The sequence below is a fragment of the Candidatus Poseidoniia archaeon genome (genome assembly GCA_030748895.1).
Taxonomy (GTDB): domain Archaea; phylum Thermoplasmatota; class Poseidoniia; order MGIII; family CG-Epi1; genus UBA8886.
Genome location: JASMLC010000010.1, coordinates 1 through 48,763 on the forward strand (window position 1 = coordinate 1; position 48,763 = coordinate 48,763).

Genomic DNA, 48,763 nt, shown 5'->3' on the forward strand with positions numbered 1-48,763 from the left:
AAAGAAGCGGAGGAACTCGAGGCGCAGCTGCGCCTGATGCGCGACCAGGCGCCCTCCGAGGCGCGGTCGGAATCACCACGGTACATCGGCTAACCGTTTTACCACCGTCGGAATGGGGGCCGCGTGACCCACGCAAAAGCGCTCGCTGCGGCCGAAGAAACGGTCGCTACCGCGCTACAGGAACTGGACTGGCCGGCGCTACCGCTCGACCGCCGCCCGCAGCAGGGCGACCTGGCGGTTATCTGCTTCCCCGCTGCGAAACAGCTGCGGCAGCCACCCGATGCGCTGGCGGCAGAGCTGGCGGCTGCGCTCGCCGACCGTGGACTGCGCGCGACGGCCGACGGCGGCTACTGCAACATCACGCTCGACTGGCGTCCGCTGGCTGCGCCGTTGCTGGCCGAAATCAGCGCTGGCGATTTCGGCACCCGCACCCCGACTGGCCGCCGCGTGCTGATTGAGCACACTTCGGCCAATGCCACCGGCCCGTTCCACATGGGGCGCGCGCGTAACCCGATTATCGGCGATACGCTGGCGCGACTGCTGCGCTACGCGGGCGACGAGGTCGCGACCGAGTACTACGTCAACGACATGGGCCGGCAGGCGGCCACGCTCGCGTACGGTCTGCGCCACTTCGCGCCGGGCGACGCGCCGAAGGTCGACCACGCGCTGGTCGAATGCTATCGGCAGGCGAACGCCGCGCTCGAGGAGGACCCCGCCGCGAAGGAGGCGATTTACGCGCTGATGGAGCGCTGCGAGGAGGGCGACGCGGAAGCGGTCGCCGAGGTCGCCGGCGCCGCCGAAAAGATGCTGGCGGGCATGCGCGAATCGCTGGCGCGGCTGGGCGCCGAGGCCGACACGTATTTCCACGAGTCGGCGCTCGTTGCCGGTGGAGCCGTCAACGACGTTATCGAACGGCTGGCGCAGTCCGCGCTCTGCGGCGACGATGACGGGGCGAAATTCCTCGACCTGGCAGGGCACGGCATCGCCGGCCGCAACCAGCGCTTCTTCTTCACGCGTAAGAGCGGATTGAGCCTCTACACGACGCGCGACGTCGCCTACCATCTCGACAAGTTCGGCCGCTGCGACATGGCGCTGAACGTCCTCGGTGAGGACCACAAACTGCAGTCGCAGCTGCTGGGCATCGCGCTGGGCGAACTCGGCGCCCCAGTGCCTGAAGCGGTGTTTTACGCCTTCGTCAACCTGCCGGGCGGCAAGATGTCGACCCGCGCCGGACGCGTCGTCTACCTCGACGACATGCTCGACGAAGCGCAGCAGCGCGCGCTGGCGGAACTCGTGCAGCGCCGCCCCGACATGGCTTCCGCGCAGCGGCAGGCGCTGGCGACCGCCATCGGAACGGGGGCATTGCGCTACAACATCCTGCGCGTGCAGGCCGAAAAGGGCTTCACTTTCCGCTGGCAGGACGCGCTGAGCTTCGAGGGAGACTCGGCGCCGTTCGCGATGTATTCGCACGCGCGCTGCTGCGCCATCCTGCGCCGCGCCGACGGGACGCCGGGTGGCGAGCCACCCGGCGAGCTGCACCCGACCGAGGAGGCGCTGCTGCGGCAGCTCGCACGCTGGCCGGCGACGGTCGCACGCGCTGCCGGCGAGCGCAAGCTGCACCTGCTGCCGCCCTGCGCGCATGGCCTGGCGGGGGCGCTGAACGGCTTCTACCGCGACTGCCCGGTGATTGGCTCCGACGCCGAGGAGTTCCGGCTGGCGCTGGTCGACGCAACGCGACGCGTGCTGGCGGATGTGCTGGGGCTGCTGGGCGTAGTCGCGCCGGAGGAGATGTAGGGTGCCGCGGCTGCAGTGGCGCTTCCTGAGCGAAGAGCCGCCGGCCGACGTGGTCGAGCTGCTGCTGGCGCAGCGTGGCCTGACGGGGGCGGAGCGCGATGCATTCCTGCATCCATCGCTCGACCAGCTGCATGACCCGTTTCTGCTTTCCGCCATGGAGGCGGCGGTCGAAAAACTGGAGTGGGCACGGACCTGGCAACAGCCCGTTACCGTCTTCGGCGATTACGACTGCGACGGTGTGACGTCGACCGTGCTGCTCTACAGCTTGCTGAAGCAGGCGGGGATGCAGGTCGACTACCACGTGCCGCATCGCATTGACGATGGCTACGGGCTGACCGAGGCAGGCGTCGAGAAGGTACACACGCGCGGCAGCCGGCTCATCGTAACCGTCGATAACGGCATCAGCGCCAATGCGGCGGTCGCGCGAGCCAATGCTCTGGGAATGGAGGTCGTGATTACCGACCATCACAAGCAGGAGGGCGAGCTCCCCCCGGCAGCCGCGGTCGTCAACCCTAACCGCAAGGACAACGAGTACCCGTTCCGCGCCATCGCCGGCGTCGGCGTCGCCTACAAGCTCTGCTGCGCGCTCGCGCCGCGTATCCTGCCCGCAGGCGATGCGACCACTTTTCTGGCCGAGGCGCTCGACCTAGTGACGCTCGGAACTGTAGCGGACATGATGCCGCTAGTCGATGAGAACCGCGCACTGGTGGCGCATGGGCTTGCGCGTGTCGCTGCGACAAAACGGGCCGGAATCCAGGCTCTCATCGAGCAGGCGCGCGCCAAACGCGAGCTTGACCCGGCTGACATCGGCTTCAAACTGGCGCCGCGTATCAACGCCGCTGGACGCATGGAGGGCGCCGACATCGCACTCGAGCTGCTGCTGGCACCCGACCTGGCAGCGGCGCGGCCGCTGGCAGAGAAGCTCACCGGGCTCAACGCCAAGCGGCAGGCGGAAACCGCGCGCTGCGAGGAGCTGGCGCTTGACCTTGCCGAAGCGCAGGCGGGGAATGACTTCATCGTCGTCTGGCATCCCGGGATGCACGCTGGCGTAATGGGGCTGGTCGCGTCGCACATCATGCGTCGCTACCACCGGCCGACGCTGGTACTGCGGCTTGACGGCGACGCTGCGGGCGGCTCGGCGCGCTCGATTCCGGGCTATGACCTGAGCGCCGCGTTCGACCGCTACAAGGCACTGCTCGACGGCGGCGGCGGCCACGCCATGGCGGCCGGCTGCCACCTGCCGGCCGCCAACCTCGAACCGTTGCGCGAAGCGCTAATGGCCGATGCAACAGAGCGGCTGACTGACGAGATGCGGCAGCCGTTGCTCGAGATTGTCACCCCACTCGAGGCAGGGCGGCTCGACCTGCAATTCATGGCGCAGCTGGAGCGGCTGGCGCCGTTCGGGCAGGGAAACCTGGCACCGACCTTCGCGCTGCTCGACTGCGAAGTGCAGTCCGTGCGCACGATGGGGCGCGACAGCGACCACCTGCGGCTTTCGCTGGCGCGCTGCCCCGACGCCATCGGCTGGGGCATGGGCGACCGCGCCGAGACGCTCATGCCGGGCGACCGGGTCGACGTCGCGTTCCGGCTCGAGCGCAACCGCTACAAGGGGCGCGAAACTCTGCAACTGCTATTGCAGGACCTCAGGCCTTCAGGATAGTGGTGGTGAGGGCCGAATTCGAATCGACGTAGATACGCTCTGCAGGCGTACGCATAGCCTCTCTGCCACCTCACCACGGCTGCGCCACTTGCCAGCGCGTTTAAGGATTTCCGGTTCGCGCAATCGTACGCGAGACATCGCTGCTACCGAGGCTTTCGCGCTTCATATCCGCCAGCAGTCGCTCGTAATGGGTAACCTGCTCCTCGATGCGCTCCAGCTCCGAAGCGTCGCCGTCGCCCTGCTCGATACGGGCGCGGACGCGTTCGCGACGCGCTTCCCATTTCTCGAGTTCCGCGATTGCCTGCAGGATTCGTTCCTCGTCCATCTCTATATAAGTCGGGTAGTCTCCAGATTGTGCGGTGATTCGACCTTCAAGCGTGCCTTGCGCCGGATGTCGGTCGCAAACTGGTCACACTTCTGCGGGTCACCGTGGTTGAGCAGTACCAGCTTGGGCCGCGGGCGGATTGTGCGCACGTAGCGCATCAGCTGCCGCTTGTCGCTATGCCCCGAGAAGCCTTCGCAGGTTTCGATATTCATATTGACCGGGACCGACACCATCCCGCCGTTGTCGCGGTCATGCAGGCTGATTTCGCGGGCCCCCTGCTGGATGCGCTGCCCCAGCGTACCCGAGGCCTGGTAGCCGACGAAGACCATGCTGTTGTTCTTGTCAGGCGCCCAGTGGCGCAGGTATTCCATCACCGGCCCGCCGTTGACCATGCCGGAGGTGGCGAGCACGATAGCGGGCTCGTCGCGCGAGCAGATTTCCTGCCGCATGTCGACCGAGTCTACCTTCTGGAACATATCGTCACGGAATGGGTTGCCGCGGTTCTGGTAAATCTTGTTGCGCAGATTGTTGTTCAGGTACTCCGGGTAGGCCGCGTGGAGCGCGGTCGCCTCCCATATCATCCCGTCCAGGAACACATCCATGTCCTGCAGCATACCTTCGCGGTGCGCCTTTTCGAGAACGAGCATCACCTCCTGCGAACGGCCGACGGCGAATACCGGAATCAGGATTTTACCGCGTCGTTCAACAGTACGATTGATAATCTCGGTCAGCTTGCGCATCCCCTCCTCGCGCGACGGCTGGAAGTCCTTGAAGCCGCCATAGGTTGCCTCCAGCACCAGCGCCTCCATGCGCGGGAACCGGTTGACGGCACGGTCGAAAAGCCAGGTATTCTCGAACTTGATGTCACCCGAGAAAACAACATTGTGCTGGCCGTCGCCGACGTGGAAGTGGGCGCTCGCTGAGCCGAGGATATGGCCCGAGTTATGGAATGTCAGTTTCAGGTCGGGAGCAATATCGGTCGTGTCGCCGAAATTGAGTGGGATGCAGTTGCGCACCTGCTGCCGGATCTGCTCGCTGTTGTAGGGTACCTTCTTGGCTTCAGCATTCTGTATCTTGATGTAGTCAGTCTGCAACAGCGCCGCCAGGTCGCGCGTAGGCGGGGTGCAGTAGACCGGACCGTCGAAGCCGTAGACGAAGAGCATCGGCAGTAGTGCCGAGTGGTCGAGATGCGCGTGCGTCAGCACGACCGCATCGAGCCCTTCGAGCGGCGTCACCTCCGGAGCGTTCAGGAACGGGCTCGGCTCCTTGTCATTGCCGGGGTTGAAGCCGCAATCAATCAGCACTTTGCTGTCCTTGGTCATCAGCAAATGGCAGGAGCGTCCCACTTCGCGGTAGCCGCCCAGCGCAGTGATGCGTACGAACTGTTCACCCTCAATAGTGTCGCGGAAAACCTTGCGGCCAACACGCTTCATGAAGTCCTTGCGCTTCTGCGCCACCTTCGGCTCGAGGATGTAGTTACGGATTTCGCGCAGCGTGGTTGATTCCATCGGCGCGTCACGGATAACTATCGGGTTCCAGCCGATGCCGCGTCGCACGTCGTTGAGCACCGCACCGAACTTGCCGATAGCGCGGCCGGGGTTAACCGCCTCGATGTAGACGTCACCATTAATCTCGTCGAAGCGGATGCTGCTAACCTCTGCCTCGGCGGGGATGATTTCACCCAGTTTTTCCTCCGCCTCTTTCATCGGCAGCCGCACAGCCGGGTCAGCCCGGATGATGATGCGCTTGCGCACTTTCTGCGCCAGCTTGCGCACGATATCGTTGCTGCCGGCGAAGGCTTCCATATTTCTGGTATAGAGAACTACACTGGAGCCCTCTACGCGCACGTCGGTGAACTCGACGGTGTCAGGTATGACACTCTGCGCAACTTCGCGAACCTCCTTGATGATGCTCTCTACAGCCATGAGACCTGTTTCCCAGCGTGTGTAAAGGCTGCCTCAGGCAGCCAGCTTAGCCTGAATTTCCATGACGGCCGCCGCTTCCATCGCAGTGTAGCCGCTTGAATCGATTGTGCAGAGCGAGATGCCGTCGCCTGAAGCCGAGTCGCGCTTCATCGCCACAGTCAGCGCCCGAATGGCAAGTTCCCTGCCCTCGGCCACACTCAGCCCCTCACGGAAGTGGTCCTCAAGCACGCCATAAACAAAGGGCGAGCCGGAACCGGTAGTGGTAAATGTATCTGGAATCGAGCCGCCCGCCGCGTCCAGCGAGTAGACATGGCCGCCGTCTGTATCGACACCGCCGATCAGCAGCTGGACCCAGAACGGCATGTAGCGCCGACCGTTCATGATGTTAGCCATCAGCGTCGAGGCTGAAAGAATAGACATCTTCTGGCCGCGCTTCAGCTCGAAAAGCTTCACTTCGGCCGCGAGCCAGCGCGCCAGCATCTGCGCGTCGCCGACCAGTCCCGCTACCGTCAGGCCGATATGGTCGCTGATACGGAACAGCTTCTGTGTGTTCTTGTGCGCTATGAGATGCCCCATCGTGGCACGCATCTCGGTCGCCATGACCACACCATCGCGGCACACCAGCCCTACGGTGGTGGTGCCCTTCTTGAGTTCTTTCTCGGACAAAGTCAACTCCCAAACCGAGGAAAAGCGGCGCTTCATTCTAAGGGGGGTATATGATAGTTCCGTCATCAGGCTGGACGCCGACGAATGATTAAATACGGTTCACCAATGCGCCGGCGGTGCAATCCCGTGATTAAGGCCCGTATCTCTGCAGAGCATCTCAAGGAGTTCGTCGGTACCGTCGGCGCGCTGGTTGATGAAGCCAAGCTCAGCGTCGCCAAAGGCGACCTGACCGTGAAGGCGGTCGACCCCTCCCATGTAGCGATGATTGAGGCCCGCCTCGACAAGGCAGCCTTCGATTCCTACGAGGCTGCTGAAGCCGAACTGGGTATCGATGTGGACAAGTTCCGCTCAGTACTCGCTGTTGCCCGCGCGGGTGATATGGTCGACCTGGAACAGGACACCGAGCTGAACCTGCTGGTGGTCACCATCGGCAACCTGACGCGCGCGATGCCGCTGCTCGACACGGCCGGGATGCCTGACCCCAAGGTGCCAGCACTGGACCTGCCCGCCACCGTCAAAGTCGCGGTCGAAGAGGTCTCGCAGGGACTGAAGGCCTCGAAATCGGTTTCGGACCACATTGCGCTCTCGACCAGCAAGAAGGCTTTCCGGCTGGTCTGCGAAGGAGACAACCAGAACCGGGTTGACCTTGAACTGGGCAAGAAACAGCTCGAGAAGCTCGATTCGCCCGAGGAACAGACCTCACTCTTCTCACTGGAATACTTCACGCTGATGGTGGGCTCGCTGGCGAAGGACCGCATCCTGAAAATCTCGCTGGGCAGCGACCTGCCGGTGCGCATCACCGCCGACCTGGCGGTCGATGACCTTACCGGTGCACAGGGCGAGGTCACCTTCCTGCTCGCGCCCCGTATTGACCGGGAATAGATGGTCAGGCACTTCCTGCACATCTCCGACTTCACCGCTACTGAACTGCACGAAATCCTGCAACTGGCAACTAGCCTCAAGGCGAAATTCCGCGCGCGGGACGACCACCGGCCGTTCGCCGGCCGTTCATTGGCGATGATATTCGCCAAGCCGTCAGCGCGCACGCGAGTCTCCTTCGAGACCGGCTTCACCTGGATGGGAGGGCATGCGCTCTTCCTTGGGCCGCAGGACATCGGCATCGGCAAACGCGAGGAAATCAGGGACATCGCGCGGCTCTTCAGCCGCTACAACGACCTGATAATGGCGCGGCTGTTCGACCACGCGCACATCCTCGAGCTGGCGGAGCACGCGACCATTCCAGTCATAAACGGCCTCACTGACTACAACCACCCCTGCCAGGTGATGGCCGATTACTTCACCATCCGGGAGCATCTGCCAGAGCAGGAGAAACCACGAGTGGTCTACGTCGGCGACGGGAACAACATCGTCCACTCCTGGCTGCGACTGGCGATGCGGCTGCCGCTCCACTTCACCTGCTGCTGCCCGCAAGGCTACGAGCCGGACGCGGAGACCGTAGCATCAGCGCGCAACGCGGGGATTTCAACCATCGAAATCAGCCACGACCCCCGCGAGGCGGTCGCTGGCGCCGAGGTAATCTACACCGACGTCTGGGCCTCGATGGGGCAGAAGCAGGAGGCGCAGACGCGCGCGAAGGCCTTTGCACCCTTCCAGGTTAACAGCGCGCTGATGGACGCCACCGGCTGCGAAACTCTATTCATGCACTGCCTGCCGGCCGAACGCGACCGCGAGGTAACCGACGCGGTGATAGAGGCCGATTACTCGATCGTCTTCGACCAGGCCGAGAACCGGCTGCACGTCCAGAACGGCATCATGGCCTGGCTGGTGGCCAATGGCGATTAGGACTATCGGCGTCGTCGGCGCCGGGCAGATGGGCGCCGGCATCGCGCAGGTGGCTGCCGCCACCGGCCGCGACGTCATCCTGCAGGACATCGCACCGGAGTTCGTCGAGCACGGGATGGCGACCATCCGCGGCAGCCTTAACAAATTCGTTGCGAAAGGCAAACTGCCCGCCGCCGAGGCGGAGGCGATTGCGGCGCGCATCACGCCCAGCGTGGAGCAGGCGCCACTGGCAGAAACCGATATGGTCATTGAGGCGATTGTCGAAGACCAGAATATCAAGCAGGAACTATTCGCCACACTGGGTCAGCTCTGCCCGTCCGGGACCATCCTCGCCTCCAACACCAGCAGCATTTCCATCTCCGAACTGGGCGAGGCGAGCGGTCGGCCGGCGCAGTTCATCGGCATGCACTTCATGAACCCGGTGCCGCTGATGGAACTGGTCGAGGTCATCCGCGGCCGTGAAACCTTGGGGGCAACCTGCACAGCGGTGATGGAGCTGGCGCGCGAGATGGGGAAGACGCCGGTCGAGGCGAATGACTTTCCCGGCTTTGTCGCCAACCGCATCCTGCTGCCGATGCTCAACGAGGCGTGCTACGCGCTGATGGAGGGCGTTGCCGAAGCGGAGGCTATTGATACGGTGATGAAGCTGGGAATGAACCACCCCATGGGGCCGCTGGCGCTCGCAGACTATATCGGGCTCGATACCTGCCTCTCGATTATGGAAGTACTGCACCGCGGCTTCGAGAACGACAAGTACCTCCCCTGCCCGCTACTGCGCGAGAAGGTCGCAGCCGGCCACCTCGGTCGGAAGAGCGGGCGCGGGTTCTACGAATATAGCTAGCGGTCGAGCTGGTTCTGGTACCAGCGCTTGACCAGCAAGCGCACGATTTGCGACAGGTTGTAGCCCGACTCGCGGCAGAAACTGGTTATTTCGTCGAACAGCTCCGCCTCATCGTCAGGGATACGGGCATTGAGGTGCTTCATACCGGGCGATGGGATAGAGTATTAATGCGTTACAGGTAACGCGATGTGACTAAAATAGCCGCAAATTACACCAAACAATTAAATAGCACCCCGTCCCGCCCTCGATATGGGTGAAAACAAGAAGTCGGGCGCTATCGACAGCCTCGGCATCGGCGAAGCCGTGGACGACATCGCTTCCGCCGCCCGCAAAGCGGCCGACCTGGCTGAGGACATAACGAGCCGCGCGGCCGGCACCGCTACGACAGTGAGCGGACGGCTGGGTGGGGTAGTCGGCAGCGGTGTCATCGCTGGCGGCAACGTCGTCAAGGCCGGCAGCTCAATGGTTGATGCCGCCGGTTCGGTGGTCGTCTCAACGGGGAACGCCATCAAGGCTACCGGGCGCACCGGTCACAAGACCGGCGACGCCATCAAGGTAGTCGGCGAAACCATCAAGCGCGTTACCTCTGCCAAAGAGGATTAGCGCAGCCGTAGTGTCGCCTCGCGGTCCGGTCCGAAGGAGAGCAGGCCCGCTGGGACTCCCAGCCGGCTGGTGACGAACGCGATGAATTCCTCGAGAGCCACCGGGAGGCTGCCCGCGCTGGCCGCCGCCTGCCATTCCGCGGCCGAAAGCGTCGGCCAGCCCGCCAGCGTTTCGTAGACTGGCGTGCACTCGGCAAGCAGCGTCATCGAGGCGGGGAAGTGCTCGAGGCGGCCGTGCGGGGTTTCGTAAGCGGTGCAGACCCGGATTTTGTCGAGGCCGCCCAATACGTCAAGCTTGGTTATTGCCAGTTCCGTGAAACCGCAGAGCCGCTGCGAGTGTTCGAGCATTACCATGTCGAGCCAGCCGCAGCGACGGGGGCGGCCGGTGGTGGTGCCGAATTCGCCTCCGATATCGCGCATATGCTCGCCGGTAGCGTCCTCCAACTCGGTCGGGAAGGGGCCAGTGCCGACGCGCGTGACGTATGCCTTGGTTACTCCCACGACGCGCTCGATAAGGCCGGGCGCAATGCCGGCGCCCTGCGCCATCCCGGCCGGGGTCGGGCTTGACGAGGTTACGAAGGGGTAGATGCCGTGGTCGATATCGATGTGGACGCCCTGCGCCCCCTCGAGCAGCACTCCGTCGTCGAGCCGCTCGGCAATCGCGAGCGAAGCGTTGCCGATGCTGCTTTCCAGCGTCGCGCCCCAGCCCACGGCGAGGTCGTAGAGCCGCTCCAGCTCCAGCCGGTCGCCGGTGCCGTAGTAATCGAGCAGTGCCTGCGTCCGCGGCACCACCCTCTCGAGCCGCTCGCGCAGCGTTTGCGGCTCGAGCAGGTCGCCCATGCGAATCCCGAAGCGGGTAGCGCGGTCGCCGTAGGCGGGACCGATGCCTTTGCCGGTGGTCCCGGCAGCGCCAGCGCCCTTGGCGCGTTCCTCGGCGCCGTCAAGCAGCCGGTGGTAGGGCATCACGACGTGCGCACGCTCCGAAATCAGCAACTCGCCCCGGCTATCGCCCAGTTGCTCCAGCTCTGCCAGCAATTGTTCTGGGTCAATCACCATTCCTGCACCCGCGATAGCCAGGATCTCGCCCCGCAGAATTCCCGACGGAAGCAGGTGCAGCTTGTGGCTCTCACCGTCGATGACGACAGTGTGCCCAGCATTGCTGCCACCCTGTCCTCGCACGACAGTCCCGACGTCGGCAGCGAGCCAGTCAGTGATTTTTCCCTTACCCTCGTCGCCCCACTGTGCGCCGACGACAGCGAGGACGCTCACGAGAGCGTGCCGCCCGCCTTGATAATAGTAGCATAGAGCGCTGGTAGCAGGAACATGGCGGCAATCATTGATGCCAGCAACAACACCATAATGATGAAGACGAACCACCACAGCGCAGAAATCTTGATGGCGAAAGCCGCCATCAGCCCGAAGAGCGTGACGAGCGTCGCTTCACCCAGCGTTTGCGCGGTGCGCGCCGTAGCGCGATAGACGCTCGGCAGGTTGACGCCACCCTCAATCACGCGCTGCGTGATGTGGATTGAGAAGTCGATGCCGACGCCAATCACGATTGAGCCAATCATCACCGTCACCAGCGAGAGCGACTGCCCCAGCCCGACGAAGGTAAGCGGCTCGAGCGAAACAACCCAGACCACCGGTATTGTCGTCACCAGCCCCAGCTTCCAGTTACGGCCGAAGGTGAGGGTCAGGATTGCGAAGACCAGGATGAGGCAGATGGCGAGCGTCTGCAACTGCGAGGTAATCAGCTGCGCATTGACGCTGGTGCCGATGGCCGCCACGCCAGTCAGCGCCGAGACCTTGACTGGCGCGTAGTCCCAGTCGTTGCGCACGGCGTTGACGCCAGTTACTGCCGCCTCCATGCCCCGGATATCCATCAGCGGCATATCTACATAGACCAGCGTTTTCGAGTAGCCGTCGTTCATCAGCATCCCCAGCGCCTCATCGGTCAGGGAATCGTAGAATACATTCAGGAAGTATTTCTGTAAACCGGGAGCTCTTTCCACCACCACGTCGTCGTGCAGGATTTCCCAGAAAGAGCGCTCGAAGCTGCCGATGCCAAGTCCAGCGAGCACGTCGGCAATGGTCGCTGACTGGTTGGTCTGCACCTTGACCGTTTTCATCAGGTCGGTGATGGCAATCGCGTTGACGTTCGAGACATCGTTGAGCCCCGCACGCGTGGTGTTATCCCGTTCCCCCGTTACGAGCAAGTCAATCTGGTCGAGATGCCTGACAGCATCGTCGTTATTCTCATCGTAGTCATTGCGGAAATCACCCCGCACGATAATCATCCCCAGCGCGCCGGCGTTGAAATTCTCTGAATACTTGACAATCCCGACTAGTGTCGGCTCGTCATTGGGGACCATTTCGAGGTAGTCGATGTTGGTCTCGAGCATCGGCAGGACGCCGAGCGAGAGCAGCATCAGCACCAGCATCACGGCCAGCACCGGCCGGTTGTGCTCGGTAACTACCTTCGCCAGCGTGCGCCATTCGCCTTCGGTCTTGTGGTAATCATAATCGGTCCAGACCGCAATCGCGGGCGCCATCACGAAAGTCGTCAGCAGGCAGAGGAAAATGCCCATCGTCAGCGAGAAGCCGACCGTAAATACCGGGTCGAGATTAGTATACATCAGGCTGCCGAAGCCAATCATGGTCGTCACGGCCGAGAGTACGATGGCGCGCCCGGTGGTAGAGAGGGCGCGCATCATGCGCTCCTGCGCGCTGCCGCCCTTTTCCTCGGTAAACCGGTTGGTGAGGTGGAGCCCGTAGGCCACGCCGAGCGCCATCAGAATCGGGCCGAGCGCAATAATCGTCGGCGTCACCTCGCGCCCCCACCAGCCGATGATGCCGTAGGTGAAGAAAATCCCGTAAAGCGTCGGTACACCCGCAATCAGCACGGCCCGAATTCGCTTGTGCAGCGCGAAAATCATCAGCGCACAGAGCACGACGCCAATCGGGAAGACGTTCCAGAATTCCTGGAACGAACGCTCGGTGATAGCCTGCGTCACCGGCACCGGCCCGGTCAGCGCCATGTCGCTGTAGGTCTCGCCGTTGGGGCGGTTTGGCAGTTTCTCGCCCCGCTCGTCGAGCGCCGCCTGCACAGCGGCAATCGCGATTGCAGGGTCAACGGTGCTGGTGATGCCGAAGACCATTACGCCGGTGTCCCAGATGCCGTCACCGTTGGTGTCGCGGATGACCTTTTCGAGAACTGATTCCGGGATGTCGTCGGTGTAGCCGTCGATGTCGGACTGGCTCGGGATTTCGTAGCTCCCGAGCGTGCCGGTAGCCACCGCCAGTGTCTTGGCCGCCACCGCCAGCTGCTTGGCGAGCTGCGCCGCGTCACGCGAGGTGTCGTCGGTTTCGGCCGCCGCCCAGTCGTCGGCGTTATCGATGAGCGCGTCGTACGCCCGGGAATTGCTCGAATGCAGTTCCTTGATAATCGTCGAAATACTGAGCGAGAAGACGACATTGTCAATCTTGCCAGCATCACTCAGCACGACGCCGGGCTGGCCCGGCTCCTCATTCTGTCCATATTCGTCCAGCGTGCGCTCGACATAATCCATCTCGAGCAGCACCCGCCGTTCGGTGATGTTCGTCTTGTCGCTCATCTCGTAGGCGTTGCGCGTCTCGACGTAAATCACGATGACGTCAGTCGACCAGTCCTCGCGCACCTCGAACAGCAGCGCCTCCTCCGGGGAGCCGCGCGGCAGGTAGACTTCCATCGCGCCGTTGACGTTGGTCTGGCCGATGCCGACCAGCATGAACAGCATGATTACGGTCATGACCCCCAGCGTCAGCGGCGGCTGCGCCGTCGTGATGCGCACCAGTCCGCGCGACCACGGACCGATTTCGACCTCCGACTCGGGCTCCTCGGGAACCGGCTCCGCCTCGGGCGCAGCGCTCTGCTCGCGCTGCTGCCGCGCCATCCGTTTTACCGACTCGGGCGAGGAAATCGCTATCGAGCGCTTGACCTCCTCGAAGCGCTTGCCCATCGCCTCACGGTCGAGCAACTCGTCACGCTTGCGCGCCTGCCCGTCGAAGAAACGGTCGATGCGGCTGCGGATACCCTCTTCCTCTTCGTCTGACGACAACGGAACGCTCCCGCGCGCCCACGCGGGGACCGGTTTTATAGCATTGACGTAACGCGAACGGGAAGCTTATAATAACGCCGGACAGCGTGAGTGAGTCCCATGGCCACCCGGTTTTTGCTGCTGGTTACCGCCGCAGTCCTGCTGGCACTCGCCGTCCCCACCGACGGTGAGGTGGACCTGCAGGCGCTCTCGCTGGAATACGGTTTTGCCGGTGAGGATGAAGTTCCCGTCACGCTTGTTGAGAGCGGCAGGGACAATGCCACTCTGTACCGCTACCTTATCCTGGATGACTACTCCGAGGCGCCGGAAAACTGGTCGCAACCCGGGTTCAATGATTCGGGCTGGTTACTTGGCGCGGCACCATTTGCTGACTCGGAAGATGACAATGTAGTGCCCGGAACCATCTGGGACACTGAGGGTAGTTCACCGTATGAGAATGACACCCTGCTGGTCAGGCACAGGTTCGACCTGCCGGTCGGAACAATCCTCTCAGCCGAGATTAATGTTGCATTCTCTAACTACTGCACGCCGTATCTCAATGGTAACCTCATCTACAGTGGTGATGGGGAAGAAGGTGCGAACGGACACTCTATGCAATACTGGAACTCCGACGGGACTGAAGACATCTCGCCGGCCCTGTTTGATAGTCACGATAACCTGCTCGCGATTTACGCGCGGGACTATGTCTGGTCAGTAAACCAGAACCAACAGTGGCTTGACCCACGGATAACTGCCACCCATAATCCATTCAACACGACGACGGAACCGGTAATCCTGGGTGACCAGCTGACGCTGGTGCTGGGAGTGGCAAACGGAGGCAACGCGACCGCCGAGAATGCCACTATCACGCTGCAGGCCGATGGGGAAACCGTATGGCAGCAGTTCCTTTCGACAGCCGCCGCTAACACCAACACAACGATAGGGGTGGACTGGACTCCGCACAGGCTGGGTGACATTCCACTCAACCTGAGTATCAGTAGCGAGAGCAACGAGAGCAGCTACCTCAACAATTCACTGGAGATTATGCTTCATATCCATCACTGGGGGTATGCGCTGGAATACGGTGGCGTCATTCCAGTCGTAAATTCGACCCTTGTGACGTCACTCAACATCACAGTCCGCAACACCGGGGACCTCCCCGACGTGCTGACGTTCGCTACCAGTGAACGGCCGACGGGCTGGGACATTGACTACCTGCCTGGAAGCATGTCGCTCGCTCCTGGAGAAAGTGGTGAACTGCTAGTCAGTGTCGAGGTTTCATCTATGACAACGGATGGAGAATGGAATTTCTCAATCGAGACGACGTCGCAGAATTCTGAGCGGCGCGTCAGCTTCCCACTAGTCCAGAGCGGGCGTACTGCCGCGACTGAATGGAGCTGGACCAACTCCACCAATACCAGCCAGCAGCTCTACGATGACCTGAACTGGACGCTGCCTGGCTTCAACGACTCCGGCTGGCGTATGGATGGTGCTGCACCATTTGGCGATAATTCCATAAGTGGAGTGAACTATAACACCGAGTGGGATGGGGACAACTACGCCTACTTCCGCCACGCTTTCAACGTCAGTGACCTCGACATCTACACGGAAGGCGTGCTGACCCTCAGCATAGCTACCAACGGCGCCGGCGCCCACTACCTCAATGGCAACCTGATTTTTAGCGATCTCGAAGGAGGTGACCACGGCGCCGATTACTGGAACGAGCAGGAACCCGACAACACGGATGCACTGCTGGAGGGGGAGAATGTCCTTGCTTCGGTGGTCCGCAATAATCAGAATACACAGTGGTACGACGAGCGGCTCGATGCAGACATCCGGCAAGCGAACCTCTGGAACTTCCACCCGCAGCCGCTCGGCATCTCGGTGCTGCTCGACACGAAAGCGCCCACCTCGCTGGTCGAGGACCAGGGCGGCTTCCGCAATTCCACGGAGGTCGAAATTAACTGGCGGCTGCTCGCCAACGCGACCGACCTCGCCGGCTTCCGCATCGACTACATGCTCAACAACGGCAGCGGCTGGCCAGGTGAAGACGCATGGGAAGCGCTGGGCGAGTTCAGCGGCTACAACACCACTTTCAGCGGCGGCAGCAACGGCACCCTCTACCGCTTCCGCTCAATCTCGTTCGACACCCGCGGCAACGTCGAGAGCAAGTCCACCTACGGCACCGAATTCCTCATCGATACTCGCCCACCCGAGTCGCTACTGCGCGTGGTTGATACCACCGGCAACCCGACCAACCTGACCGGCATCTACCTCGCATGGGAACCCGCCAGCGCTGCCGACTACGATATCGCCAGCTACCAGTTGCAACTGCGCAACGGCTCTGGCTGGGATACACTGGCGCTCTCCGGCAGCGCGGGCGAGCACTACTTCGCGCCCGCCACCGACGGAGAATACGCGTTCCGCGTGCTCGCGACCGATTACGCCGGCAACGGCGAGGCGAAGCCGGAGGCCGATGTCATAATCAGCTTCGACCGGCAGCGCCCCGAAGTGACGCTTTCAGCGCTGCCGCAGTTCTGGGGCGAAAGCGTCCTCGCGCTGCAGCTGCTGGGCGACACCAGCGGGCTCGCCGACGTCGAATTGCAATACGCGCTGCTTGCCGAGGGGAGCGAGATGATGCTCGGCTGGGGCACGCTGCCGGTCGCCTGGGACAACGGCAGCGCGCTCTTCCCGGGGCTGGCCGACGGGCGTAGCTACTGGTTCCGGCTGGCGCCGGTCGACACGGCGGGCAACACCGCCAGCCGCACACCGTATGTTTTCGAGACCAGCAGCGACGGGACGGCTGGCGCCAGCGTGACGTTGCCGGTGCTTCCGCTGAAACCGGTCTACATCGGGCTGCTCGCCAACGTCGCCGTCGCGGTTGATGTGGAGGGCGACGGCAGCTTCGAGGTCGAGCTGGACGAGTATTTCGGCAGCGACCCGTCGCAGATGCTCGCCATCCAGTTCCGCGTTGATTACGCCAGCGGAACTCTCCACTTCGGCGACGGCGAGGATGGCTACCGCCCGGCGGCCAGCGCAACGCTGCGCATCAGCTACGCCGGCTACGACGCGACGACTACGATTGACCTGACGCCGCCCGGCATCGTGCAGAGCATGCGCGCCTACAGCGAGAATTTCACGGACGTCGAGCTACAGTGGGAATCGGCGCCCGACGTCAGCAGCTACCGCGTCGAGCGCTCGGGCAACCTCACGCTCGGCTGGGAATTGCGCGCTGAACTCGCGCCGCAGGAATTCGAGCTGAACAGCTACGCCGAGGAAAACCTCGCGGGGCAGGTGTGGTATTACCGCGTGATTGCGCTCGACCGTATGGGCTACGAATCTGTGGGAATGGAGTACCTCGGGAGCACCGTTGAGCGGGTGATGGTCGACCTGACCCCACCGACGGCGGTCGAGACTCCCACCGGCAGCAGCAGCGGCTCGGAAGCACCGGGATGGCTGCTGCCGCTGGTTGTCGGCCTCGCGCTCCTCGGTAGCGGCGTGGCGCTGTTCGCGTCACGCCGCTCTACGGGCGAAGCCGAAGTGGGGCCTTCGCTCGAGACGGTTGATGCGCTGGTCGAGCCGGTCCCGGATATCGAAGCCATCCCGGAAGAGGAGGAGCCGGAACCAGACGTTTTCCGCATGGTCTCGGGCAGCGAATACTCGCGCCGCGTGCGCTTCCACTGCCAGAGCGGCTGTGACCGCGAATTCCCCGGGCTGCGCGACGACGAAGAAATAGTCTGTCCCCACTGCGGCACGCTCGGGCCGGCACCCGAACTGCCTTAACCGGCGGTCCGCTGGCGGCGGCATGTCACTGCTCGAACTGGAGCAGGTCTCGCGCATCTACGAGACGGGGGGCGAGCGCATCCACGCGCTCGACGACTTCAGCCTCACGGTCGAGCAGGGGGCAATCGTGCTACTGGTGGGGCCGTCCGGTTCCGGGAAAACGACGCTGCTGAACGTGATTTCGGCGCTCGACGCACCAACCAGCGGCAGCTACCACTTCGGCGGCGAGCTGGTGCCGCACGACGACGTCGAGGAGATGACCGCCTTTCGGCGCCGGAACGTCGGCTACGTCTTCCAGTTCTTCAACCTGCTCGGCGACCTGACCGCGCTGGAGAACATCCTGCTGGTGCAAGAACTCACCGACGGCCGCGACGAACCACGCGCGCGCGAGCTACTGGCACTGGTCGGCCTGACCGGCCTTGAAGAGAGATTCCCGTCCGAGATGAGCGGCGGCCAGCAGCAGCGCGTCGCGATTGCGCGCTCGCTCGCCAAGTCACCGCGGCTGCTGCTGGGCGACGAGCCGACCGGTAACCTCGACTCGGAAACGACGCGGCAGGTGATGGAGGTGCTGGTTGACGCCTGCCGCGCCGAGAAAATCACGGCGGTGCTGGTCACTCATGACCACGCGCTCGAGCGCTACGCGACGCGCGTCATCGCCATCGACTCCGGTAAGCTGGTCGAGGACCGGCCGGGCGAGCTGGCGACGGTGAAGGGCGCCGTCAAGGAGGCGGGGCGTTCTTCGAAAAAAGCATTGAAGTTGCTGGCAGAGAAGGCGCGCCGGCTCTCGCAGGTATGAAGCCGCGACGCGCTGCCTCAGGGTGGTTCGGGCGGCGACTCGCGCCGCGGCTGCGCTCGCTGCTGCTGCGGCGGATGCTGCGCTCGCTGTGGCGCATCCGCTTCCGGACCGGGGTGATGCTGCTGCTAATCCTGATTACGACGCTGACCGGCGTGACGCTCTCCGAGTTCAGCCGCAACGGCGACGCGGTCTACGAGGAGTTCTACAGCGAAACCAGCCTCGCCGACCTTATCGTCACCACCGGCGAGCAGCACCAGCCGGAGAGCAACTTCTCGGCGGCCTGCGCGGCCTTCGGTGCTGCGCAAGCGTGCGAGACGCGGCTGGCGCTCGACGGGCAGTTCCTGCGCGACGACGGCGAGTGGATTGCCGCTACGCTCTATGGCCATGCGGGGGCGTCCGCGATAAGCACGCTCTGGTTCAGCGAAGGGCGCATGGCTTCCGGCGCGGGCGAGGCGGTGGTTGACCGCCACGTGCAGGAGGAGCTGGGCGTCGGGCTGGGCGACACGGTAACGGTTTCGCTCGCGGGCAGGATGCAGAATTACACTGTCGTGGGCGTCGCCAACTCGCCGCACCACCTCTTCTATGTCGCCAGCTCCTTTACGCTCCTGCCGCAGGATGGAACCTACGCCGTGCTCTACCTGCCGGTCGGGGAACTGGCGGCCGACGCCGGCCTCGAGCCGGAGAGCAGGAACATGCTGCTGCTTGACCTGCCCGGAACGCCCGCCTACGACCTGCAGGACACCAGCGAAGATGAAGGCATTGCGCTGCGCGAGCTGAAGCGGGAGCTCGCGTCAGCGCTGCGCGACGAAGGCGTTGACGGCGCGCTGGTGGGCGACCGCGGCTCCATCCACTCCGTCGAGTTGCTGCGGCAGGACCTCGAGGGGAGCCGCAAGTCCATCCCGATGACCATCTTCATGCTGGGGGCGGTCTCGTCGCTGGTGCTGGCGATTTCGATGGAGCGGCTGATACGGACGCAGTATCGCGAAATCGCGGTGATGCGCGCGCTCGGCTTCTCCGCCGCCGAGGTCAGGAACCACTACCTGCTGGTGCCACTGCTACTCGGCTCCGCCGGCGTCACGCTCGGCGTCGCGCTCGGCGCCTGGTTTTCGGTGGGAATGACCAGCTTCTACTTCGACCAGTGGGGCATCCCGCTGGTCAGGGTCGCCCATTACCCCGACCTCTGGCTCGCGGTCACGGCGGGGGTGATGGCAATCGTGATGCTCTTCTCGCTGCGCCCGGCGCTCCACGCCTCGCGGCTGACGCCGCTGGAGGTGATGGGGCAGCGCGAAATCAAGCGCACGCAGGCGTGGGCGCAGCGGCTGACAGCGTGGATGCCGGTGACGATGGGGCTCGGCGTGCGCTCGACCTTCCGCAAGCCGCGGCGGCTGCTACTGACAGTCGCAGCGCTGGGGCTGGCGCTAGTCATCCTGGGCGGCTGGCTGCTGACGATGAGCTCGATGACCGGCTTCATGCGCGATTCGCTCACCGAGGTTGAGCAGTGGGACGCGCAGGCGGTCTTCATGCCGCAGCAGGAGCCGCAAATGCGCAGCTGGGCTGCTAACCACTCGGGCCTCGAGGCGGAGTGGGTCTCGGTGCTCCCAGGCTCGCCCGCTGGCGACGACCGCACCTTCATGGTGTGGGGCGTCGGGCAGTTCGGCGACAGCGGAATGCACGGCTTCCGGCTCACGGAGGGTGAATTGCCGCAGGCTGGCGCGCAGCCAGTCGAGGTGCTGGTGGACCAGGGCGTCGCCGAGTTCCTGGAATGGGAGCCGGGCGAAGTGGTAATCGTCGAGATTGCCGGCAGCGCCGTCGAAGTGCGCGTCACCGGAATCACCCTCGAGCTGACGCGCACGCTCTGGCTGCACCGCGACGACCTCGTGGCGATTACCGGCTGGGAGATGGTCAACCTGGTGATGCTGCGTAACGTCGATGATGCGGCGCTCGAAGAGCTGGAGCAACAGGCGCTCGTAACGCGCCACGACGACCTGGTCGCGGCGTTTGACAGCTCGATGGAGAAATACCTGGCCATCATCTACACCTTCCTCGTCATCGGCGCCGCGATTGCCATCGCCGTCCTCGTCAACACGCTGATTATCAACCTCACCGAACGCGACGCCGAGCTGGCGACGCTGCGCGTCCTCGGCGCCTCCAAGTGGCGCCTGTCGGGGGTGCTGCTGGTAGAGCACACCATCATTGGCCTGGTGGGTGGGGTAATCGGCGTCGCGGTCGCAATTGCCGCCAGCAAGTGGATGGTCGCGGTCTTCACAACCTGGTTGTTCCACTTCCCACTCTTTATCGACTGGATGGTCGCGCTCTACCTGTTCCTCTTCATCCTCATCGCGGCGCTTGCCACCACACTCATTGGCACCTGGCGTATCCGGCGCATGGACCTGGTCAAGAGCATTCAGGAGTTTTCGCAGTAGGGCTAGACTTCCATTTCGCCTTCGTTGCAAAAAAACATTAAGTAAGGGCCTGAGAAGGCTGGAATCGTGTCCGGACGACATTTGCTGCTGGCTGGGCTATCCTGCTGCCTGCTGGTCCTCCTCTTCTCGGGGCGAGGGGCTGGCGAAGAGTGGAGCGGAGAGCTGGCCGAGGACGTGACGCTCTCGGATACCACGGTGACCGTTTCCGGAAACCTGACGATTCAGGACGGCGTCACGGTCGTTCTGCGCAACTCGACGCTGGAGTTCGCTGACGGAGGCGCATGGCTTGCCGTCGGCGAAAGCGCCAGCCTGAGGCTGTGGGATGTTGAGTGCCGCAACCTGACCAGCATTGAGGTGGATGGCGGGAGCCTGTTCATGTCAAACATCACGCTGCCGGATGCCGAGCTGCAAATTACGAGCGGAAGCGCCTCGCTTGTGGCGAGCAGTTTCGGTACCTTGGTGGAAGAGAATAGTGACGTGAATTCGGGCTACTGGTTGAACGCGCGCTTTACGACACCGTTCGGAACACCAATCAACGGAGGGAGCTGGAATTTCACTTCTGGCGATAGCAGCTGGTCGGGAAGCATTGGTGAAACGGGAGAGTCTGGCTGGATAGCCATTCTGGGTGAAGGGGCAGGTACCGGACCAATCAACCTGACAGGGGCTGTGGAAGAAATTCATTTTGGAAAATGGGAAGGCAGCCTGGCACTGGAAACCAGCCAGATACTCGAAGCACAACTTGAGGTGGGGCTAATGGTCGATGGATTCCAGATTGTCGGTAGCGACTCGCGCCTGACAGACGAGCCGTTCGAGCTGGTGGTCTCGGTCAGGAACACGGGTACTGCCCACCTCAACGTCAGCGCTACGCTGAGCGTGGTTGACACGCGGTCGTTGTCGCCCCTGAGCGGGACCGATGGGGGCCAGCTGAGCACGACAGAGATACTGCAAATCCGTTACGGGGAGTCACGCACGATGTCGCTGCCGAGTTCAGGAATTGCCTCACCCGGTTCCTATCTCTGCTACTATCGCATCTTTGCGGAACAGGTCATCAGTAGCCCGGTCGATGGCGAAGCAGAAATCCTCAGGAGCCAAGTCGGCAGCCCGTTCAGTGCAGATGATGCGCTTGTGCTGGTCAGTAATGATGACGGGGTAACTACCATCCGGGCGCCCCATCAGGGCATCCAGAAGGAACTGCTTATCAGCCAGATAGAGAATGTCACTGCAGGCCAGGAACTGATACTGGTCGAGCTTGACTTCGGTTCCAGTTCCCGCAAGATTGACATTACCAGTCCTCCTTCCGAACCGGAGAAATTCCTCGGGATAGAGTACCGCTACTGGATGTTCATTCTGCCACTTAGCGTTCTTGCGGGAGCCTATGGTCGGGAGCGCTACAGGCTCGGCAGCTATCGTGTCGAGGAGGTCTACCTGCTCGACAGCATTGGCCGCGTCATCGCCCATTCCGGAGCCTCGGACGATTCCGGAATCGACCAGGACATCATGGGGTCGATGCTCCAGGCCCTGTCGGACTTCGTTTCAGAGTCATTTCAGGCTGACGAAACCAGGACCCTGAAGAAGCTCGAGCATGGAGATTTACTGCTATTAATCGAGCGCGGCCGGAATGCGGTGCTGGCGCTGGTCGTCAGGGGACAGGAGAGACCTGAGATTCGTGAGCAGCTGGTGGGGGCGATAGACCTTATTGAAAATCAGTTCGGCAGCGTCCTCGAGAACTGGGACGGGGACCTGGGTCGTTTCGAGGGTGCTGGTGAAATCATAGAGTCACTCGTCGTTATCCGCGAGTCGGTTACCTGGTACGTGAACCCAATGGCAATTATCTACAGCACTCGCGACCGGTTTGTCGGCTTCTGGCACCGCTTCTTCTGACGCGATTGGCCGTCATCGCGCCGCACCAACGGCGTTGAGAAAAACCTGAACTCACTCGGCACTGCAACCCCGATGCGCCCACAGCCCTTCCTGCTGGTATAGTGGCTAGACTTCCATTTCGCCTTCGTTACCGCAGTTATCGCAAACAACCATCTGCAAGGTTCCAAGGCGCGGAACCTTCATGTGAATTCCACAGGCTGGGCAGACAACCGTAACGTCTTCTTCCTTCTTCAGCGCGAAATTCCTTTTTTGAGCTCCAAACGCTCCAGCTCCAGAGGTTGCGTATTTCCGGTAGGCGTAGTATCCCACGGCAAGCAGCAGGATAGCGGTCGGGAAGAATATCCTGAACAGGGGATTATCAAGGAAGGCAAGAGAACTGGACTCGGCGACAGTCACCAGAGTCTCATCAAACCCGGTAGCGCCATTATTGTCCGTAACGCGTAGAATCGCCAGGTACGAACCTTCGTCATCATAGACGTGAGAAGCAACCCCGTCCGAAGCGCTGTAGTCGAAGACGCCATCGCCGTCGAAGTCCCACTCGTAGAGGGCTATGGTCCCGTCAGCATCTACCGCCGTGCCGAAGAACATCGCCTGCGAACCGGGAGTGATTTTCAGGTCCGGTCCCGCGTCGGCAACTGGGGCTGCATTGGAACCAAATACCGCGAAGACAGAGAAATTTGTGAAGTGTCCCCAGACAGTACCGTTCTCTAGGTCTATGCCGCCTGTTTCCGATGCTTCCCACCCACCCTCATCAGAATAATGGTATACCTGTAGAGTGTCAGCAATCACACCATCAGGAAGGAGTTTAATGTCAAAGTTCAGAGTTACTTTGGCATAATCCAGGGAGTCCTGGACAATCACATCCATCGATATGGAAACAAAGATTCCGACATCCTTCAAAGTACCATTATCTGGCAGGGGCGGAGTTACGTTAACGGAGGTGACTGTGACGTTTCCAGACGCAAACTTGCCAACCGCAAGCTCCAGCTGCAATCCCAGGTTCTCCCAGGCACTCAGGGTAACAGGCTTTCCGGGAGTTATGTCGACTTGCTTCTTTCGTTCATCACTGATATTGGTAGGTTCACTCTCTATCATCAGGTCCTGGTACGCGTAATCCGACCACGCGCCATCATTGTCCTGCACCCTGAAGGAAATTGTGTGGGCGCCCACGGAAAGGCCATCGGAGTCGAAGCTGTTCTTTGTACTTAGCAGGCCGTCAACATCAGAAGTCCATTCAAACGCTACAATCTCGCCATCGGTATCCTCCGAATCACTATCGAAATAGACCCGGACGTTCTCGTAGGCTGGATTGGGGCCTACGTCGATACTCCAGATTTGCGGAGGGTCGTTCACTCCCTCTATCTCCAGGTCGTGGTACGCGTAATCCGACCACGCACCATCATCATCCTGAACCCTGAAGGAAATTGTGTGGTTGCCCACGGAAAGGTCATCGGAGTCAAAGCTGTCGCTTGTACTCAGCAGGCCGTCAACATCCGAAGTCCATTCAAACGCTACAATCTCGCCATCGGCATCCTCCGAATCGCTATCGAAGTAGACCCGTTCGTTCTCGTAGGCAGGATTGGGTCCTACGTCGATACTCCAGATTTGCGGAGGGTCGTTTCCTGATGCCGTATTTTTGAAGGCGTAGACCTTGGAGTCAAAGGAGCCGGCGACGATGTACGCGCCGTCCGCCGAGATTGCAACCGTGTCCACTTCATTCCCGGTGGTGTAGCTCCAGAGCGGCGTGCTGCTGTCCTTGTCGAAGAAGAAAACATTATTTCCACCTGAAACAACAATGTACTCGCCATCGGCCGAGATAGCTGCCGAGTATACGTTACCAGCAATAGTGTGGTTCCAGAGGGGGGTGCTATTGTCACTGTTAAACAGGTATAATCCGTTACCATCGTATGTTACCGCCGCAATGTACTCACCATCCGCCGAAATAGAAACGGAACATCCCTGGTTTCCAACTCTGTAGCTCCAGAGCGGTTGGTTGCTGTCCTTGTCAAAGAGATAAATATTGTAGTCATCCGATATGGCAGTAACATACTCGCCGTCTGCCGAGATGGAGACTGAGCGAACGACATGTTCGTCCTCAGCAGTGTAGTTCCACTGGGGCGTACTGCTGCTCCTGTGGAATAGGTCAATCTCACCGTCCCAGGAGCCGGATACAATGTACTCACCATCCGCCGAGATGGCGACCGAGTACGCACTGCTCCCCTCGATGGTGTAGATCCATAGGGGGTCGTCGCTGTCCTTGTCGAAGAGGTAGACCTTGCTGTCCCCAGTGCTAAAGGCGATGTACTCACCGTCCGCCGAGATTGATATTGATTGCGCATCACTCTCAGTGGAGTAGCTCCAGAGTGGCGTGCTGCTGTCCTTATCGAATAGGTGGACGTATTCATTGGAACCAGCGGCGATGTATTCTCCGTCTGCTGAGATGGCCACCGACCGCACAGTATTCCCGGTGCTGTAGCTCCAGAGTGGCGTGCTGCTGTCCTTCTTGAAGAGATACACGTTCTCATCATCAGAGCCAGCGACAATATATTCGCCGTCCGCCGAGATGGCAGCCGAGCGCACCCCCTCCCCGGTGGTGTAGTTCCACTCAGGGTCTATCGCCTCAGCCCCCTCGGAAACTGACAGCGCCACCACCGCAAGCAACAGCAAAACAGCGAGGGGCAGTCTTACTGAGTGTGTGTCCACGCACTTCAGCCGAGACGGGGCTGGCTAAAGTGTTTATGTTTCCTTGATAGAAGCATTAAGTAAGGCTCGGCAGGCAGCCCCAATCCCCTTTTAGTGGGAGACAATCCGCCCGCATGGCGCGCACCTCGGCCGTCCCCGGTTTCTACAAGCTCTCGCCGGCGGAGCGGCTGCAAATCGTCTGCGATTTTGCCGGCCTTAACGACGAGGAAGCAGCGGCGCTGGGCGGCTTCGGCGCGCTCGGCGGGGAGACCGCCAACCGCATGATTGAGAACGTCGTCGGCAGCTTCCCGCTGCCGCTCGGTGTCGCCGCCAACTTCAAGGTCAACGGCGAAGAGCTGTTCGTGCCGATGGCACTGGAGGAGCCGTCGGTAGTAGCGGCCGCGAGCCACATGGCGAAAGGCACGCTGCCGGCCGGTATCGCTGCGGAGACCGACGACCCGGTGATGATCGGGCAAATCCAGCTGGTCGACCTTGAAGATGCATTCGCCGCGAAGGCAGCGGTCGAGGCGGCGGCCGATGAAATCGTCGCACTCGCCAACGAGCAGGACCCCATACTGGTGAAGTTCGGCGGCGGCTGCCGCGGCATCGAAGTCAGAGTGCTCGACTCGGCCGCGGGGCCGATGGTCATCACGCACCTGCTTGTCGACTGCCGCGACGCGATGGGCGCCAACGCCGTCAACACGATGGCGGAGGCGGTCGCGCCGCGGCTCGAGACGCTGACCGGCGGGCGCGTCTACCTGCGAATTATCTCCAACCTGGCGGTGCACCGCAAGGTGCGCGCCAGCGCGACCTGGCCGGCGGAGTTCCTCGGTGGCGGAGAGGTGGTTGACGGCATCATCGCCGCCTACGCCTTCGCGTGCGCCGACCCGTTCCGCGTCGCGACGCACAACAAGGGCATTATGAACGGCATCGACCCGGTGGTGATTGCGACCGGCAACGACTGGCGCGCCATCGAAGCTGGCGCGCACAGCTACGGCGCCTGGAAGGAGGGCGACGGCTCGTTCACCCGCTGGGAAAAGAACGACGGAGGCGACCTCAACGGCAGCATCGAGCTGCCAATGGCGGTCGGCCTCGTCGGCGGCGCGACGGCGACGCACCCGACGGCGAAGGCGTGCGTCAGGATGATGGGGCTCGAGATTCCGGGCGGCGCAGCGAAGCTGGCGGGCATCATCGCCGCGGTCGGGCTCTGCCAGAACCTCGGCGCGCTGCGCGCGCTCGCCTCGGAAGGTATCCAGCGCGGCCATATGGGGCTGCACGCGCGCAACCTCGCGGTGGCGGCCGGCGCAGAGGAGAGCGAGATAGAGGCGGTCGCCGAGCGACTCAAGCGCGAGGGGAAGGTGCGCGCCGATTTGGCGGCACAGTTCCTCGAAGAATTGCGGGCCGGCTGATGCCGGTCCTCAGCGACGAAGCCATCCTCGCGGCGCTCGATGTAGGACAACTCGAGATTGAACCGTTCGACGCCGAGGGGCTGACGCCGAACGGCTACGACCTGCGCATCGGCGAGATTGCGCTGGCGGGCGAGGAGCCGGTAGCGGAAGGCGCGCTCAGCGTGCCGCCGCAGGCGCGCTTCGCAGTCTCGACGCTCGAGCGCGTCGCCTGCGGCCCCGCGCTCTGCGGGCAGCTCTGGCTGCGCAGCACCTGGGCACGACGCGGCGTGCAGGCGAGCTTCGGCAAGGTGGACGCCGGCTTCGACGGGACGCTGACGCTGCCCGGGCTCAACTCGGCCGCGGAGCCGCTCACGCTCACCATCGGTGAGACCTACTGCCAGCTGGTTATCGAGGCATTGACCTCGCCCGCGTCGGGGAGCTACGGCGACCGCAGCGGCAATTACCAGCACCAGCGCGGCGTCATGTGGTGACGCCGCGCGTCAGGTGCGCCACGACTTCGGCGAAGCCGGCGCCACCGTCCGAATCCGTGACATAGCGCGGCGCGTGCTCGAGCAGCTCGCCGTAATTCGTCACGGACGCGACACCGACCGAAAGCTCGAACGCCCGAAACATGGGCGCGTCGTTCGGCGAGTCGCCGACGTAGACGCACGCCTCGCGCGATAGCCCGAGCGCGTCCAGCAGCCGCTCGCTCATCGCCAGCTTGTCCCAGTCGCCGAACCAGCAGTTGACGTGGATGCTCGAGACCGCGGCGCGCGCGCCCTGCGCGCGGGCGAACTCCGCCACCGCGCCGGCCCACGCAAGGCCAAGGTCGCACTCCTCGTCGAAATCAATCGCCAAATCATGGACGCGCCACGGCTGGTCGGCCGCCTGTTGCGCCTCCGGGAACGCCTCGCGCACAGCATTCCACAGCCCCGTCAGGCGGTCCCGCGACTCCGCGACGGGCTGCCAGTCGCTGCGCTCAAGTTTCCCGTCAACGAGCCGCATCGCGAGCGCGCCGTTCTCGCCGACCACGCCGTCGAGCAGCCACCAGCGCGCCATCAGGTCGCACCAGCCGGCGGGGCGGCCAGTGACCGCGACCGTGCGCAGCCCCGCTTCCTGCGCCTGCGCGAGAGCCGCGTACGCCTCGGGCGCCAGCCGCTCGTCAACCAGCGTCCCGTCCAGGTCAAAGAGCAGCGCCTTGGCGCCCGCGGGGGGGAGTTCGGAGAGAGGTTGCATCGGCTCCCGATTAGCGGCAGGCTTAAGCGGCTTCCATTCGGCAACTGCCGTTGCACGCAGTTTTTTATAAGGAGGGGCGGTCGAAGCGGCCCCGCTCGGACGGGGTATAAAGCATGACACCCTCCCTTTATGGCGCAGTCAAGAGCCGGGCTAACGATGCCCTCGTTGAGTCGCTGGACTATTGCAAGTGGGCACTCCAGTCGGTCTCGCGCTCGTTCGCGCTGACCATCCCGCTGGTCGAGGACGCGCTGCTGGCCCCCATCATGGTGGGCTACCTCGAGGCACGCATCCTCGATACTTTCGAGGATGACATCGGCAAGCGGCACGTCTCGCTCGAAGAGCGCGTCCGCGCGATGAACGCCATCATGGAAATCCTCGAGCGGCCCGACTCCAAGATGGCAAAGCGCAAGGCCAAGGAACTTGCGCAGGAAGCGGAGGAGTGGGTCAAGGACGAGCACTACCGCGGGCTGGTCAAGAACTTCGACAAGGTGCTGACAGTCCACCGTTCGCTCGACGAGCGCACCAAGGCGAGCATGGTCCGCTGGATGCACGAGATGAACGCCGGGATGCAGAAATACCTGCAACAGCCGGTCTACTCCTTTGAAGATTTGAACGAATACTGCTACTTCGTCGCCGGGACGCCTTCCGGCTTCCTCACGGAGCTTATCCGCACCCGCGCCAAGCGCATCACGCCCGAGGCGTCACAGGTGTTGCACGACAACGAGCGCGACTTCGGGCTCTTCCTGCAGAAGGTGAACATCATCCGCGACTTCCGCGAGGATATATTGCAGAACGAGAAAATATTCTGGCCCGGCTACCTCTTCGACAAGCACCAGCTCGAGCCGCAGGAACTACTGGACCCTGCTCACGAAAAACAGGCGATGCAGATGCTCAACGCGATGGTCGACAACGCCGTGACGCACGTCACCCCCGTGCACGACTACCTGACCGCGGTCCCCGACGAGTATGCCGGCTTCCGGCAGGGTGCCGCCATCAACTTCGCGATGGGCGTTGCGACGCTCGGCGAAGTGCGCGGAAACCGCGACGTCTTCTATGGCGAGCGGCCGGTCAAGATTACCCACGAAGCGCGCGACCTTATCCTGGACGACCCACTTGGTTACGTTGCCTCTTAGGCCAACCGCAACCTGCTGGCAGTTTTTTGTAGCTATGGCGAATCGCACGCGGATGCGGTTTCCGCCGGCGTTGCTGTTTGCGCTCTGCGCACTCGCCTTCCTTGCGCTGCCAGCGGCAGCCTCGCCCACGACCGGTACCGTCCAGGTCGCGGTCATCCTGGCTGACTTCAACGACGCCAGCTACGACAGCGCGCACGACAGCGACTGGTTCGAGGAGCTGGCGTTCGGCAGCAGCGATTCGATGTGGGACTACTACGACGAGAATTCGCGCGGCAACCTGACCCTCGCGGGCGAAGTCTTCGGCCCCTACACGCTGGACGGCGACGCCGCGGACTGGGGCAGCGAAAATACCGATTTCGTCCGCGATACCATCGCGGCGGCCGACGATGACATCGACTTCCGCGACTACGACGCGGTGATGGCGGTGCACACCGGCCCGGGCGAGGAGTCGAGCGGCAACAGCGATGACATCTGGTCCATCCACTGGTCCGGGCTGAGTATCAGCACCAACGACGGCAACCACCGCATCCGCGAGGTGACGCAAGTGCCCGAGTTCGAATACTCGGGCGGCGAGCGGCGGCCGCTCGGGGTCTGGGTGCACGAGTTCGGTCATGAACTGGGGCTGCCCGATTTCTACGATACTGACTACTCCTCGGAGGGCATCGGTGACTGGGGAGTTATGGCGTCCGGCTCATGGGCCGATAACGGCGAGACGCCGGTACATTACAGCGGCTTCTCCAAGGCGGAAGTGGGGTGGCTTGAGCCAGTACTGCTAACGGGCGACCTGCTCGACGTACGGCTCGAACCCGCGTCGCGCAACGGCAAAGTCCTGAAGCTGCCGGTCCCGGGCAACTGGTCCAACGCACGCGAATACTTCCTGCTCGAGAACCGGCAGCAACTCGATTACGACACCTACCTCCCCGGAGAGGGGCTGCTCATCTGGCACGTTGACGAGGACGTTTCGAACAACAACGACGAGTCGCACAAGCGGCTCGACCTCGAAGAAGCGGACGGCTACGATGACCTCGACAACGGCTGGAACTCGGGTGACAGCGGCGACCCGTACGGTGCGGGCGACGAGTTCACCGACGAGGGATATCCTAACTCCACTGCGTATAACCTGAGTGATTCCGGCTGGCGCATCAACGACATCCGCGTGGATGGTAACGACATCCTGCTCGACATCCGCTTCCTCTCACGGCCAACTGCGGTGGCAGACGCCGCCGAAGGCGTCGTCGATGCGGGCGAGGAGCTACAGTTCTGGGGGCGCGACTCGTGGGACGATGACGGCAGCATCACCAACTTCAGCTGGGATTTCGGCGATGGGGACTTTGCATACATCGCCGACCCGCTGCACGCTTTCGAGGAATATGGAACGTATGACGTCAGCCTCACCGTGCGGGACGACGACTGGCTCACCAGCAGCGTGGTGGTTACCATCCGGGTCAACGCGCTGCCGGTGCCGGTCATTGTCGCCGACCCGCTAGTGGTCTGGCTCGGCGAAAGCATCGCCTTCGACGGCTCGGACTCATGGGACCCCGACGGTACCGTCGCCTTCTGGTTCTGGAACTTCGACGACGGCGCGACCTCCTCCGAGGTCGCGCTCGAGCATCTTTTCGACAGCCCCGGTTTCTACAACGTCTCGCTCAAGGTAGCGGACGACCTGAACTCGATTGCGACCGGCTACCTCGTCGTCGAAGTGCGTAACCGGCTGCCGCACGTCAGCTTCGCCATCTCGCCCGCGGAGGGCAACACTACCGTCGAGTTCGGCTTCGTCGATTCCTCGAGTGACCCTGATGGGAGCGTCATCGCCTGGACGTGGGATTTCGGTGACGGTAATTCCAGCAGCGGCACGAGCGCGAGCCACCGCTTCGCGCTGCCGGGCAGCTACACGGTGACGCTGACAGTTACCGACAACCACGGCGGTAGCAACGCAACGACGCAGACGCTCGAGGTCGCCAACGCGCTGCCGCTGCTCGACTTTGCGATACCACAAGGCATCTGGGACGGCTCGCGCTGGGTCGTTCCGAGCAACCTGCCGCTGACGCTTGACGGCAGCGGCAGCCACGACCCGGAGGGGCTGCCGCTCGAATTCGCGTGGGACGTCGACGGCGATGCCTATTCGGGCGCGACGCCCGCAGTCACGCTCGGGGGCGGCAGCCATGCGGTCTCGCTCACGCTCACCGACGCGCACGGCGCGACCGCCAGCGGGAGCTGGAGCGTGCTGGCCGTGGTGCAGCCGCTGCTCGAAGTCTCGCCCGCAGTAGTCGATGCGCTTACTGCTGAAGTGACCACCTTCATCGCGACCACACTGCAGGGCAATATCACGACGTTGGAATGGGAGGTCAACGACAATCCCCAGGCTGGTGCAAGGAGCCTGGACTTCACCCCGCCCGCGCCCGGCAGCTACGAGCTGCGCGTGCGCGGGCTGACAGAGGAGGGGCTGCCGTCGGCGTGGGTGGTCGCTGCCCTCGAGGCGTATGAGCCTCCGGTCGCCAACTTCACCATCGAGGGCTCGCTGGTGGAACCGGGCTGGCTTGCCTTCAACGGCACCCATTCGCAAGGACGCGAACTGGAATACCACTGGACGCTGGATGGTGTGCCACTGCCAAACGCGACCGCGGTCGCAATGGCCCTCTTCGAGGAGGGCGGCAGCTACACCATCGCGCTCAGCGTGACGCAACAGCCGGTCGGCACCGCGCAGCTTTCACGCTCGTTCTACCTGAACCACCAGCCTGTCGCCATCATCGAGAGCCTCGAACCGGCGCGGCCCCGCATCGGGCAGGAATTCAGCTTCCGCATCGCGGCGAACGATTTCGAGGGCGCGGCGGTCGTCGAGAGCGTCGTGTGGCCTGACGGGCTGGCGCCGCTCAGCGAAAGCATCACGGCCGGGCGCTACAGCGCCAGCGCGCTCTTCAGCGGGACCGAGCATTTCGCACTCAACGTCACGCTGAGCGACGAGGATGGCGCCAGCGGAGTGCAACAGGTGTGGTTCACGGTCTTCGAATGGCCTGACGGGGTCGCCTCGTCGCTGGAATGGAACGGCTCGCGCGAGCCGGGAAAGCAGGGGAAATTCGAGGCGACGGTCGCCAACGCGGGCGGTGACCTGCTCACCGGCACCGCGACACTCGAGCTGGACGGACGGCCGCTGCAGGAATGGGAGTTGCTGCTCAACCCGGGCGAGGAGGCACAGTTTTCAGCCCCGTGGGAGGCAACTCCCGGCAGCCACCGCGCGACGCTGATGGTAGCGCTAAACGAGGAAGAGCTTGAGCAGGGCAACAACCAGCTCAACCTGACCATCGGGATTGACGCCGAGTCGAACCTGCTGCCGCTGCTCGCTATCGGGATTGTCGGGCTGGGGGTAATCGCCATCGCTGCGACCTTCCTGCTTTACCGGCGGCGACCGCCGGCCGAGCCGCCCGCCTCGCCCGAAGCGCCAACGCCTGAACCGGTCGAAGCCCTCGTGGTGGACGATACCGCATGGCGGCGGCAAGACTAATAACGCGAGGCCGCTCGCGCCGTGTGAGCCTCGACCAGCCCTCGATGCGCCGTATCCCGGACGAGCAGTTTTTCGACCTGTCCGACTGGGCTTCCGAAAAGGCAGAGGACTACGGCGACAAGACCGCAATGGTGGTCCACTCAATGGTCCTCGACAGCCGCGAAAAAGTGGGCAGCATCACCGGCGCAGTCCATGACGGTAATGTTGTATTGGTCGACTTTTCGCCCATGGCGTCCGACCGGCAGGTGCTCCACAAAGTGCTCGCGGAGCTTGAACGGGCGGTCGCGGACGTTGATGGCGACCTCGTGGGCGTCTCGCGCCAGTGGCTGGTAGTCGCGCCGCGTGGCGTGAGGGTCGCGCGCAACCGCCTCGGCGAGTAGATGGCCCGGATTGCGGTCCTCGGCGCTGGCCTGGTTGGCGCGCTGGTGGCGACTGAACTTTCCAACGACCACTATATAAAAGTCATCGACCCTGACCGGGAAGCGTTAGCGCGTGTTTCGCAGCGTGCACCAGAAGCGGAGCTGTGTGCCGAGCGCTTCGATTCGGCAGCGCAGCTGGCGGGCTGCGACCTGGCGCTGAACTGCCTCCCCGGTAGCTTGGGACACGCTGCGCTCGAACGCATCATCGAAGCGGGTGTGGATTGCGTCGACATCTCCTTCACAGCCGAGGACCCGCGTACGCTGGACGGGGCGGCGCGCACGGCGGGCGTCACCGTAATTCCCGACGCCGGGATTGCGCCGGGATTCAGCAACCTGCTCGCCGCCGAACTGGCGGCGCAGGGACCGGCGCGGCTCGATATTTTCGTCGGCGGGCTGCCGCTACGACGCGACCCGCCGTGGGAATACGCGGCGCCCTTCTCGCCCATCGACGTCGTGGCGGAATACGAGCGGCCGGCGCGATTGAAACGCGCCGGCCGTTCCGTCGCGGAGCCAGCGCTCTCGGGCTGCCGCCCGTTCCGGCTGGCGCCGGGGCTGGTTCCCGAGCTGCCTGACGGCACCGAGCTGGAGGCGTTCCTGACCGACGGCTTGCGTAGCCTGCTCGACCTATCGGTGCCGGAAATGGCCGAGTTCACGCTGCGCTACCCCGGCCACGCTGCGCGATTCGCGGAGCTGCGCGACTCCGGCGCGCTCGTGGGCGAGGCACGCGAAGCGACGCTCGCCACGCTCTTCAGGGCGTGGCAACTGCAGCCGGGCGAAGCGGAGTTCACCCACTTGCAGGTGCTCGCGACGTTCGCCGACGGCTCGCAGCGCGGCTGGCTGGTGCACGACAACGGTTCGCAGGGCTGGAGCAGCATGGCGCGCACGACTGGCCTGACGGCGTGCGCGTTTGCGCGGCAGCTGCTTGCGGGCGCCATCACGGGGCCGGGGGTCGTGATGCCGGAGGCGTGCGCCGGGACGTTACCGGTAGTGCACGAATACCTTCAGTCGCGCGGCGTCACCGTCGAGCGCGTCGCGTAGGCGGCGACCAGTGCACCGGCCAGCGTCAGCAGCGTCCCGAGCCAGAAAACTTGCGTGAACGGCAGCGAGCGATGCAACTCGCCCGCCAGCAGCGCGCCACTGCCAGCGCCGAGGAACATGCATGAATTGAGGACGCCAACGCCGCGACCGCGCAGCCGGTACGGCACACGGTCCGCGACGAGCGCCGTCGCAGAGACGTCGAACGCCATCCAGATGGGCGGCAGGAAGGCGGCGATGACCAGCAGCGGATGCGGATTGAGCGCGTAGGTCGCCATGCAGGCAACGAAGGCGAGGCTGACTAGCCGCAGCAGTTTCTCGCGCGGATGGCGGTCGGCCAGCCGGCCGAACCAGCGCGCCGTCAGCCCGTGCGCCAGCCCCGAGGCGAGCATCACCAGCCCCATGCGCGAGGTGCTGCCGGTCAGCGTGGTGAAGAAGGCAGGCGCGAAGGCGAGGAAAAAGTAGTAGCCGATGAAGAGCAGGACGGTCGCGACCCAGAGTGGCGCGAGCCGCCACAGCATCCCGGTCGCCGGCAGCGGCACTCCCCCGCCGGGGTCGCGCCCCGGCAGCGGCAGCGGCGCATCCGGTGCGGGCGTTCGCTCGCGCAGCCGCAGCAGCGCCGCCGCGGCGAAGATGCCGAGCGCGCAGTTGACGAGGAAGGCGGCGTGCAGCACCGGGCTGGCGCTACCATATTCCGCCGCGGGGACTAGCAGCCCCCCGAGCAGGCCGCCTGTTCCCCAGCCGAGTCCGGCAGTCATCTGCAGCCGCCCCAGCTGCGCGCCGCGCGCGCCCGCATCGAGCTCGACGAAAAGCGTGTGAAGGTGAACCACGCCACCGCGGAAGAACGACTGCAGCACGCGCAGCGCAATCAGCCCCCAAGTCCCGGCGAGCGGCATCGGCAGCGCCAGCAGCGACGAGAGCACTATCGCCAGCAGGACCACCCGCTTGCGGTTGCGCCAGCGGTCGGCCATCGCGCCCCAGAAGGCGGAGCTGCCGACCATCATGAACATCGGGACTCCGACGGCGAGCCCCACCGCCCGCGCGCCGCCCAGCGCCTGCGCCTGTAGCAGCACCAGCGTGAACGAAAGGCCAATCGTGGCGTGGTAGGCGAGTGAGCCGGCCAGCGGCAGCGCCAATTGCTGCGCTGGCGTTGCCGTGCTCCCGGACTCCGTGCTACCGGCCATCGCGCGGGCAGCGCGCCCACTATTAATGGCGCGGGACTGCTGCGCCGGCTCCTTCTGGTCGCCGGCTCCGCGATGCAGCCTTTCTGGTGGCTAATGCCACCAGCGGCTGCGGCGCGCCCGCTATTAATGGCGCGGGACTGGACCGCCGTGATAATCCGCGCCGTGACCGGTTTTGCCCCGCCCGGCGAGGGGGCGCTGCGCGCGATGAAGGTCGCTGAACACTTACGTAGTTGCGGCCACGAAGTGCAGACAGTGCGGCTCGCGACGCCGCCGTGGGAAAGCTGGTGCGCAGCCGACGCGCTGCCGGAACGCGCGCGCGAACTGGAGGCGGCAGCGGTCGCAACCGGCGTCCAGTTCCTGTCGCTCGGGCCGTGCTCCGCCGAGGGCGTCCCGGCCGTGGTCGAGGCGCTGCTCGCGACGCAGGCGACCTTCTGCGCGGCGCGGCTCGATAACGGCGGGAGCGCAGCCGCCGCGGAGGCGATGCTGCGACTGGCGCAGGCCGACCCGCAGCACAACCTGCGCTTCGCGGCGCTGGCGCGCGTCGAAGCCGGGACGCCGTTCTTCCCGGCGGCGTTCGCGCAGCGCGAAGGCTTCGCGCTGGCGATGGAGCTGACGCCGTCATTGCTGGCTGCGGGTGGCGACGTCGCTGCGCTTGCTCCCGGGCTCGAGGCGCTGGAGCGCGACGCGCGCGCGGCGCAAATGCCGTTTCTCGGTATCGACCCCAGCCTTGCACCCGGGCTCTACGGCGAAGGCTCGGTGGCGCGGCTGATGGCACTGCGGGGCGCGCCGGTCGGTTCGACCGGCGCGCCCGCTCTCGTCGGCGAGCTAACTGCGGCGCTGCGCGCACTGCCGGTCGAGCAGGTCGGCTACCGCGGCGTCATGTTCGCCGTGATGGAGGACCCGGGACTGGTCGAGGCGCTGCGGCAGCGCGAATTCGACATCGGCGACCTGCTCGAGTATGCGAGCCGCTGCGGGACCGGGCTCGACACGGTGCCGCTGCCGGGCGACGTCGGCGTGGACCGGCTGGCGGCACTGCTCGACCGCGTCGCTGCCGTAGCTAATAAAGGCGCCAAACCACTCTCGGCGCGGCTCTTCCCGGCGCCCGGAATCGCAGCGGGCGAGACGGTCGCGACCGGGTCACCCTACCTTTTCGACTGCCCCGCCATGGAGCTGCCATGAATCTGGTCAAGTGGGGCGGCTCGCTCATCACCGACAAAACGGCCGCGAAGCCGGCGCCGCAGCGCGAGCGTATCGCGGCGCTGGCCGCAGCGCTCGCCGCCGGGGGCGGGCCGGCGGTGCTGGTGCACGGCGCCGGTTCGTTCGGCCACCCGCTCGCCAAGCGCTTCGGGCTGGCGCAGGGGAGCGACGGCTCGCCCGAGCAGGCGGCAGCGGTGGTGCGGACGCGGCAGCAGGTGCGCACGCTCAACGCGCTGGTCTGCGAAGCGCTCGCGGCGGCCGGGCTGGAACCAGTTCCAATCCTGCCATCGCAGGCGCTGCGCACCGCTGGCCCGCAGGACATCGTGGAGTTCCCGGCCGGCAGCTTCGCGGCGGCGCTGGAGGCGGGCCGCCTGCCGGTCACCTGCGGCGACGTCACCGACGACGATGCGCAAGGTATCGCCATCCTGAGCGGCGACACGCTGATGCTGGCGCTAGCGCGCACGCTGCGGCCGCAGCGCGCGCTGTTCGTCATCAATCACCCCGGTGTGATGGACCGCGACCCGGCCGAGCCGGGAGCGCAGCTCGTCGCACAGCTCGACGCGGACGCCCGCACGGCGATGCGCGCGCAGCGGATGGACGTGCCGGGCGCCGACGTCACCGGCGGGATGTGGGGCAAGCTCGAGGCGGCGGCCGCCATCGCCCGCGAATGCGAGTGCCGCATCGTCGGCGCAGGCGGCTTCGCAGGGGCGCTCGCGGGCGACCCGGCGGGAACGCTGGTGCTGCCGTGAAGGAACCCGGACGCGGCGAGGTGGCGCAGCTCTGGCTGGCGCTGCTGCCGCAGCCGCTCGAGCTCAACGCGGCTGCGACGGCGACCGGGCTCGAGCCGGCGCTGGTCGCGAAGCTGGCGACGCACCCGGAAGCGGCAGACTTCATCGCACAGGCCACCGCCGGAGAGGAACTGGAGCTGCGCGCGCGGCTGGGATGGCTGCTCGAGCGACTGCACGGCAAGATGCGGCTGCGAAAGCACGAGTGGAACCTGCTCGAGCAGCGGCTGCGCCACCAGCTTGGTCCACATGTGGCGCGCCACTGGACCAAGGAGGGCACGGTGGTGCGCGACCTTGAGCAGCGGCCGGCGGGCGAGTGGGTGCTGAATGAATTGAGCTTCACCGGCGGCTTCGCGCTCTGGTTCCGCGAGCACGAAGAGGAGGGCGGCGCCGACCTGTCAGCGCTCGCGTCGCAGGCGGCCGGCGCGCCGGTCGAGGCGCGGGGCGAGCTGGTGTTCGACCGCAGCCGGCTGGAGCTGCTCGAGGGGCTGCCGCAGCGGCTGCTGCGCGCGCTCAGCAACATGTCGCCGGCCGGGAAGCTCGCCTACCGCAGTCTGGAGCTGGCGGTGATGAAAGGCCTTGCACAGGGCGACCGGACGCGCGAGCAGCGCATGCGCGGGGCCGCAAGGCCGTGGTGGAAAATCTGGGGCTGACTACAGCTTCGCCAGCAATTCCGCGACCATCTCCGGCAGCCACGGTACCGTGCGGTAGTCGCGCAGCGCTTCCGGCGCGACCCACGCGAACTCGTCGTTCTCCCAGTCGAGGCGCACGCGGTCGGTCGCGCAGCGGTAGAGGAACGAGTGCACTTCGAAGACGTGCTCGGGCTTCTTGACGCGGCGGGGCGGGGCACGCGCCAGCAATTCGAGGCTGGCGCGCGGGATTCCCGTCTCTTCTTCGACTTCGCGCTGCGATGTCTCGAGCGGCTCTTCGCCCGGCTCGACGAAGCCGGAGACGCCCGACCAGTGGTGCTGGAAGCTGCCGACCGCCGCGGAGCGCTTGAGAATCAGGATGCGGTCGCCGTGCAGCAGGATGCTGGTCGCGACGCGCCTATTCGGCTTGCTCATCGGCGGCGACCTGCGTGCCGGGCCTGAAAAGCGCGTTGGTCTCGGGGTCGCGCTTCTGCGGGTCCGGTAGGCGCACGAGGTCGCCGTTCAGGTCGATGAAGTAAAGGTAGCCTTCGTCGCGCTCGAACGTTTTGGCGGAGACGCACTCCTTGGCGCTGCCCTGATGCTTCCAGACGGAGCAGTCCCGCTCGACAAAGTAGAGGAAACCTTCCAGCGGCGGCAGTCCCAGCTTGAGGACCACTTTCGCCATCAGTTCGACCCGCTGACCTCGATGTGGCACGGGGTCGGGAGCTTGTGCGACGACTTGCGCAGCGCTTCCTTGGCGTCGTCGGCGAACTTGCTCGAGGTGCGCAGCGTAATCAGCTTCTGCCCCTGGCGCACCTTGGCAGCGACGCCGACCGGCTTGCCGAACGAGAGCCGCATCCCCTGCGAGACACGGTCCGCCCCCGCTCCGGTGGCGACCTTGTTGTGCCGCAGCACCTGATGCGGGTAGACACGTATCTTGAGATGGTAGCCTTCGCGGCCCGCGGCGGTCATGATGTGCCGGTTGGCGGTGATGCGCGCCGCCTCCAGCGCGTTGTGGCGAATCAGGCATTTCTCGTCGGCGCTGAGCGTCACGATGACCTCCGGGTCGAATTTCGCCCCGGGCGCGCCGACGTCGAACTGGGTAATTCGACTGGCTGGAATGCCGCCGATATACTTGGCGCGCGTGTAGCCGGGCTTCTTGCCGCGGAACATGTGCGCCGGGTTCTTCTTCGCCATGCGCCGCCGCAGGATGAGTGATATTTAAGTCTTAGTGCTGTCGAACGGGTCAGCTTCTATAATTCTTTTTCGAATGTGACCGGCTGGACCGGCGACCCCGCTTCCAGTTCTGGGGCTTTCGATTCTTTGACCAGCCGCCGCCCCTGTCAGGCGACCCGCCACCGGAATGGCTGGAACTCCCCTGTTTCCAGTTCTGTGACTTGCCATTGGTCGGCCGACCCTGTTTCCAGTTCTGTGACTTGCCGTTAGACGGGCGGCCGCCACCTTTGCGATAGCCACCACTGGAATGGCCGGGTCGCTTTCCGCCATTGGAAGCTCCTGAGTGATTCTTGCCCCCGTATTTGTTCCGGGATTTATTCTTCCTGAAGGAAAATGCTCGTTCAACAGTCCGGTCGACCTTGTTCTGCAATGAAAATTCTTCAGTTTTTCCGGGACGGCCCCTGTGTGTCGAGTGGCCTGCCTTGCCGCTGGGCTGGGATGATGTATATTCCACCCGCTCCGGCAGCTTGCCGAATTCGGGAGACGTGAAATTTGCGTTTATTCCAGCCTGTCGCTGGATTTTGATGAAGTCGCCTTTCTGGGGAGACTGCACGAGTGATATGACGGTCCCGTGCGCCCCGGCGCGTGCGGTCCTCCCGCTGCGGTGCTTGTACGCCTTGCCATTCTCCGGGGGGTCGTAATGAATCACGCACTGGACGCCCTCGACGTCGATACCGCGGGCGGCGACATCGGTCGCCACCAGCGCCATGCAGTCGCCGTGGATGAAGCGCTCCATCGCCCGGTCGCGCTGGTTCTGGCTGAGGCCACCGTGGATTGTGGCCACCTTCAGGTCTGTGGCTCGCAGTTCCTTGCCGACCCGGTCAACTCCCCGGCGCGTGCGGCAGAAAATCATGCTGCGCCCGCCCTGCTTCACGGCAGTACTGGCTAGCCGGGATTTGCCGGTGTTGTGGACCATCCAGAAGAAATGCTGCATGCTCTCCATGCTGACCTCCTTCGGTCCGACTTCGATTTTGAAGGGATGGTCCTGGTATTTGCGAATCAGGACTGAAACTTCATCATCGAGGGTCGCGCTGAAGAGGATTGTCTGTCGTTTCCCGGAGCAGTTGTCCAGGATATGGCACACCGGGTCGATGAATCCCATGTCAGCCATGCGGTCAGCCTCATCGAGGACCACCGTTCCCACGTCGTCCAGCTTCAGCATTCCCTTTTCCATCAGGTCAATCAGGCGACCGGGGCAGGCGACTACAATCTCGACGCCCTGCTCAAGCCGCTGGCGCTGCTTGGCGTATGAAGTTCCACCATATACTGCCATTACGCCTAACTTTTGCGGCTTGCCCAGGGGCTTCAGGACCTTGCAAATCTGTTCTGCCAGTTCCCGGGTGGGCGTGACAATCAACGCGGTGGGGTAACGCGGGTGTGCTGGCTTGCAGCGCGAGATGAGGGGCAGGCCGAACGCCAGAGTCTTTCCCGAGCCGGTCGGAGCCCGGCAGCAGACATCCTTCCCCTGCATCATGGCAGGTATGGCCTCGGCCTGAACTTCGAACGATTCCGTGATGCCCTGCCCTTCAAGGACTTCGACAATGGCTGGCGCTATGCCAAGTTCTGAAAAACTCATGCACGGCGACATCCCGGAAAAAACCACATGGTGCGCGCACGAAGCGGTCCCTATAAGAGATTACACAGCGTCTTAAACACCGGCCGAATGGTGCGCCGTGAACATCCACGAGTATCAGGCCAAGGCAATTTTCCGCGACTACGGCGTCGCGACGCTGGAGGGAAGGCTGGCGCTCACGCCCGACGAGGCGGAGGCGGCCTGCGCTGCCTTGGGCGGCGAATTGTGGGTGGTCAAGGCGCAGGTGCACGCCGGCGGCCGCGGCAAGGGCGGCGGCATCCGACTCTGCCGTTCGCCCGGCGAGGCGCGCGATGCCGCGGAGGCGCTACTCGGCTCACAGCTGGTGACGCCGCAGACCGGCCCTGAAGGCGTCGCCGTCAGGGCAGTTTACGTCGAGGCAGGGTGCGATATTGCGCGCGAGCTTTACCTCGGGATGGTGCTCGACCGCGAGCGGGAGCGGATGGTGATGATGGCTTCCACCGAGGGCGGCGTCGAAATCGAGGCGGTCGCCGCCGCGACGCCGGAGAAAATCCTGAAGGCCGAACTCGAGCCGAGTGGCGCGCTGCCGCCCGCGGCAGCGCGCGAGCTCGCGCAGGGTCTCGCGCTGGAGGGCGGGCAGGTCGACCGCGCGGTCGAGTTCATGCTCGCGCTGGCGCGAATGGCGCAGGAGATGGACTGTTCGATTGTCGAAATCAACCCACTGGTTATCACCAGCGACGACCGCGTGATTGCACTTGACGCCAAGGTCAATTTCGACGACTCGGCGCTCTTCCGGCACCCCCAGCTCGGCGAATTGCGCGACACTGCTGCCGAGGAGCCGCTCGAAACGCGCGCCAGCGCGGCGGGGCTCAACTACATCAAGCTCGACGGCCGCATCGGCTGCATGGTCAACGGCGCCGGCCTCGCGATGGCGACCATGGATATCATCAAGCTGCACGGTGGCGAGCCGGCCAACTTCCTCGACGTGGGTGGCGGCGCAACCGCCGAGCAGGTCACCGAGGGCTTCCGCATCATCCTCTCCGACCCGGAGGTCGAAGTCATCTTCGTCAACATCTTTGGCGGCATCATGCGCTGCGACTTCATCGCCGAGGGCATCATCGCCGCCGCGCGCGAAGTCGAAATTGGCGTGCCGCTGGTGGTGCGGCTCGAGGGGACCAACGTCGAGCTCGGACGCCAGATGCTCGACGAGTCGGGGCTGGCGCTGATTACCGCCGGCGACATGGACGACGGCGCGCGCAAGGCGATTGCCGCTGCCGGAGGCGCATAGTGAGCATCTGGCTCGATGGCGATTCGCGCATCGCGGTGCAGGGCCTCACGGGCCGCAACGGCCAGTTCCACGCGCGACAGATGCTCGACTACGGCACGCCGCTCGTCGGCGGCGTGACCCCCGGCAAGGGTGGCAGCGAATGCCTTGGCCTGCCGGTGTGGGACAGTGTCGCCGAGGCGGTGGAGGCGGGCGCCAATACCAGCTGCGTCTTCGTCCCGCCGCCCTTTGCGGCCGCCGCAATTCGGGAGGCGGCCGACGCCGGCGTCGGGCTGGTGGTGGCTATTACCGAAGGCATTCCCGCGCTGGACATGGTGCGCACGAAGGCGTATCTCGCCGATACCGGCACGCGGCTAATCGGGCCGAACTGCCCCGGCATCATCACTCCCGGCATCGCCAAGGTGGGCATCATGCCGGGCCACATTCACCAGCCGGGCGACGTCGGCATCGTCTCGCGTTCCGGGACGCTGACCTACGAGGCGGTCGACCAGGTCACCCGTATCGGCCGCGGGCAGTCAACCTGTCTCGGCATCGGCGGCGACCCCGTTATCGGCACGCCCTTCATCGACGTGCTCGAAGCGTTCGAGGCGGACCCCGCCACGAAGGCGATGGTCATGATTGGCGAAATCGGCGGCAGCGCCGAGGAAGCTGCCGCCGAGTTCGTCCGCGAGCACGTCTCGAAGCCGGTCGTCGGCTTCATCGCCGGCAGCACCGCGCCGCCCGGCAAACGCATGGGCCACGCCGGCGCCATCATTGCCGGCGGCAAAGGCACCGCCGCGGCAAAGATGGAGGCACTGCGCAAGGCAGGCATCGCCGTCACCGAGAATCCCGCGAAATTGGGCGAGACGCTCGCGGAGCTGCTTTAGAGGCTGCGCAGCCAGCTTTATTACGCCACGCCACAGAGCGGAGCCATGCACTGTATCGGCAAGGTCGCGCAACTCGGCGACCGGGGCGAGCTGCTGCTGCCGGTCGAAAAGAAAATCGAGCCCGGCACGCCTGTCAGCGACGCGCGCGGCCGCAGGGTGGGGCGCGTCAGCGACCTTTTCGGGCCAGTCTCCGAGCCGTGGGTCGCGGTGCGCGCCGCGAAGGGCGTCCGCGCGACGCAGCTGCTGGGACGGGAGCTTTTCCGTAAATGAAGTGCCCCGGCTGCGGCGGGCGCGAGCTCAAGCCTGACGGCGAAGGGCTGCTGCGCTGCAAAGGCTGCGGCGAAATCATTGACGGTGGCCCTGAATGGGGCAGCTATGCTGCCGCTCCCGCCGCAAGCGAGGCGACGGTCGCGCCCCCTAACGGCAACGCGCCGGTAGCCGAGCACGCGCTCCAGCAGTGGCAGGCGGCGGTGCGGCTGCACGGCACCCCCGGGCGGACACTACTGCTCGCTTCGCAGGAAATTGACCGGCTGGCCGACGCGCTGCGGCTGCCGACACGCGCCCGCGAGTCCGCGCTCGAGCTCTTCTCCGAGGCGTTGCGACGCAAGCTGGTGCGCGGCCGCCAGACCGAGCGTGTCGCGGCGGCGCTGACCTACGCCGCCATCCGGCAGGAGCGGCTGCCGCTGACGATGGATGACATTGCCGCCGCTTCGGGACTGGGGCGGCTCGAGCTGGGGCGACTCTATCGCACGCTTGCACGCGGGCTCGAGCTGAAAGTCGCCCCGCAGACGGCCGCCGACTTCCTGCCGCGGTTCGCAAAGAAGCTACAGCTGGCCGACGAAACCGCCCGGCAGGCGCACCTGCTGCTGCGGCAGGCGGCCGACGCGGGCTACGGCCAGGGAATGCGCCCCGGCGCGCTGGCGGGCGCGGCGCTCTACCTGGCATGTCGCGAGGCGGGAGAGCCGCGCAGCCAGAAGCAGGTCGCGCAGGTCGCCGGCATCACCGAGGTGACGGTGCGGACCCGCTACCAGGAACTGGCCAAAGTAATATCAGGCTAGAAATAGCGTTCCGGCAGTTCCAGCTCGATGGCGAACATCGGGTCGCACGGCCCCCCTTCGCCAGCGCCGCAGCCGTCGGTGGTGTCGTGGTAGGCGACCACGACCCCACCGTCGGGGAGAATCGCCATCGAGGCGAAGTCGAAGCGAATATCGTTGCCGGCGCCCGAAGTGGCGTCGAGGTCGCCAAGGCCGATGAGCGTTATGGTATCCGCTTCCATGCTTTCCCTGTAATCCCTGATGTGGAATATCAGGTCCACGTCGCTTGCAGTTCCATTATTCTCGGTCTGGACCCTCACGGAAATTACGGCCAGGTCAAGGTTACCGTCAGCCTGGAAATCCCACTCGAAGGTGTTGTCTGAAACAGACAGGGAACCTGGCCATTTGTGGGTGTAGTTTGTCCAGGTATATCCGCCATCATAGCTGATCTGGTGCGTCAGGTTGAAGGTCCCGTCGCACCCCCTGTCACTGGGGTTTGCTTCGTTACAGGAAACGCTGTGCAATGCACCGGAACTGTCGATTACCAGATTACGGGAAGGAAGCAACAACCCTCCGGGCAGGGTCTGCTTGTGCCATTGCAGGTTCGTGTCGAGGAACAGGTTACTGCCATCACTGTACCAGCGTGGAAACAGCAAACCTCCGGACGGGATAGGAGATGCTCGCATTTCCCTATGTGGTTGCATATAGTCCCATTCGGGTCCCAGATTCTCAAAATATAAGTCGAATTCTATGTCTGCTGGTCCTCCAGCATTACTATCAGGTATCTGTATAGGGCGATAATTCAAGCCATCCACACTAATCTGGTAACCCTGTTCATTATAACTCCAGAAATTGGATACCACCATACTGGCCCATGGACAATTCGAAGAGCATTTGTTGGTAGCATATTCGGCGGGCGGGTTGATGGGCCCTACGACGGGCACCTGCCAGGAACGGTCATAGAACGGTTCCTTATCAACTGAATTCCAGCACCACTCCCAGTCAATCTGGGTAGGGCTCGTCTTCTTGCCCAGGATTGCATAGAACTGGTCAACACCATCTATGCTGGGATACGGAAACCAGGTCATGGCGAGGATATCGCCGTTGGGCGCCTGGATAATCGACCCCTCGCCCAGTCCCGGGTCAAGCGTGGGGTCGAACTGGCCCTCTTCGCACCCCAGGTTGGTATTGACGGCGGGGGGCACCCACTCCTGCCAGGTCAGCCCGCGGTCAGTCGACCACCAGGGCCATTCGCCGCCGAGGTTGTAGATGATGCCATCCTGATCGGTGGCGAGGTAGTGCTCGCAGCAGTTTCCGCCGAAATTATTCTCGTCATTCTGGCCAATGTTGACGGTGCCGTAGACCGACCAGAAGCGCTCGTCGACCGCCTCCATCGTCGATGGGTAGATGACACTGAAATTGCGGACGTCGTACGGGAACTCGCCGAAGCGGTCCTCAGAGATGACGAGCCGCACCGATTCGCTGAAGCCGTCATCGTCCGGGCCGGTACGGAAATCCTCGGGGCTGAGGCAGCCGGCAAGGCTGGTGCCCAGCACCATCAGCGCCAGCAGGGTTGCACGCAGCATTATCGCGCCATCCTGTCGCGTCTAAATTAAGCTTGGGCGCGGGGGCAGTAAATACACCCCTCCGCTTCGCGGCGTAATGGCTCCCGAGACCGCTGCCGGGGAGGCACCGCCATGCGTGATTCCCGGCGACGAAGGGCTCTTCCCGACCGCGCGCGGCGACTGGTGGTGGGCGCAGCCGCTGGCCGTCTTCCTCGGCCTGGCGACCGCGGTCGCCTACATGACCTGGGCGGCGTTCCAGGGCACTAACTACCACTTTGACGGTGGGGGCGCCAACTACCTCTCGCCGCTCTACTCGCCCGAATTCTTCGGCGATACCGGCAACGCCATCTTCGGTGAGAAGCCGGCGCTCTGGCCCGCTGAAATTTTTGGCCTGACGGTGCCGTGGTCGCCGGCGTTCCTGATTCTCTGGGCGCCGGCCGGCTTTCGGCTCACGTGCTACTACTACCGCGGCGCCTATTACAGGTCGTTCTGGGCCGACCCGCCCGCCTGCGCAGTCGGCGAGCCGCGCAGCTCCTACTGGGGCGAGAACGCGATGCCGCTGCTGCTGCAGAACCTGCACCGCTACATGCTCTACTTCGCGCTGGGATTCATCGTCATCCTGACCTGGGACGCGTGGGAAGCGCTCTGGTTCGCAACTCCGGATGGCGGCCATGAACTTGGCATTGGTGTCGGGACGCTGGTGCTGGGGCTGAACGCGTTCCTGCTTGGGGGCTACACGCTCGGCTGCCACTCACTGCGCCACCTCATCGGCGGCTACGCCGACCGCATCTCGCTGCGGTCGCAGCCGCAGCAGAAAGCGCTGGACTGCGTCTCCTGCCTGAATCGCAGCCACATGCGCTGGGCGTGGGTCTCGCTGGCGTGGGTCTGCTTCACCGACCTGTACGTGCGGCTCTGCGCAATGGGGCTGATTGACGACTGGAGGCTCTTCTGATGGAGCGGGTCGAGTGCGACGTGCTGGTCGTCGGTGCGGGCGGCGCGGGACTCCGCGCCGCCATCTCGGCCGCCGAAGCGGGGGCGAGCGTGGCGCTGGTCTCGAAATCGCTGCTCGGCAAAGCACACACGGTGATGGCCGAAGGCGGCGTCGCCGCTGCGCTCGGCAACGCTGACGAGCGCGACAGCTGGAAGGTGCACTTCCGCGACACCATCAAGGGCGGCAAGGGGCTCGGCAACTGGGAGATGGCGAAGCTGCACGCCGAGCAATCGCCCGAACGGGTGCGCGAGCTCGAGCGCTGGGGCGCTGTCTTCGACCGCACCGCTGACGGCCGCATCAGCCAGCGCAATTTCGGCGGCCACCGCTACCCACGGCTGGCGCATGTCGGCGACCGCACCGGGCTCGAAATCATCCGCACATTGCAGGACCACGTCATCCACGTTGATGGAATCGATGTCCAGATGGAGACGACGGTGACGCAGTTGCTCCGGAGCGGCGAGCGTGTTACAGGTGCCCTGGCCTATCGGCGCACCGACGGCGAGCTGCTGCTCTTCGCTGCCGGCGCGGTGATTATCGCCACCGGCGGCATCGGCAAGGCGTACCGCGTCACGTCCAACTCGTGGGAATACACCGGCGACGGCCACGCGCTCGCCTATCTCGCGGGCGCCGACCTGGTCGACATGGAGTTCGTCCAGTTTCACCCGACCGGGATGGTCTGGCCGCCGAGCGTCAAGGGGACGCTCGTGACGGAGGGCGTCCGCGGCGAGGGAGGCATCCTGCTCAACAACGCGGGCGAGCGGTTCATGTTCAACTACATTCCCGAAGCGTTCGCGGCCGAGACTGCCAAGGACGAAGCGGAGGCCGAGGCGTGGCTGCGCGGCGAGGAGGGCGCGATGCGGCCGCCCGAGCTACTCACCCGCGACGTTGTCGCGCGCGCCATCATGGCCGAGGTCAAGGCAGGGCGCGGTTCCCCGCAAGGCGGCGCGTTCCTCGATATCGCCAACCGGCGCGACGCCGAGTACATCAAGCGCAAGCTGCCGTCGATGTACCACCAGTTCAAGGAGCTGGCGGGGCTCGATATCACGGAGGAGGCGATGCAGGTCGGACCCACGACGCACTACATGATGGGCGGCGTGCGCGTCGACCCTGCCACTGGCGCGGCGTCGGTCGCCGGCCTTTACGCCGCAGGCGAAGCGGCGGCCGGCATGCACGGCGCCAACCGGCTTGGCGGCAACTCGCTGAGCGACCTGCTGGTATTCGGCAACCTGTCGGGACAGGCGGCCGCCACCTTTGCGGCGTCGAGCGACCGGCTGCCACCGGCGGGCGGCGGGGTCGCGGCGGCACGCACCGCGGCGCTGGCGCCGTTCGAGGCCGGAAGCGAAAACCCGTACCACCTGCACCAGGAATTGCAGGAAATCATGGAGGCCCACGTCGGCATCGTGCGCGAAGGCGGCGAGCTCGAGGCGGGCATCGCGCAGCTCGAGGCGCTTCAGGCGCGGCTCGGCGGGCTGCACGCCAGCGGCCCTCGCGCCTACAATCCCGGCTGGCACCTCTGCCTCGACCTGCACAATATGCTGCTCGCCTCGCTGGCGGTCGCCCGCGCCGGGCTGGAGCGCACCGAGAGCCGCGGCGCGCACACGCGGCTTGACTTCCCGAATTACGACGACGAGCTGGGGCGGGTAAACCTGGTCGTGCGCCGGGCGGCCGACGGGATGGTCGTCGTGCGGGCGCCGCTGGCCGAGATGCCGGGTGAGCTGGCGGAATATGTGGCGCGGGAGGTCGTGTGAAGCTGAAGGTCCAGCGCGGCACCGCAGATGCGCAGCAGCTGCAGGAGTTCGAGGTCGAGCTCGAGCCGGGGATGGTGGTGCTCGACGCACTGCACAGCATCCAGGCGCGGGCTGCGCCCGACCTGGCGGTGCGCTGGAACTGCAAGGCGGGCAAGTGCGGCTCCTGCTCTGCCGAAGTCAACGGCCAGCCGAAGCTGACCTGCATGACGCGACTGTCAGATTACCCCGACGACGAGCCACTGCTGCTCCAGCCGATGAAGACATTCCCACTGGTGCGTGACTTAGTCTGCGACGTTTCGTGGAACTATGAAATGAACCGGCGCATCCTGCCCTACCAGCACCCCGCAGGCGATGAGCCGCGGATGGCACAGGAGGATATCGACCGGGTGCAGGAGTTCCGCAAGTGCATCGAGTGCTTCCTGTGCCAGGATACCTGCCACGTCCTGCGCGAACACGAACTGTACCAGGAGTTCGCGGGGCCTCGCTTCCTCGCCCGGCTCGCGGGACTGGAAATGCACCCGCTCGACGAGGGCGACCGGCTCGCCGCGACGCGCGGCGAGTTCGCCATCGGCTACTGCAACATCACCAAGTGCTGCACTGAGGTCTGCCCCGAAAACATCAAGCTCACCGACAACGCCATCATTCCGCTTAAAGAGAGGGTCGTCGACGAATACTACGACCCGCTGCGCTGGCTCTGGCGGAACACCGTCGGCAAGGTCTTCGA

General features: G+C 64.2%; 40 protein-coding genes and 1 tRNA gene. 26 read left to right on the forward strand and 15 right to left on the reverse strand.

Annotated features, from left to right (window positions below):
• The first annotated feature begins 123 nt into the window (after positions 1 to 123).
• Positions 124 to 1,794, forward strand: coding sequence for an arginine--tRNA ligase (argS, locus tag QGG57_05105; protein ID MDP7007546.1), 1,671 nt, complete (start codon positions 124 to 126; stop codon positions 1,792 to 1,794).
• Position 1,795: 1 nt separating this feature from the next.
• Positions 1,796 to 3,454 carry a single-stranded-DNA-specific exonuclease RecJ gene (recJ, locus tag QGG57_05110; GenBank protein ID MDP7007547.1) on the forward strand — a complete coding sequence of 553 codons (1,659 nt, stop codon included), beginning with the start codon at positions 1,796 to 1,798 and terminating at the stop codon, positions 3,452 to 3,454.
• Here the strand turns inward: recJ and QGG57_05115 are convergent.
• The 4 genes from QGG57_05115 to psmB all read right to left on the reverse strand — a co-directional run bounded on the left by QGG57_05115 (position 3,455) and on the right by psmB (position 6,406).
• A tRNA-Cys gene (locus QGG57_05115) sits at positions 3,455 to 3,529 on the reverse strand.
• 25 nt (positions 3,530 to 3,554) lie between these two features.
• Positions 3,555 to 3,779: a hypothetical protein gene (locus tag QGG57_05120; GenBank protein ID MDP7007548.1), complete on the reverse strand. Its 225-nt coding sequence runs from the start codon at positions 3,777 to 3,779 to the stop codon at positions 3,555 to 3,557.
• A 2-nt stretch (positions 3,780 to 3,781) separates the two neighbouring features.
• Positions 3,782 to 5,704 (reverse strand): beta-CASP ribonuclease aCPSF1, encoded by a 1,923-nt coding sequence (locus QGG57_05125; GenBank protein MDP7007549.1) that lies wholly within the window; start codon positions 5,702 to 5,704, stop codon positions 3,782 to 3,784.
• Between the two features lie 33 nt (positions 5,705 to 5,737).
• Positions 5,738 to 6,406 (reverse strand): archaeal proteasome endopeptidase complex subunit beta, encoded by a 669-nt coding sequence (psmB, locus tag QGG57_05130; protein ID MDP7007550.1) that lies wholly within the window; start codon positions 6,404 to 6,406, stop codon positions 5,738 to 5,740.
• Between the two features lie 90 nt (positions 6,407 to 6,496).
• Here psmB and QGG57_05135 point away from each other — a divergent pair, with 90 nt between their 5' ends.
• The 3 genes from QGG57_05135 to QGG57_05145 are packed head-to-tail and all read left to right on the forward strand — an operon-like array spanning position 6,497 to position 9,014.
• Positions 6,497 to 7,252 (forward strand): DNA polymerase sliding clamp, encoded by a 756-nt coding sequence (locus QGG57_05135; GenBank protein ID MDP7007551.1) that lies wholly within the window; start codon positions 6,497 to 6,499, stop codon positions 7,250 to 7,252.
• On the forward strand, positions 7,253 to 8,173 hold the full coding sequence (argF, locus tag QGG57_05140; GenBank protein MDP7007552.1) for an ornithine carbamoyltransferase: 921 nt from the start codon (positions 7,253 to 7,255) through the stop codon (positions 8,171 to 8,173). It begins immediately after the preceding gene.
• Positions 8,163 to 9,014 carry a 3-hydroxybutyryl-CoA dehydrogenase gene (locus QGG57_05145; protein ID MDP7007553.1) on the forward strand — a complete coding sequence of 284 codons (852 nt, stop codon included), beginning with the start codon at positions 8,163 to 8,165 and terminating at the stop codon, positions 9,012 to 9,014. The genes argF and QGG57_05145 overlap by 11 nt, the downstream gene beginning before the upstream one ends.
• Here QGG57_05145 and QGG57_05150 read toward each other — a convergent pair.
• Positions 9,011 to 9,157 (reverse strand): hypothetical protein, encoded by a 147-nt coding sequence (locus QGG57_05150; protein ID MDP7007554.1) that lies wholly within the window; start codon positions 9,155 to 9,157, stop codon positions 9,011 to 9,013. The genes QGG57_05145 and QGG57_05150 overlap by 4 nt on opposite strands.
• Positions 9,158 to 9,263: 106 nt before the next feature.
• Between QGG57_05150 and QGG57_05155 the strand changes: the two genes are divergently transcribed.
• Positions 9,264 to 9,617 carry a hypothetical protein gene (locus QGG57_05155; GenBank protein MDP7007555.1) on the forward strand — a complete coding sequence of 118 codons (354 nt, stop codon included), beginning with the start codon at positions 9,264 to 9,266 and terminating at the stop codon, positions 9,615 to 9,617.
• On the opposite strand, the gene QGG57_05160 is transcribed toward QGG57_05155, so the two are convergent.
• Positions 9,614 to 10,885 (reverse strand): adenylosuccinate synthase, encoded by a 1,272-nt coding sequence (locus tag QGG57_05160; protein MDP7007556.1) that lies wholly within the window; start codon positions 10,883 to 10,885, stop codon positions 9,614 to 9,616. The two genes, QGG57_05155 and QGG57_05160, sit on opposite strands and share 4 nt — an antisense overlap.
• A complete protein-coding gene (locus tag QGG57_05165; protein MDP7007557.1) occupies positions 10,882 to 13,713 on the reverse strand; it encodes an MMPL family transporter in 2,832 nt (943 codons plus the stop codon). Before QGG57_05165 ends, QGG57_05160 begins: the two co-directional genes overlap by 4 nt.
• A 99-nt stretch (positions 13,714 to 13,812) precedes the next feature.
• Between QGG57_05165 and QGG57_05170 the strand changes: the two genes are divergently transcribed.
• The 4 genes from QGG57_05170 to QGG57_05185 all read left to right on the forward strand — a co-directional run bounded on the left by QGG57_05170 (position 13,813) and on the right by QGG57_05185 (position 22,575).
• A complete protein-coding gene (locus tag QGG57_05170; GenBank protein ID MDP7007558.1) occupies positions 13,813 to 17,475 on the forward strand; it encodes a CARDB domain-containing protein in 3,663 nt (1,220 codons plus the stop codon).
• Positions 17,476 to 17,497: 22 nt separating this feature from the next.
• Positions 17,498 to 18,271, forward strand: coding sequence for an ABC transporter ATP-binding protein (locus tag QGG57_05175; protein MDP7007559.1), 774 nt, complete (start codon positions 17,498 to 17,500; stop codon positions 18,269 to 18,271).
• A complete protein-coding gene (locus QGG57_05180; GenBank protein MDP7007560.1) occupies positions 18,268 to 20,694 on the forward strand; it encodes an FtsX-like permease family protein in 2,427 nt (808 codons plus the stop codon). Before QGG57_05175 ends, QGG57_05180 begins: the two co-directional genes overlap by 4 nt.
• A gap of 66 nt (positions 20,695 to 20,760) precedes the next feature.
• The gene (locus QGG57_05185; protein ID MDP7007561.1) at positions 20,761 to 22,575 is read left to right on the forward strand and encodes a hypothetical protein; all 1,815 of its coding nucleotides are present in this window, start codon (positions 20,761 to 20,763) and stop codon (positions 22,573 to 22,575) included.
• A 105-nt stretch (positions 22,576 to 22,680) separates the two neighbouring features.
• Here QGG57_05185 and QGG57_05190 read toward each other — a convergent pair whose 3' ends face one another.
• Entirely contained in the window at positions 22,681 to 25,278 is a 2,598-nt protein-coding gene (locus tag QGG57_05190) for a PKD domain-containing protein (GenBank protein ID MDP7007562.1), read from the reverse strand.
• Between the two features lie 113 nt (positions 25,279 to 25,391).
• On the opposite strand from QGG57_05190, the gene QGG57_05195 reads away from it, so the two are divergent.
• Together QGG57_05195 and dcd are read left to right on the forward strand one after the other, a co-directional pair.
• Positions 25,392 to 26,666, forward strand: coding sequence for a hydroxymethylglutaryl-CoA reductase, degradative (locus QGG57_05195; GenBank protein ID MDP7007563.1), 1,275 nt, complete (start codon positions 25,392 to 25,394; stop codon positions 26,664 to 26,666).
• Complete coding sequence (gene dcd, locus QGG57_05200; GenBank protein ID MDP7007564.1) at positions 26,666 to 27,136, forward strand: dCTP deaminase; 471 nt, start codon at positions 26,666 to 26,668, stop codon at positions 27,134 to 27,136. The genes QGG57_05195 and dcd overlap by 1 nt, the downstream gene beginning before the upstream one ends.
• Here the strand turns inward: dcd and QGG57_05205 are convergent.
• Positions 27,126 to 27,881 carry an HAD family hydrolase gene (locus QGG57_05205; GenBank protein MDP7007565.1) on the reverse strand — a complete coding sequence of 252 codons (756 nt, stop codon included), beginning with the start codon at positions 27,879 to 27,881 and terminating at the stop codon, positions 27,126 to 27,128. The two genes, dcd and QGG57_05205, sit on opposite strands and share 11 nt — an antisense overlap.
• A 113-nt stretch (positions 27,882 to 27,994) precedes the next feature.
• Between QGG57_05205 and QGG57_05210 the strand changes: the two genes are divergently transcribed.
• From QGG57_05210 to QGG57_05225, 4 genes are read left to right on the forward strand one after another with little or no spacing between them, the layout of a single operon-like run.
• On the forward strand, positions 27,995 to 29,014 hold the full coding sequence (locus tag QGG57_05210) for a squalene/phytoene synthase family protein (protein ID MDP7007566.1): 1,020 nt from the start codon (positions 27,995 to 27,997) through the stop codon (positions 29,012 to 29,014).
• 52 nt (positions 29,015 to 29,066) lie between these two features.
• A complete protein-coding gene (locus QGG57_05215; GenBank protein MDP7007567.1) occupies positions 29,067 to 32,513 on the forward strand; it encodes a PKD domain-containing protein in 3,447 nt (1,148 codons plus the stop codon).
• A gap of 23 nt (positions 32,514 to 32,536) precedes the next feature.
• Positions 32,537 to 32,893, forward strand: a complete 357-nt coding sequence (gene sepF / locus QGG57_05220) for a cell division protein SepF (GenBank protein ID MDP7007568.1) — start codon at positions 32,537 to 32,539, stop codon at positions 32,891 to 32,893.
• Positions 32,894 to 33,970 (forward strand): saccharopine dehydrogenase C-terminal domain-containing protein, encoded by a 1,077-nt coding sequence (locus QGG57_05225; protein MDP7007569.1) that lies wholly within the window; start codon positions 32,894 to 32,896, stop codon positions 33,968 to 33,970.
• Here QGG57_05225 and QGG57_05230 read toward each other — a convergent pair.
• A complete protein-coding gene (locus QGG57_05230) occupies positions 33,934 to 35,151 on the reverse strand; it encodes an MFS transporter (protein MDP7007570.1) in 1,218 nt (405 codons plus the stop codon). The genes QGG57_05225 and QGG57_05230 overlap by 37 nt on opposite strands.
• A 126-nt stretch (positions 35,152 to 35,277) precedes the next feature.
• Here QGG57_05230 and QGG57_05235 point away from each other — a divergent pair, with 126 nt between their 5' ends.
• The 3 genes from QGG57_05235 to QGG57_05245 are packed head-to-tail and all read left to right on the forward strand — an operon-like array spanning position 35,278 to position 37,786.
• Entirely contained in the window at positions 35,278 to 36,330 is a 1,053-nt protein-coding gene (locus QGG57_05235; GenBank protein MDP7007571.1) for a DUF711 family protein, read from the forward strand.
• The gene (locus QGG57_05240; GenBank protein ID MDP7007572.1) at positions 36,327 to 37,097 is read left to right on the forward strand and encodes an isopentenyl phosphate kinase; all 771 of its coding nucleotides are present in this window, start codon (positions 36,327 to 36,329) and stop codon (positions 37,095 to 37,097) included. The genes QGG57_05235 and QGG57_05240 overlap by 4 nt, the downstream gene beginning before the upstream one ends.
• Positions 37,094 to 37,786 (forward strand): hypothetical protein, encoded by a 693-nt coding sequence (locus QGG57_05245; protein ID MDP7007573.1) that lies wholly within the window; start codon positions 37,094 to 37,096, stop codon positions 37,784 to 37,786. Before QGG57_05240 ends, QGG57_05245 begins: the two co-directional genes overlap by 4 nt.
• On the opposite strand, the gene QGG57_05250 is transcribed toward QGG57_05245, so the two are convergent.
• Genes QGG57_05250 through QGG57_05265 form a run of 4 tightly spaced genes read right to left on the reverse strand, consistent with a single transcriptional unit; the run spans position 37,787 to position 40,574 of the window.
• Positions 37,787 to 38,197 carry an NUDIX domain-containing protein gene (locus QGG57_05250; GenBank protein ID MDP7007574.1) on the reverse strand — a complete coding sequence of 137 codons (411 nt, stop codon included), beginning with the start codon at positions 38,195 to 38,197 and terminating at the stop codon, positions 37,787 to 37,789.
• On the reverse strand, positions 38,181 to 38,447 hold the full coding sequence (locus QGG57_05255; protein ID MDP7007575.1) for a hypothetical protein: 267 nt from the start codon (positions 38,445 to 38,447) through the stop codon (positions 38,181 to 38,183). The genes QGG57_05250 and QGG57_05255 overlap by 17 nt, the downstream gene beginning before the upstream one ends.
• Positions 38,447 to 38,959 (reverse strand): 50S ribosomal protein L16, encoded by a 513-nt coding sequence (locus tag QGG57_05260; GenBank protein ID MDP7007576.1) that lies wholly within the window; start codon positions 38,957 to 38,959, stop codon positions 38,447 to 38,449. The genes QGG57_05255 and QGG57_05260 overlap by 1 nt, the downstream gene beginning before the upstream one ends.
• Before the next feature lie 49 nt (positions 38,960 to 39,008).
• Positions 39,009 to 40,574, reverse strand: a complete 1,566-nt coding sequence (locus QGG57_05265; protein ID MDP7007577.1) for a DEAD/DEAH box helicase — start codon at positions 40,572 to 40,574, stop codon at positions 39,009 to 39,011.
• 97 nt (positions 40,575 to 40,671) lie between these two features.
• On the opposite strand from QGG57_05265, the gene sucC reads away from it, so the two are divergent.
• The 4 genes from sucC to QGG57_05285 are packed head-to-tail and all read left to right on the forward strand — an operon-like array spanning position 40,672 to position 43,759.
• A complete protein-coding gene (sucC, locus tag QGG57_05270) occupies positions 40,672 to 41,838 on the forward strand; it encodes an ADP-forming succinate--CoA ligase subunit beta (protein MDP7007578.1) in 1,167 nt (388 codons plus the stop codon).
• Positions 41,838 to 42,701 (forward strand): succinate--CoA ligase subunit alpha, encoded by an 864-nt coding sequence (sucD, locus tag QGG57_05275; GenBank protein ID MDP7007579.1) that lies wholly within the window; start codon positions 41,838 to 41,840, stop codon positions 42,699 to 42,701. The genes sucC and sucD overlap by 1 nt, the downstream gene beginning before the upstream one ends.
• Before the next feature lie 45 nt (positions 42,702 to 42,746).
• The gene (locus QGG57_05280) at positions 42,747 to 42,971 is read left to right on the forward strand and encodes a hypothetical protein (GenBank protein ID MDP7007580.1); all 225 of its coding nucleotides are present in this window, start codon (positions 42,747 to 42,749) and stop codon (positions 42,969 to 42,971) included.
• Positions 42,968 to 43,759, forward strand: coding sequence for a hypothetical protein (locus QGG57_05285; GenBank protein ID MDP7007581.1), 792 nt, complete (start codon positions 42,968 to 42,970; stop codon positions 43,757 to 43,759). Before QGG57_05280 ends, QGG57_05285 begins: the two co-directional genes overlap by 4 nt.
• On the opposite strand, the gene QGG57_05290 is transcribed toward QGG57_05285, so the two are convergent.
• Entirely contained in the window at positions 43,756 to 45,321 is a 1,566-nt protein-coding gene (locus QGG57_05290) for a hypothetical protein (GenBank protein MDP7007582.1), read from the reverse strand. The two genes, QGG57_05285 and QGG57_05290, sit on opposite strands and share 4 nt — an antisense overlap.
• A 76-nt stretch (positions 45,322 to 45,397) precedes the next feature.
• Between QGG57_05290 and QGG57_05295 the strand changes: the two genes are divergently transcribed.
• From QGG57_05295 to QGG57_05305, 3 genes are all read left to right on the forward strand, one after another.
• Positions 45,398 to 46,252, forward strand: a complete 855-nt coding sequence (locus QGG57_05295) for a succinate dehydrogenase (protein ID MDP7007583.1) — start codon at positions 45,398 to 45,400, stop codon at positions 46,250 to 46,252.
• Entirely contained in the window at positions 46,252 to 48,039 is a 1,788-nt protein-coding gene (locus QGG57_05300) for a fumarate reductase/succinate dehydrogenase flavoprotein subunit (GenBank protein MDP7007584.1), read from the forward strand. Before QGG57_05295 ends, QGG57_05300 begins: the two co-directional genes overlap by 1 nt.
• Positions 48,036 to 48,763, forward strand: a 728-nt coding sequence (locus tag QGG57_05305; GenBank protein MDP7007585.1) for a succinate dehydrogenase/fumarate reductase iron-sulfur subunit, incomplete at its 3' end; no start/stop codon positions are given. The genes QGG57_05300 and QGG57_05305, both read left to right, overlap by 4 nt.

What these genes read in the sequence shown, in the direction of transcription:
- QGG57_05120 (MDP7007548.1), bottom strand. Translation starts at nt 3,779, where the DNA reads ATGGACGAGGAACGAATCCTGCAGGCAATCGCGGAACTCGAGAAATGG.
- QGG57_05125 (MDP7007549.1), bottom strand. Translation starts at nt 5,704, where the DNA reads ATGGCTGTAGAGAGCATCATCAAGGAGGTTCGCGAAGTTGCGCAGAGT.
- psmB (MDP7007550.1), bottom strand. Translation starts at nt 6,406, where the DNA reads ATGAAGCGCCGCTTTTCCTCGGTTTGGGAGTTGACTTTGTCCGAGAAA.
- argF (MDP7007552.1), top strand. Translation starts at nt 7,253, where the DNA reads ATGGTCAGGCACTTCCTGCACATCTCCGACTTCACCGCTACTGAACTG.
- QGG57_05145 (MDP7007553.1), top strand. Translation starts at nt 8,163, where the DNA reads ATGGCGATTAGGACTATCGGCGTCGTCGGCGCCGGGCAGATGGGCGCC.
- QGG57_05150 (MDP7007554.1), bottom strand. Translation starts at nt 9,157, where the DNA reads ATGAAGCACCTCAATGCCCGTATCCCTGACGATGAGGCGGAGCTGTTC.
- QGG57_05155 (MDP7007555.1), top strand. Translation starts at nt 9,264, where the DNA reads ATGGGTGAAAACAAGAAGTCGGGCGCTATCGACAGCCTCGGCATCGGC.
- QGG57_05170 (MDP7007558.1), top strand. Translation starts at nt 13,813, where the DNA reads ATGGCCACCCGGTTTTTGCTGCTGGTTACCGCCGCAGTCCTGCTGGCA.
- QGG57_05175 (MDP7007559.1), top strand. Translation starts at nt 17,498, where the DNA reads ATGTCACTGCTCGAACTGGAGCAGGTCTCGCGCATCTACGAGACGGGG.
- QGG57_05180 (MDP7007560.1), top strand. Translation starts at nt 18,268, where the DNA reads ATGAAGCCGCGACGCGCTGCCTCAGGGTGGTTCGGGCGGCGACTCGCG.
- QGG57_05195 (MDP7007563.1), top strand. Translation starts at nt 25,392, where the DNA reads ATGGCGCGCACCTCGGCCGTCCCCGGTTTCTACAAGCTCTCGCCGGCG.
- dcd (MDP7007564.1), top strand. Translation starts at nt 26,666, where the DNA reads ATGCCGGTCCTCAGCGACGAAGCCATCCTCGCGGCGCTCGATGTAGGA.
- QGG57_05205 (MDP7007565.1), bottom strand. Translation starts at nt 27,881, where the DNA reads ATGCAACCTCTCTCCGAACTCCCCCCCGCGGGCGCCAAGGCGCTGCTC.
- QGG57_05210 (MDP7007566.1), top strand. Translation starts at nt 27,995, where the DNA reads ATGACACCCTCCCTTTATGGCGCAGTCAAGAGCCGGGCTAACGATGCC.
- QGG57_05215 (MDP7007567.1), top strand. Translation starts at nt 29,067, where the DNA reads ATGCGGTTTCCGCCGGCGTTGCTGTTTGCGCTCTGCGCACTCGCCTTC.
- QGG57_05225 (MDP7007569.1), top strand. Translation starts at nt 32,894, where the DNA reads ATGGCCCGGATTGCGGTCCTCGGCGCTGGCCTGGTTGGCGCGCTGGTG.
- QGG57_05230 (MDP7007570.1), bottom strand. Translation starts at nt 35,151, where the DNA reads ATGGCCGGTAGCACGGAGTCCGGGAGCACGGCAACGCCAGCGCAGCAA.
- QGG57_05235 (MDP7007571.1), top strand. Translation starts at nt 35,278, where the DNA reads ATGGCGCGGGACTGGACCGCCGTGATAATCCGCGCCGTGACCGGTTTT.
- QGG57_05240 (MDP7007572.1), top strand. Translation starts at nt 36,327, where the DNA reads ATGAATCTGGTCAAGTGGGGCGGCTCGCTCATCACCGACAAAACGGCC.
- QGG57_05250 (MDP7007574.1), bottom strand. Translation starts at nt 38,197, where the DNA reads ATGAGCAAGCCGAATAGGCGCGTCGCGACCAGCATCCTGCTGCACGGC.
- QGG57_05255 (MDP7007575.1), bottom strand. Translation starts at nt 38,447, where the DNA reads ATGGCGAAAGTGGTCCTCAAGCTGGGACTGCCGCCGCTGGAAGGTTTC.
- QGG57_05260 (MDP7007576.1), bottom strand. Translation starts at nt 38,959, where the DNA reads ATGGCGAAGAAGAACCCGGCGCACATGTTCCGCGGCAAGAAGCCCGGC.
- QGG57_05265 (MDP7007577.1), bottom strand. Translation starts at nt 40,574, where the DNA reads ATGAGTTTTTCAGAACTTGGCATAGCGCCAGCCATTGTCGAAGTCCTT.
- QGG57_05280 (MDP7007580.1), top strand. Translation starts at nt 42,747, where the DNA reads ATGCACTGTATCGGCAAGGTCGCGCAACTCGGCGACCGGGGCGAGCTG.
- QGG57_05285 (MDP7007581.1), top strand. Translation starts at nt 42,968, where the DNA reads ATGAAGTGCCCCGGCTGCGGCGGGCGCGAGCTCAAGCCTGACGGCGAA.
- QGG57_05290 (MDP7007582.1), bottom strand. Translation starts at nt 45,321, where the DNA reads ATGCTGCGTGCAACCCTGCTGGCGCTGATGGTGCTGGGCACCAGCCTT.
- QGG57_05295 (MDP7007583.1), top strand. Translation starts at nt 45,398, where the DNA reads ATGGCTCCCGAGACCGCTGCCGGGGAGGCACCGCCATGCGTGATTCCC.
- QGG57_05300 (MDP7007584.1), top strand. Translation starts at nt 46,252, where the DNA reads ATGGAGCGGGTCGAGTGCGACGTGCTGGTCGTCGGTGCGGGCGGCGCG.